The following is a 56801-nucleotide window of genomic DNA, read 5'->3' as shown; positions in this document are numbered from 1 at the left end:
CCTTTCCGAACATAGATTGCGAGCCACTGCGTGAGCCAGGACTACAAGACCACCCTGAACCTGCCAGCCACCGAATTCCCGATGCGCGGCGACCTGCCCAAGCGCGAGCCGGGCATTCTGGCGCGGTGGGAAGAGCAGGGGCTCTACCAGCAGCTGCGCGACAACGCCGCCGGCCGCCCGCTGTTCGTGCTGCATGATGGCCCGCCGTACGCCAACGGCCGCATCCACCTCGGCCACGCGGTCAACAAGATCCTGAAGGACATCATCGTCAAGTCACGCTACCTGGCCGGCTTCGACGCGCCCTACGTGCCGGGCTGGGACTGCCATGGCCTGCCGATCGAGATCGCGGTCGAGAAGAAGTGGGGCAAGGTCGGCACCAAGCTCGACGCCGTCGAATTCCGCCAGAAGTGCCGCGAGTTCGCTGAAGAGCAGATCAACATCCAGCGCGTGGACTTCAAGCGCCTGGGCGTGACCGGTGACTGGGACAACCCGTACAAGACCCTGAGCTTCGACTTCGAAGCCAACGAAATCCGAGCGCTGGCCAAGGTCGTGGCGAACGGCCACCTGGTGCGTGGCGCCAAGCCGGTGTACTGGTGCTTCGACTGTGGCTCGGCGCTGGCCGAGGCCGAGATCGAGTACCAGGAAAAGGAATCGCCGGCGATCGACGTGGCCTACGCCGCGCGCGATGCGCAGGCCATCGGCCACGCGTTCGGCGTGAGCGTGCCGGCTGACGTGGAAGTGGCCGTACCGATCTGGACCACCACCCCGTGGACGCTGCCGGCTTCGCTGGCGGTGTCGCTGGGCGCGGAGATCAACTACGTGCTGGCCGAAGGCCCGGCGCACAACGGCAAGCGCCGTTGGCTGGTGCTGGCCGCGGCCCTGGCCGAGCGCGCGCTGCAGCGCTATGGCGTCGAAAACGTGGTGCTGCACGGTGAAACCACCGGTGCCGCGCTGGAGAACCAGCTGCTGGCGCACCCGTTCTACCCGGAGCGCGAGATCCTGGTGCTCAACGGCGACCACGTCTCCGACGAGGACGGTACCGGTGCGGTGCACACCGCCCCCGGCCACGGCCAGGAAGACTTCGTGGTCAGCCAGAAGTACGGCCTGCTGGACAAGTACAACGCCGGCCAGGTCACCCCGATCGACGGTCGTGGCGTGTACCTGGAATCGACCCCGCCGGCCGGTGACGTGGTGCTGGCTGGCCAGCACCTGTGGAAGGCGCAGGAGGCCATCGTCGGTGTGCTGCGCGACAACGGTTCGCTGCTGGCCTTCCACCCGATCCGCCACAGCTACCCGCACTGCTGGCGCCACAAGACGCCGGTGGTGTTCCGCGCCACCCCGCAGTGGTTCATCTCGATGGACAAGGCCAACCTGCGCAACGATGCGCTGGCCGCCATCGATACCGTCGGCTGGTTCCCGACCTGGGGCAAGGCGCGCATCCAGAGCATGGTCGACGGTCGTCCGGACTGGACCATCTCGCGCCAGCGCACCTGGGGCGTGCCGATCGCACTGTTCACCCATCGCCAGACCGGCGAGATCCACCCGCGTTCGGTGGAGCTGATGCAGCAGGTCGCCGACCGCGTCGAGGCCGAGGGCATCGACGTGTGGTACTCGCTGGATGCCGCCGAACTGCTGGGCGCCGAAGCGGCCGACTACGAGAAGGTCACCGACATCCTCGATGTCTGGTTCGACTCGGGCGTGACCCATGAAGGCGTGCTCGCCGCGCGTGGCTTCGGCAAGCCGGCCGACCTGTACCTGGAAGGTTCCGACCAGCATCGTGGCTGGTTCCAGTCCTCGCTGCTGACCGGCGTGGCGATCGACAAGCGCGCCCCGTACAAGCAGTGCCTGACCCACGGCTTCACCGTGGACGAGCACGGCCGAAAGATGTCCAAGTCGCTGGGCAACGGCATCGAGCCGCAGGACATCATGAACAAGCTGGGCGCGGACATCCTGCGCCTGTGGATCGCCTCGGCCGACTACAGCAACGAGATGTCGCTGTCGCAGGAGATCCTCAAGCGCAACGCCGACGCCTACCGTCGCCTGCGCAACACCGCACGCTTCCTGCTCGGCAACCTGGACGGTTTCGATCCGGCCCAGCACCTGCAGCCGCTCGACCAGATGGTCGCGCTGGACCGCTGGATCGTGCATCGCGCGTGGGAGCTGCAGGAGAAGATCAAGGCGGCCTACGACGGCTACAACATGGCCGAGATCGTGCAGCTGCTGCTGAACTTCTGCAGCGTGGACCTGGGCTCGCTGTACCTGGACGTGACCAAGGACCGCCTGTACACGATGCCGACCGATTCGCACGGTCGCCGTTCGGCACAGAGCGCGATGTACCACATCGCCGAAGCGTTCACCCGCTGGGTGGCGCCGATCCTGACCTTCACCGCTGACGAGCTGTGGGGCTATCTGCCGGGCGAGCATGCCGGCCATGTGCTGTTCACCACCTGGTACGACGGCCTGGCGCCGCTGCCGGCCGATGCCCAGCTCAACGCCGCCGACTTCGACCAGCTGCTGGCCGTGCGCGAGCAGGTGGCCAAGGTGCTCGAGCCGATGCGTGCCAACGGCGCGATCGGTGCCGCGCTGGAAGCGGAAATCACCATCGCCGCCAGCGAAGAGCAGGCCGCGAAGTGGCAGCCGCTGGCCGATGAACTGCGTTTCCTGTTCATCAGTGGCGACGTGCAGGTGCGCCCGGCGACCACCGACGAGGTGTTCGTCAGCGCCCAGCCGACCACCAAGGCCAAGTGCGTGCGCTGCTGGCACCACCGCGCCGACGTTGGCAGCAACGCCGACCACCCGGAACTGTGCGGTCGCTGCGTGAGCAACATCACCGGCGCCGGTGAAGTGCGGAGCTGGTTCTGATGGCCGCGCCCCGTCCGCATCCGAACGCCCTGGTCTGGCTGCTGCTGTCGGCCGCCATCATCGGCCTGGACCAGTGGTCCAAGGCCTGGGTGTTGTCGAGCCTGCCGGAGTTCCAGCCGGTGGTGGTCATCGACGGCTTCTGGAACTGGTACCGCACCTACAACACCGGTGCCGCGTTCAGTTTCCTGAGCGACGCCGGTGGCTGGCAGAAACACTTCTTCACCGTGTTGGCGATCGTCATCAGCGGCCTGATGGCCTGGTGGCTGCGTAGCACTGCCCGCGGCAACTGGAAGGCCGCGGTGCCGTACGCGCTGATCATCGGCGGCGCCATCGGCAACGTGATCGACCGCCAGGTGCACGGCCACGTGGTCGACTTCATCCAGTGGTACGTGGGCAGCTACACCTGGCCCTCGTTCAACATCGCCGATTCGGCCATCGTGGTGGGTGCCATCGGCATCGCCCTGTTTGGCCTGTTCGACGGCAAGTCCGCCAAAAAGGCGGATAATGCCAACCCGAAACCGTAAGCCGGCCGCTGCCGGGAGACTGAACTGATGGATGTGCTGCTCGCCAACCCGCGTGGATTCTGTGCCGGCGTCGATCGTGCGATCGAGATCGTCAAGCGCGCGATCGAAACGCTGGGCGCGCCCATCTATGTCCGCCATGAAGTGGTGCACAACCGCTTCGTGGTCGACGACCTGAAGCAGCGCGGTGCGATCTTCGTCGAGGAACTCGATGAAGTGCCGGACAACAACACGGTCATTTTCAGCGCGCATGGCGTGTCCCAGGCCGTGCGCCAGGAGGCCGAGCGTCGTGGCCTGAAGGTGTTCGACGCCACCTGCCCGCTGGTGACCAAGGTCCACTTCGAAGTCGCCCGCCACTGCCGTGCCGGTCGTGACGTGGTGCTGATCGGCCACGCCGGTCACCCGGAAGTGGAGGGCACCATGGGCCAGTGGAACCGCGAAGCCGGCACCGGCCAGATCTATCTGGTCGAGGATGTCGAGCAGGTTGCCACGCTGCACATCAACCAGCCGGAAAACTTCGCCTATACCACCCAGACCACGCTGTCGGTGGACGATACGCGCGGCATCATCGATGCATTGCGTGAGCGCTTCCCGGCGATGCAGGGCCCGAAGAACGACGACATCTGCTACGCCACGCAGAACCGCCAGGATGCCGTGCGCGATCTGGCCAAGCGCTGCGACCTGGTGCTGGTGGTCGGTTCGCCGAACAGCTCCAACTCCAACCGCTTGAGCGAGCTGGCCCGCCGTGAGGGTGTGGAGTCGTACCTGATCGACGGCGCGCACGAGATCGACCCGCAGTGGGTGGTTGGCAAGCAGCACATCGGCGTGACCGCAGGTGCCTCGGCGCCGCAGGTACTGGTCGATGGCGTGCTGGCGCGGCTAGCCGAGCTGGGCGCCAGCGGCGTGGGCGAGCTGGACGGCGAACCGGAATCGATGGTGTTCGCGCTGCCGAAGGAACTGCGCCTGCGCCTGGTCGACTGACCGGGAAGCGCCTCATCCACGCATGGCGTGGATCTACTGAAACTGCTCTGGTGGGTGCGAACCAGCGCAAGGTGGGTGCGAACCTTGGTTCGCACGCTTCTGTGCATGCACGAATGGGCGCTCGTCCATGACCTTTGGCCATGGGGCAGGGCACTTTACGGGCCTAGCATCGGAAGATTCTCCGTTGTTGGAAGTTGCCCGATGAAGACCCGAGCCCTGGCCATGTCATTGCTGTTCGCGCTGGCGGCCACGCCCGCGCTGGCGCAGACCTCGCCGCCGGGCGATGCCGCGGCCCCCGGTCTGCTGCGCATCGATGTGGACGCGCGCGATCTGGCCCGGCGCATCTTCAAGGTGACCGCCACGGTGCCGGCCAAGCCCGGCCCGATGACCCTGCTGTACCCGCAGTGGATTCCCGGCAACCATTCGCCCACCGGTCCGATCGACAAGCTGGCCGGCCTGCGCGTGACCGCCAACGGCAAGCCGCTGGCCTGGCAGCGCGACCAGTTCAACGTCTATGCGTTCAAGGTGAACGTGCCCGAGGGCGTGAGCGAGATCGTCGCCCACTTCGATTTCCTGTCCTCGCAGGGCGGCAGCCAGGGCCGGGTGGTGATGACCCCGGAAATGCTCAACCTGCAGTGGAACGCCAATTCGCTGTATCCGGCCGGCGTCGATGCGCGCAACCTGCAGACGCAGGCCAGCGTGACCCTGCCCAAGGGCTGGTCGTTCGCCACTGCCCTGGAAACCGCGCGACGCGATGGCGATACCGTCGTCTTCAAGCCGATCTCGTATGACCATCTGGTTGATTCGCCCTTGTTCGCCGGCGAGCACTACCAGCGCATCGATCTCGACCCGGGCGCGAAGGTGCCAGTGCACCTCAACGTGTTTGCCGACGAAGCCAAGTCGCTGAAGCCGAGCGAGGCACAGATCGCGATGCACCGCGCGCTGGTGCAGCAGGCCGACAAGCTCTACGGTGCGCGCCACTACAACCACTATGAGTTTCTGCTGGCGTTGACCGACCGTCTCGGCGGCATCGGCCTGGAGCATCACCGCTCCAGCGAGAACAGCGCCGATCCGGGCTACTTCACCGAATGGGACAGCAACGCGTGGATGCGCGACCTGCTGCCGCACGAGTACACCCATTCCTGGAACGGCAAGTACCGCCGCGGCGCCGATCTGGCCACCGCCAACTTCAACGTGCCGATGGGCGACAGCCTGCTGTGGGTGTACGAGGGCCAGACCCAGTTCTGGGGCCAGGTGCTGGCGGCGCGTTCGGGCCTGTGGTCGACCACACAGGCGCGCGACATGCTGGCCAACGTGGCCGCGACCTATGACCGTGGTCGCCCGGGCCTGGCCTGGCGGCCGCTGCAGGACACCACCAACGACCCGACCATCGCCCAGCGCCGCACGTTGCCCTACCGCAACTACCAGATGAGCGAAGACTACTACTCCGGTGGCCAGATGCTGTGGCTGGAAGTGGAGGGCAAGCTGCGCGGGCTGACCGGCAACCGCCGCAGCCTCGACGACTTCGCGCGCGCGTTCTTCGGCGTCGGCAATGGCGACTGGGACGTCAATCCCTACACCTTCGACGACGTGGTCGCGACCTTGAACGGCATCGCGCCGTATGACTGGGCGACGTTCCTGCGTGGGCGTCTGGACGGCCATGGTTCGTTGACCGGCGGCCTGGAACTGGCGGGCTGGAAGCTGGTTTATCGCGATGCCCCGAACGATGCCTACAAGGCGCAGGAGAAGCGCGCCAAAGCAGCGCTGCTGGCGTATTCGCTGGGCGCGACCGTGCTCGACAGCGGCGTGGTCGGCGATGTGATCTGGGACAGTCCGGCGTTCAACGCCGGTCTTGCACCGGGCATGAAGGTGATCGCGGTTGGCGGCCGTGAATACAGCAGCCAGCGCTTGAAGGATGCAGTCGCCGCCGCAGCAAAGGACAAGGCGCCGATCGTGTTGCTGGTGAAGCAGTTCGATCGCATCGAAACGATGAGCATCGCCTACCACGGTGGCCTGCAGTACCCGGTGCTGGAGCGCATCGCCGGCAAGCCTGACCGCCTGGCGGACCTGTGGAAGGCGCGATGAAACCGCGCGCCCGCGATGGCGTGATCCTGTTGATGGCGATCCTCGCCATCGTGGGCGCATTCCTGCACGGCGATGGGCGTTGGCTGCACTGGCTGGCCAAGCCGGCCACCACGCTGCTGATCGCTGCCATCGTCTGGCGCGTGCATGATCCGGTGCAGCCGTTCTATCGGCGTGCGGTGCTGGCCGGCATGCTGCTCTCGTGCGTGGGTGACATCGCGCTGATGTTGCCAATGGATGCGTTCGTACCGGGGCTGGTCGCATTCCTGCTGGCGCATGTCTGCTACATCATCGCCTTCCGCGGAGGCCTGCGTGCCGGGCGTGGGCTGGTCGGCGCCAGCGTCCTGCTCGGTGCGTTTGCCGTGCTCAACGTGCTGGGCCTGTGGCCACACCTGCCCGCACCGATGCGTATTCCGGTGCTGGCGTACGTGGTGGTGCTGGCATCGATGGCGGTGCTGGCCCTGGCACGGCAGTGGCGCCGCCCGCAGCCTGACGCCATGGAGGCCGCCAGTGCCCGTTGGGCCGCTGCCGGTGCCGTGCTGTTCGTCGCCAGCGATTCACTGTTGGCCTGGGACCGCTTCGCCGGTGGCCTGCCGCTGGCCAGCCTGCTGGTGCTGTCCACGTACTACGCTGCGCAGTACGCCATCGCGCGCTCGGTGAAATAGAAAAAGGGGACGGAGGGGATTAAGTCGCAAACCGCACCAAGGCACATACGACTTAATCCCCTCCGTCCCTTTTTTGTGTGGCCTACCGGCGGCTCACGCCGCGCAGGGCGCCCTGCGCATCGAACTGCAGGCGCACGGATTCGCGGTCACCGGCGACTTCGTCCGGCAGCCATACCAGCTTGCCGGCTTTGCGCACGATCACGTAGACGTGGCCGACTTCAGATGCGGGGTTCTGCAGCGCATTGCGCTGTTCCTGCAGCGCCTGCGCCACGCGCGGAACAGTCTCGAAATCGATGCTGGCCAGGGATGTGCTGCTGCGCTGCAGGCTGATGGTCGGCGCAAACTGCTGCGGGTTCACCGGATTACCCTTGCGCCATTGGCCACGTTCAAAGTGATAGCTGTCGACGTGGCCCGGCTGTTGCGGATCGACCAGATCGAGGTTGATGCGGCCATCGTCGTAGAAGTGGATGCTGTGGAAGACCGTCAGCCGCTGGCCGGCCAGCGCTGGCATCTGCTCCAGTGCCTGACGGGCAGCCAGCAGGTAGTCCGCATCGAACAGGCGGTTGTTGCGCTCGGGCGCTCCAGCGGTGCTCGCGGCGGGGAAGGGCGCCGGGGACGGCACAAGCGATGCGGATTGCTCGCGCGGCGACTGGGACGAGACGGAGGCAGGCAACCGGTCCGGCTGTACCGAATGCCCCAGCGTTTCGCTGATGGTCTGCAGGGCGCCTCCGGCAACGGCCACGCCCGCCAGAACCAGCAGCAGTACCAGGAACACGGTGCGGGTTGAGGGCGGCTGTTTCATACTCCCTCCAGGCGCACGTTGCTGTGGTCATCCGGGTCGTACAGCAGCGTCACATGCTCGCGCGGGATGTTGGCCAGTTCAATCAGCGGGATGAAGCGGCGCACGCGGGCCTGCTGCACGTTGCCTTCGCGGTCGATGTATTCCAGCTGGAACTCCACCTGCGGCTGTTCGTTGAGGTAGGTGCCGGTCTGACGCACCTTCAACACCCTGGCCTCCACGCCGATGCCGCGATACTTCAGCGCATCGCCGCGGGCATCGGCGTGCAGCAGGCGGCCGAGCAGGCGCAGGCCCAGCGCATAGCCACACAGCACCAGCGGGCACACCAGCAGCGGGTGACCGAACGACAGGAAGGTCCAGCCCAGCCCCTCGCTCTGCAGCTGGTAGGCCCACACATAGGCAGCGGCAACGATGGCGATGCCGAGTGCTGCACCGATGCCGCGCCGCCACAGGCTGGCGACATTCAGTTCGGGCTGGGCACCGTCCAGCACGATGTTGGGGAATGCCCCGGGCGTCCGGCCCAGGCGCGCATCAATGTGCCTGCCGGCCTCGAAGCGATGCAGCTGGGGTTTGCTGTCGACCACCAGCATCTGTTCGCGGACCGGCGTACCGGACAGGTTCTTGAAGGACAACTGCAGTTTCCATTGCGCGAACCCACGCACCTGCACGCCGGTCTGTTCGGCCTGCTCGATCAGCGCACTGCGCGGTTCACCGTCGGCCAGGATCGACTGCACCCGGTGCAGTGCGCGTGGCGGCCCCAGCAACAGGTAGTGCAGGAAGGCGAACAGCAGCGTCAGCCACAGGACCATCGACAGTGCGAGCAGCAACAGTGCCAGCCACGGTGCGCTGCGGTCGACCAGCGCCACCGGCCACGAAGTGCCGAAATAGAGAATGCAGGGAAAAGGCAACGCGAAGAACAGCAGGAACGCGCCCCAGAACCAGAGATAGGCTTTCATGGGGGAAGGGGACCGCGGTGGAACAGGGCGCGTAGATTACTACGCTTCAGCGGAACTGCAGGGTAAGCAGGTAGTAGCGGCCGAGCGGATCGTCCAGCCCGGGCATCTGCCCGCCGTTGCCGACCAGATAGTTCACCGGTTGTGTGTCCAGCACGTTGTGCACGTCCAGCGCTGCAACGATGCGCGGCCCCAGCCGGCGTGCGAGGTGCAGGTTCCAGCGCAGCTGCCGTGGGTTCATGCAGTGGTTCCGGTCGACCTGCTTCTGCGGGCACTCCGCCCCCGGCAGCCAGGCACGCGTGCGCCCGATCTGGTTGCCGCGTAGCGCGATGTCCCAGTTGCTGTTCTGCCATTGCACGTTCAACACCGCAGCCAGCTCGGGTGTCACATGACCACGCAGGTCCACGGCGGCCTCATGGTCACGGCGGCGAAGCAGTTCCTGCTGCTTCAGCGCATCGAGCGAAAACAACCATTGGCCGTTGCTGCCGCTGTCGATGCGGTACTCGCCACGCAGCACCCAGTTGCGGGAGGTGGTGCGGCCGATGTTGTCGAACGACAGGCGCAGGCTGCCCAGGTGGCCGTCTTCATCCAGTTCCCACGTGCTGCGGTTCCACACTGCATCGCTCGGCTGCAGGGCGAGGATCTCGTTGCGCAGTTCCACGATGTTGTGGGTCAGCGACAGCGAGAACGTGTCGTCGGGCGTCCACGTGGCTGCCAGCGAATGGCTGCGTGATCGTTCGGCCTTCAGTGCATCGTTCTCAATCACGTTGGCCGTGACGCTGCAGCCGCCACCACGCGTGGCGATCGCACATTCCGGAAGGGCACTGGACACCGGAAGCGTGATCGAGCCGAAGTAGCCGGGAGGCCGCCGTTGCTCGAACAGGCTCGGTGCACGATAGCCGCGCCCGCTGGCCAGCAGGAACGACCAGTGCGGCGTCGGGCTCCAGCGCAGCCCGGCACGAGGCGAGAACGCCATGAAGCCGCCGTCGCGGTCCCAGCGTGCAGCCAGGTCCGCGCGCAGCGTGGGGGCCAGCGGCAGGCCCAGCTCGGCGTAGACGCCATTGCTTTGTCGCGACAGGCGGCGCCGCTGCTGTGGCAGGCCCAGCGCAAGGTCGCCCTGGCTCAGCAGTGCGTCCGGGCGCGAGGTCCAGCGTTCATGGCGCAGGTCGATGCCGGTGGCCAGCTGCGCATTGCCGCCGGGCATTGCCATCAGCTCACGCTGCACGCCCCACCAGCCCTGCCATTGTGCGGTGCTGCCGCGGTTGCGGATGGACGGAAACAGCGTGTCCGCCTCGGCCGCCGGCGGCGCGTCGAAACCGGGAGTGAACCTGCGCGCCTGCGTTGCTTCAAGCAGGCGTGTCGTGCGCACGGTGCCTGCAGTGGACAAGGTCACGTCGCTGCGCTGCGCGCTGATGCCCGCCTCCCAGCTGCGCCGGCCCTGGTCGCGGCCGATGCCGAAGGTAAGGTCGGCATCGGTGGCGCGGACGCTGGGGCGCACGTTGCCGGCCTCACGCAGCACACTGTTGAAGGTGATTCCGCGCGAGACCACCGCAACGGCGGTCGGGCCCAGATCGAAGCGCTGGCGGTTGTGACTGGCCCGCGCCTCGACATAGGCATAGCGTCCCTCACCACGTTCATGCCGGTAGTGCAGGAAGGCCGACGCGGTATCCGAGGCGGGCTGCAGCGACCGCGGCCGCGCGCTGTCAAACCAGCAGCCATCCTCGCGCCGCTTCAGGGGCGGCTCGCAGCGCCGGGCGGGCACGTACCAGTTGCCGAAGATCGCGCCGATCGGATACAGCGAGGTTTCCGCGTGCCAGTCACGCTGGTCACCGGCGACATGTTCGACACGGTGCAGATCGAGTCCGGCAAACCAGCGGTCCCCGTTGCCACGCGCGCCGCCCGTGGCGGCCTGCAGGCGGTACTGGGCCGCATCGCCGCGGCTGCTGAGCCCGGTCTGCAGCATGGCTTCGGGCCCATCGGCCTGGTCGCGCAGGATGATGTTGACCACGCCGGACATGGCGTCGGCCCCATAGATGGCCGAGGCACCACCGCGTACCAGTTCGATGCGGTCGACGAAGCTCAGCGGAATGCCGCCGAGGTCGGTGAGCCCACCCTGTTCCAGCGACACCATCGGATAGCGCGGCAGGCGCCGGCCGTTGACCAGGAACAGCGTCGCCCGCGGGCCCATGCCGTCGAGACTGGTGGTGGCCGCTGCGCCCACCGGCAGGTACTGCGAATCGCCGCCGCGCGAGGTGCTCATGGCCGGATGGCCGTTCATGCCGGGCAGGTGCCGCAGCAGGTCGAACAGATTGCCGTAGCCGCTGCGCAGGATATCGTCGCGATCGATGGTGGTGACCGGCAGTGTGGTCTGCACCGAAGAGCGCGGCAGCCGGCTGCCGGTGACATGGATGGGCGCCAGTTCCACCTGGTGTGGCGTGTCGGCGGACTTGGGAGCCGGGCGCGGCAGGCGCGGGGCTGCGACCGCTTTCGGCGGCGTGGCAGGGGGCTCGGGATGGACGCGCCGCACGACAAAGGCACCGGATGAAGTGCGCAGGATGTTGACCGGCAGGCCGGCGACCAGCTGCTTCAGGGAGGCCCCGGTATCGCGTTGGTCACGGCTGCCGCCGGTGCGCAGATCATCCAGTTCACGTGCGTCGAACAGCAGGGCGGTGCCACTCTGCCGGGCCCATTGCTGCAGTGCCGGCACCAGTGGGCCGGCGCCCACGTCGATCTCCAGCGTGCCGGCGGGCTCGCCGGCATCGGCCATCGGTAGTGCGGCAACACCCAGTGCAAGGCATAGCAGGGCGCGGAGCAGCCCCCACTGCAGCGCACCCGGACCTGCCTTCACTGCCGGTCTCCTCAGTAGGTGCGGCGCAGTTCCAGCGCGCCATCCGGACGCGTCTGGCCAGCCACGGACCAACCCAGTTCCAGCGCCGACAGCAGCTCCTGTGCATCACCGGCGCGGAAGGTGCCGCTTACCGCCAGGTCGGTGATCTCCGGATCGACGATCACCAGTGGCGTGCGGCCATAACGGTTCATGCGCTCGACCACGATCGACAGTGGCGTGGCATCGAACACCAGTTGCCCACGCAGCCAGCCTTCAGCGGCTGCGTTGGACGAGAGGGCAGGGCCCGGCTGGATACGGCCGGAGGGCAATACCTGCAGCTGTTGGCCGGGTGCCAGCGTGTGCTGCGCTGCGCCGTTGCTGACTTCCACGGCACCTTCCAGCAGCGCGACCTCGACCAGACCATCGCGCAGGCGTTCCACCTGGAAGGTCGTGCCGATGTCGCGGATCGTACTGCCGCCGGCGTGCAGCTGCAGCGCCTTGTTCGACGGAGCGACCTGCAGTTGCAGCCGACCCCGCTCCAGCACCAGATCACGATGACGCCAGCCGAAGCGGGCGCGGAGGGTGGTGCCGGCATCCAGCATGGCGACGCTGCCATCGGCCAGCGTCTGCTGCTGTGCCTGGTGCGAATCATTGGCGTAGACCTGTGGCGTCGGGTTGCCGTCGACGGCAACCATCCAGCCGATGCCGATCGCCATGCAGACACCGGCGGCAGCGGCCACGCCCGGCAACCAGCGCCGGCGCGGCGGACGCGCCGCCCGTGCCGCGGCGGTGCGCAGCCAGGGGTCAGCCGCAAGCTCCGCACCCTGCTGGAACAGGGTTTCGGCCTGCACCCAGGCTTTGACGTGGGCCGGATCTTCGGCCAGCCAGTCCTCGAACGTTTCGCGTTCGGCCGATGTGCAGTCCGGGGCTTCCAGGCGGGCTACCCAGGCGCTGGCGCGTTCAAACAGCTGTGCATCATTCCTGTGCGGGGTGCCACTCATTGGCCGTCCCTGTCGTTGTGCAGCGGATCCGATCCCAACTCCTGACGCAGGCCCTGCAGGGCCCGGGCGATATGTTTTTCCACGGTCTTGGCAGTAATTCCACAATGCCGCGCGATCTGCGTGTAGCTCATGCCGGTGATGCGGTTGAGCAGATAGACCTCGCGTGCGCGTTCGGGCAGCTTGAACAGGGCCTGCCGCAGCAGGGACAGCATCTGCCCTGACTCGGCCTGGCGCAATGGATCGGGCGAGGAACTGGGCGGTTCGTCGCTGCCATCGTGTTCGGCCAGCGGCAGATGCGGCCGCGACTGCGGCGAGCGTCCGCGGTCTGCCAGGCGGTTGCGGGCGATACGATACAGCAGCAGGCGCAGTTCGTCCGGGCCCTGTGCGCGATAGCGGATCAGCCGCTCCATGCAGTCCTGCGCGATATCCTCCGCATCCTCAGGCCCGACCCCCCGCGTGCGCAGGAACGCGCACAGCGGTGCGCGCTCTTCGCGTACGAACGCGATGAAGGCATCCGCAGGTGCGGGCGGCTCCGGCGCGCGATGGATCAGGGGAGACGGGGTGGACAGGGCTGGCCTCGACTGTCGGTGGCGAATGCGTCATCGAGTTTTACGCGACGATGACCGGATGGGGAAGAGTGTGCATCGATCGGATTCTTATTGTGAATGTATTCATTTTTCAGGATCCGTTCCACTGGGGGAGATCGCCCCGCTGCGGCGTTGATCGTTCTACCCGCGTGTTGCGGGTGGAGAGAGAGAACGCATGAAGTATTCGAAGTTGAGCCTGGCCCTGGCCGGGCTGATGGGCGTTGGCGCCATATCCGTGGTGGATGACGTCATGGCAATGAATTATCACGTGCAGGGCGATCGCATCTTCCTGAGTGGCGATGTGACCTACGCCGACGTGGTATCCCTGCCGGCACTGCTGGCCAAGGCGCAGGCCGAAGGCCGGCCGGTCCGTGAGGTGGTGCTGCGTACGTCCAATGGTGGTGCGTTGATCGCCGGCGAGTGGCTGCAGGGCATCATCCGCACCTCCGGACTGAACACCATCGTGTCCGGCAATTGCATTTCATCCTGCTCGATCATGCAGTCTGGTGGCGTCGAACGCTATCTGGCCGGCGATCTGCCGCTCATCGACTCGGTGCAGATCCACGCGGCCAGCAGCGGCGGCAAGGTGATCTACACACCGTCGCCGCGCATGACCCAGATCTATACCGGCAACTACGGCGGCGGCATGGATGCCGGGCTGCTGCACAAGGCCATGTATGAAGTGGTGCAACCGAACGGGTTGCTGGTGTTCCGCGATCCGGCGCGCAGCACTGGTGCCTCGGTCACCTTCGATCCCGATGGCAGTGGCAGCAAGCTGGAGTCGTTCCCCGGCCAGGATATCTACAGCAACAAGATCATCACCGCGAACGGATACCGCGATCCGGGTGACACCTTGAACGTCACCGCCAACGTGGTCGGCGACATCAACCCCGGTTACCTGCGTACCGGACGCCAGTTGCAGGCGTTCGTCGATGATGATTTCGCGCGCTGGAATACCGACTGGCGATCCACCTACATCAATGTCGCACAGAGCATCTACAACGCATCAAGCCGCGGTCCGCAGGGCATCGGCGCGCTGTCGGTGCAGGGCTACCTCAGTGATCCGGACATCCAGGACCTGCTGCTGTCCAAGCTGCGGCTGGCTGATCTGGATGTCTCCACGCTGGACAACGCCATGGGCGTGATCCGGGTGAGCAACGGCGCCACATGGCGCACGTCCGCGACGACAGGCGCGGACTTCATGCTGGTCGACAATGGCACCATCGCGCTGGAAGGCGGTGCGCTGCGCGCATCGGAAGTGCGGGTGCTCGGCGCAGGCATGCTGGTTGGCCATGGCGACGTGGCGGGTACTGCGATGGACCGCGCTGCTTTGCTGGACGGCACCGGTCCTTCCTACCGCGAAGACGGCTTCAACCGCCTGCGCGTGTTCGGCACGCTGATGCCGCGCGGCGGCGACCTGGTCACCCATGGCTACGTCAACATCATGCCGGGCGGCAAGGTGCTGTTCGACGTTACTGAGAATGGCGGCACGGCCGCCGGCCGCCTGCGCGTGGGCACGTTCTTCGATGACGAGCAGACAGAGGGGGCACTGGTGATCTCCAAGGGTGCCTTCCTCGAACTGAACGTGGCGCAGGGCTACTACGGCCAAGACTTCCGTCGTGACCTGGTGGAGGGCCCGATCTATCAGGGCGGCTTCGAAGAGGCCGTGCGCCTGGGCGACACCGGTTACAGCGCCAGCATCAGTGGTGAAGTGTTCCGCCCGCGCCACAATTCACTGCTCAGCTTCAACGTGAAGCAGACGGCCGATGGCCTGTGGCTGACCGCCAACCCGGGCTTTGACCAGCTGGGCCTGTTTGCCAACGGTACGTCCGGCGACGGCCTGGGCCGCGCGCTGGCGACCGCCTCCGATCGCCAGGACAAGGGGCTGAGATCGCTGCTGGGCGCACTGCAGTTCGCTGACCGCGATGTGATCGCACAACAGGCCGGTGCCCTGCGCGGTGATGCGCACGCCAGCCTGCGACTGGCCGACACCGCGCTGGTGGGCAGTATCGGCAACGTCGTGCAGCAGCACCAGTCGGCCATGCGCAGCGGCGGTGATGCCGATGGCCTGGCCTCGCAGGTGGCGCAGTCGGTCTCCTCCCAGCCGGGCATGCGCCATGGCAGCCTGTTCAACCAGCTGGCGATGCACCTGGTCGAGCCGGCGTCGGGCAGCGTTGCGGGCAGCGCTGATGCTGGACGCAGCCATGGCATCTGGGCGCGTGGTTTCGCCAGCCATGGCCGCCTCGATGCCGACGGTGGCGTGACCGGCCTGAGCCACACCATCGGTGGCATCGTGGTCGGTGCCGATACCCGCGTGGCCGATGACCGCGTGACCCTGGGTGTCAGCGTGGCCGCGGCGGACATGTCGACCAAGGCCAGCGATGGCTCTGGTTTCACTGGTGACGTGCGTGCGCTGGACGTGGGCGGCTACCTCGATGCGACGTACGCGCGCGGCTATCTGTCGGCGGCCGTGCGCTACACCGATCTGCGCCACGATACGCGTCGCAGCATCAACGGCATCGATGGCCTGCAGCAGCCGCTGCGCGCCAAGTACAGCAACGATGCGATCTCCGCACGGGTGGAACATGCGTTCTCCTTCACGACCGGCAAGGGCCTGGTGATCCAGCCGTTGCTGCCGGTGGTGGACTACGCGCGTACCTCGGCCACCCGCTTCAACGAAGGGCAGGGCGCCGGTGCGCTGGTTGGCCGCAGCGGCAGCCTGGAGAGCATCCGCGTGGGTGCGGGCCTGCAGCTGTTCAAGACCTTCGAAGGCAACAACGGCGAGCGCATCACCCCGCGCGCCCGGGTGGTCTGGCAGAAGGAACTGGGCGATTCGCAGGCCCGCTACAGCACCGGCTTCGCCGCGGCACCGGATCTGGTGTTCGGCGCCAGCAGCCAGGCGGTGGGCGAGCAGGTGCTGGCCTGGAACCTGGGTGTGACCAGCCGTGCCAGCGAGCGGCTGTCCATCATGGCCGATTACGTGGGTGAGCGCCGCGACGGGCAGATCCAGAACGGCGTGATGCTGGGCCTGGGCTACAAGTTCTAAGTGACGCCCGGCACCGGCGATGACGGCATCGCCGGTGCCATCCCAACGCGGGTGCTGCTGCGGTATGGTCGGTATGCCATTCCACCCAGGCCCGTCCATGCAGATCGCCGTCTTCAGTGCCCGTCCCTACGACCGTCGTTTCCTTGATGAGGCGAACCAGCGCGATGCGGCTGGGGACGGCTTTGCGTTCGTGTACTTCGATGTGGCGCTGGACGTGCACACGGCCGCGCTGGCGCAGGATTGCGCAGCCGTATGCGTGTTCGTCAACGACCGCCTGGATGCGCCGGTGCTGCACGCCCTGCATGCGTTGGGCGTGCGGGCCGTACTGCTGCGCTGCGCCGGCTTCAACAATGTGGACCTGGCAGCCGCGAAAGGGCTGGATCTGTTCGTCGCACGCGTACCGGCCTATTCCCCGGAGGCGGTGGCCGAGCATGCGTTGGCGCTGGTGATGACTCTCAACCGGCAGACTCATCGCGCCTACAACCGCGTGCGCGAGGGCAACTTCATGCTCGATGGCCTGCTCGGACGCACCTTGCATGGCCGCACGGTTGGCATTGTGGGTACCGGCAAGATCGGGCTGGCCACCGCGCGCATCTTCAACGGCATGGGCTGCACCGTGCTGGGGCACGATCCTTATCCGTCACCCGCGTTCGGTGGTATCGGCGAAATGGTCGGGCTGGATGAACTGCTGGCGCGTGCCGACATCGTGTCGCTGCATTGCCCGCTGACGCCTGAGACTCATCACCTGATCAATGATGCATCACTGGCGCGGATGAAGCCGGGCGCGATGCTGGTCAATACGTCGCGCGGCGCACTGGTCGATACCCATGCGGTGATCCGCGCGCTGAAGTCGCGCCGGCTGGGTCATCTGGCCATCGACGTGTACGAGCAGGAAAGCGCGTTGTTCTTCCAGGACCTGTCCGGCGAGATCATCGACGATGAGGCCTTCCAGCGCCTGATGACCTTTCCCAACGTGCTGGTGACAGGCCACCAGGGCTTCTTCACCGTCGAGGCGCTGCAGGAGATCTCAGCGATCACGCTGGGGAATCTGCAGGGTTTCGCGGCCGGGCGGGTGTGCGCCAACCGGGTAGAGGCGGGCTGAGCCGGATGGATTGACCGCCGGGGCGCCCAGCCCGTAAAATCGCGGGCTCCGCCGGAATAGCTCAGTTGGTAGAGCGGCGCATTCGTAATGCGTAGGTCGCAGGTTCGACTCCTGTTTCCGGCACCAGTTGCATGAAAAGCCCCGGCCTTGGTTGGGGCTTTTTGTTTTGGCATTTGAAGCAATCACTGGCCTTGTGTCATGAGCGCGAACCCTTATCAGGTCCAAGCGCGCGCACCGCCTGCCGCAGCACGGTCTTCAACCGCGCCGCGTCGGTCTTGCGCGGATCGCTCAGGTAGATCTCGTGATGGGGGCCGGCGAAGGCGTAGCCCAGCGAAGGCATCAGTTCGTTGTGCAGATGGGCGAGGGCCGGACCCTCGTCATCGTAGGCGCCTACATGCAGGGTCTGCAGGCAGAGGCCTTCTTCAAGAATTTCATGGCGAAGGCTGGCCGGGACCTCGCCCAGTTTCTTCGCCGACTTGGCGATGGCAGCCTCCAACTGCGCTGGACTGATCCCGTCCGGCGTACGGATCATCACCGTCCACCTCCACTCATCCTTGCGGCGTGCGACAAAGCTCGACGGATCCTCGGCGGTCCACAGGGCTTCCAGCGGTGGCACCACGTAGTCCTGGCCCCCGGCCTTCAGTGCGAACTTCAGTGCATAGCTCACCGCGTACAGCCACTGCACGGCCTGCAGGTAGGCGGGGGCGGTATTCGGATCACCGTGGCCGTCGACCATCAGGTAGGGCAGGGGCGGTACGTCTACCGTCACGAACCGGCCCGCCGGGGGCAGGTACAACGCGCGATCGCGCTTCTTGAAGTCGAACTTGTCCACGGGCCTTCCTCCTGCGCCGAGCATCCCACGCCGGGCACCCGCCAGCACGCCTGAACAGGTTCAGATGACTTTGCCGAACACGGGCGGAGCAGCCGCCATCGCCCGATGCCAGGATGCCGCCCCCGGGTGTTCTGCCCGCCGCGGTTGCGCGGTGCGACAACGTGTCGCAGCCAGAAACGGGCCTTTCCTGCGCTCGATCATTGTCAATGCCTTTCTTAAATGGTGGGTGACGGCCTAAAATTGAAAGGCTGACTCGACCCCACCTCCCTGCCTGTCTTCCGGACCGGTGGGACCGGCTTTGGCCGGAACAGGCAGGACGGGGAACGGCATTCCCTCGCAATTGGATCGACCGATGATTCCGTTGAAAACCCTTGGGCGCTGGTTGCGCCCGGGCCTGCTGCTGTCGTTGCTGGTGATGCTCACCGGCTGCGATGCGGTGGCCATCCTCAGTCCGAAGGGCCAGATCGGCCAGGATGAGAAGACCCTGCTGATCACGGCCACCGTGCTCATGCTGCTGGTCGTCATCCCGGTCATCATCATGACCCTGACCTTCGCGTGGAAGTATCGCGCCTCCAACACCAAGGCCCGCTACGAGCCGAAGTGGTCCCACTCGACGGCGATCGAGGTGGTGGTGTGGTCCATTCCCTGCATGATCGTGCTGGTGCTGGCGGTCCTGACCTGGCGTTCGTCGCACGCGCTGGACCCGTACAAGCCGCTGGAATCGGACGTCAAGCCGGTCACCATCGAGGCGATCTCGCTGGACTGGAAGTGGCTGTTCATCTATCCGGAAGAGAAGGTGGCGGTCGTCAACGAAATCAAGTTCCCGGTCAACACGCCGCTGAACTTCAAGATCACGTCCGATTCGGTGATGAATGCGTTCTTCATCCCGCACCTGGGCAGCATGATCTACTCGATGGCTGCGATGGAGACCAAGCTCCATCTGATCGCCAACGAGACCGGTGAATTCCCGGGCATGTCCTCGCACTACAGCGGCGCGGGCTTCGCCAAGATGCACTTCACCGCCTACTCGGTCACCGATGCCGAATACCGCCAGTGGCTGGACCAGGTCCGCGCCGGCGAGCAGACCCTGGACAAGGCCTCGTTCAAGGCGCTGGGTGAAGCACGCAACGCCGAGTGGTATCCGGTCACCTACTTCGGCAAGACCGAAGAAGGCCTGTTCGACTGGGTCATCGCCAAGCACATGGGCGACAACAAGCATTACGGCATGAAGCACGAACACGCCGGTGCCGCCGCTGCCGATGCCGCCAGCCATGAAGCGCACGAGGGCCATGCCCCCAGTGACGCGCATGATTCCAAGGAATCGGGTGAAAACCTGGATGCCAACGAACACGAACACGCAGGCCACGCCGGCCATGCGGGCTCGGGAGAATGAACATGTTGGGTAAACTCTCAATTGAGTCGATCCCCCACGATCCGATCGTGCTGACCACCCTGGTCGGCGCGGTGCTGGGGGGCCTGGGCGTCATGGCCCTGATCACCAAGTTCAAGCTGTGGGGCTATCTGTGGAAGGAGTGGTTCACTTCGGTGGATCACAAGAAGATCGGCGTGATGTACCTCATCGTCGCCTTCGTCATGCTGCTGCGCGGTTTCTCCGACGCCATCATGATGCGTACCCAGCAGGCGCTCGCCGTCGGCGGGTCCGAGGGTTACCTGCCGCCGCACCACTACGACCAGATCTTCACCGCGCACGGCGTGATCATGATCTTCTTCGTGGCGATGCCGCTGATCACCGGCCTGATGAACCTGGCCGTGCCGCTGCAGATCGGTGCGCGCGACGTCGCGTTCCCGTTCGTCAACTCGCTCAGCTTCTGGCTGTTCGTGTCCGGCGCGGTGCTGATCATGCTGTCGCTGTGGATCGGTGAGTTCGCTGCCACCGGCTGGCTGGCGTTCCCGCCGTTGTCGGGCATCGAATACAGTCCAAGCGTCGGCATGGACTACTACATCTGGGGTCTACAGGTCGCAGGCCTGGGTACCACGCTGAGCGGTATCAACTTCTTCATCACCATCCTGAAGATGCGTACCCCCAGCATGAAGCTGATGCAGATGCCGGTGTTCACCTGGACCGCCCTGGTGACCAACGTGCTGATCGTCGCTGCCTTCCCGGTGCTGACCATCACCCTGGTGCTGCTGACCCTGGACCGTTACCTGGGTACGCACTTCTTCACCAATGACGGTGGCGGCAACGCCATGCTGTACATCAACCTGATCTGGATCTGGGGTCACCCGGAGGTGTACATCCTGGTCCTGCCGGCGTTCGGTGTGTTCTCCGAAGTCATCGCGACCTTCTCGCGCAAGGCGCTGTTCGGCTACAAGGGCATGGTCTACGCCACCGCCTGCATCGGCGTGCTGTCGTTCATCGTGTGGCTGCACCACTTCTTCACCATGGGCTCGGGTGCCAACGTCAATGCCTTCTTCGGCATCACGACGATGATCATCTCGATCCCGACCGGCGTGAAGATCTTCAACTGGCTGTTCACCATGTTCCGCGGTCGCGTGCAGTTCACCACGCCCGTGCTGTGGACCATCGGCTTCATGGTCACCTTCACCATCGGCGGCATGACCGGCGTGATGCTGGCGATCCCGGCCATCGACTTCGTGCTGCACAACAGCCTGTTCCTGATCGCCCACTTCCACAACGTCATCATCGGCGGCGTGGTGTTCGGCATGTTCGCCGGCATCACCTACTGGTGGCCGAAGATGTTCGGCTTCCGCCTCAATGAGTTCTGGGGCAAGTGCGCGTTCTGGTGCTGGTTCATCGGCTTCTACGTGACCTTCATGCCGATGTACGTGCTGGGCTTCATGGGCATGACCCGTCGTCTGCAGAGCACCGTCAACCCGGCCTACGAGCCGCTGCTGCTGGTCGCTGCCGCAGGTGCCTTCATCGTGGGTGCCGGCATCCTGTGCCAGATCATCCAGGTGGCCGTGTCGATCCGCGACCGCAAGAAGACCGCCGACCTGACCGGCGACCCGTGGGATGCCCGTACGCTGGAGTGGGAAACCTCTTCGCCGCCGGCCTTCTACAACTTCGGTAGCCTGCCGGAAGTCACCGAGCTGGACGATTTCTGGGAGCGCAAGCAGCGTGGTGAAGCCTGGCCGAAGCCGGCCAAGTACACCGACATCCACATGCCGCGCAACACCGGCACGGGCGTTGTCATCGGTGCCTTCAGCCTGGTGTTCGGCTTCGCGATGATCTGGCACATCTGGTGGCTGGCCATCGTCGGCTTCGTCGGCATGATCGCCACGTTCATCTACCGCACCTTCGACCAGGACGTGGACTACTGGGTCCCGGCCGCCGAGGTGGAACGCATCGAGAACGAACACCGCAAGCACCTGGAAAACCAGGGCCTGGTGAAGTCGGAGCTGAAGGCATGAGCACCAATACCTCGACCCTGAGCCACGGGCACGCCGCGCAAGCGGCGGCCCATGGCCATGACGACCACGAGCACCACGACACCGGCGGCAACACCGTCTTCGGTTTCTGGGTGTACCTGATGAGCGACTGCCTCATCTTCGCCTCGCTGTTCGCCACCTACGTGGTGCTGGCCGGCGGTACCGATGGTGGCCCGACCGCGAAGGACCTGTTCGAACTGCCGTTCGTTGCATGGGAAACCGCGCTGCTGCTGACCTCCTCGCTGACCTTCGGCCTGGGCATGATTGCCATGCACCGCAAGCAGATGGGCCAGATGTACCTGTGGCTGGGCATCACCTGGCTGCTGGGCTTCGGCTTCATGTGCATGGAAGTGTGGGAGTTCCAGCACCTGATCCATCAGGGCTACGGTCCGGACCGCAGTGCCTTCCTGTCGGCGTTCTTCGCCCTGGTCGGTACCCACGGCCTGCACGTCAGCGCCGGCCTGCTGTGGCTGCTGGTGATGTTCGTGCAGCTGAAGAAGTACGGCCTGACCCCGACCAACAAGACCCGCATGGCGTGCCTGAGCCTGTTCTGGCACTTCCTGGACCTGATCTGGATCGGCGTGTTCTCCGTCGTCTACCTCAATGGAGCCCTGTAATGGCACATGACAACCATGCACACGACCACGGCACCGGCGGCGAAAGCCATGGCACCGTGAAGTCGTACCTGATCGGCTTCGTGCTGGCGGTGGTGCTGACCGTCATCCCGTTCTGGATGGTGATGTCGGGCGACTTCTCGCGCACCGTCAACGGTGTGGTGATCGCGATCACCGCGGTGCTGCAGATGCTGGTCCACCTGGTGTTCTTCCTGCACCTGGACCGCTCTTCGGAAAGCCGCTGGAACGTCAACGCTGCGGCCTTCACCGTGGTGGTGATCGGCATCATCGTGGTCGGTACCCTGTGGGTCATGCACAACATGAACGTGCACATGATGCACTGACGTCCTCGCGACGTTGCCACGCAGAAAGGCCGCCCTCGGGCGGCCTTTCTGTTTGTCTGCGGATATGGGTAGTGCCGGCCGCTGGCCGGCAATCGCGGGAAGCCGGCCGGCTCTACCCCGCCACCCGGCGCAGGAACTCTTCGGCATCCATAGGCCGGCCCAGGTGATAGCCCTGCAGCTGGTCGCAGCCCAGTTCGCTCAGGTATTCGCGCTGCGCCTGCGTCTCCACGCCTTCGGCCACCACCTGCAGCTGCAGGGTGCGGCCCAGCGCGATGATCGACGACACGATGGCGGCATCCTCGTCGTTGCGTTCCAGGTCATGCACGAACGCACGGTCGATCTTCAGTTCGGTGGCCGGCATCCGCTTCAGGTACAGCAGGCTGGAGTAGCCGGTGCCGAAATCGTCGATGGCGATATGCACGCCCATCGCGGTCAGATCGTTGAGAGTCGCCAGGCTGGCGTCGACATCCTTCATCGCCGTGGTCTCGGTGATCTCCAGGGTCAACCGCGCCGGCTCGATCCGGTGCCGCTGCAGCACCTCGCGCACGCTGTCCAGCAGGGCCGGCGAGGAGAACTGCAAGGGCGACAGGTTCACCGCCATCGACCATCCGGTATGCCCGGCCTCGTGCCATGCACGCAGCTGTGCACAGGCACGGTCCAGTACCCAGTCACCGATCGGCAGGATCAGACCGCTGCGCTCGGCGATGGGAATGAACACATCCGGCGCAAGCAGGCCCAGCTCCGGATGCTGCCAGCGCAGCAGCGCTTCGGCGCCGGTGGCCGGTGCGCCGGCGGCAGGGAACTTGGGCTGGTAGTGCAGGATCAGTTCGTTGCGGGCGATGGCCTTGCGCAGGTCCTGCAGCAGGCGCAGCTGGCGGTTGGCGCTCAGCTGCATCGAGGGGGTGAAGAAGGTATAGCCGTTCCGACCGGTTTCCTTGGTGTGGTACATCGCCGCATCGGCATGCGCCATCAGCTCGCGTTCGTTGCTGGCATCGTCCGGGTACAGCGCGATGCCGAGGCTGGCACTGACCTGCAGTTCGGCCGCATCCAGCGTGAACGGTTCGCCGGCAGCGGCGATGATGCGCTCGGCCACCACCACTGCATCGTCGGGAATATCGATGGCCAGCACGATCACGAACTCGTCGCCGCCGAGACGGGCAAACGTATCCTGCGGCCGCAGCAGCCCGCCGACGCGCTGCGCCACCGCCACCAGCAGGCGGTCGCCGAGCTGGTGGCCATAGGCATCATTGATCGCCTTGAAGCCGTCCAGATCGCAGAACATCACCGCCACTGCGCGGCCGCGGCGGCGCGCTTTTTCGATGGCCTGCTCGATGCGGTCCTGCAGCAGCATGCGGTTGGGCAGCTGGGTCAGCGGGTCATGCAGGGCGGCCTGGATCAGCTTGTCGTTGGCGTGTGCCAGTGAATCGGCCAGCAACCCGGTACGCACGCGCATCTGCCGATCGAACAGCGAGGCGACCAGGGCGATACCCAGGGTGGCTACAGTGGTGACGATCACCAGCACTGCCAGCCAGCGCGTGTCGATGCCGCCGCTGCCGACCGCGCCGCAGATGCTGCCTTCGGGGAAGCGTGCGGCGGCCATGCCGGTGTAATGCATGCCGACGATGGCCAGGCCCATCACCAGCGAGGCCAGTGCGCGCAGGCGCATGGTGTGGCGCTGCTCGGTACGCAGGCGGAAGGCGATCCACAGCGCCGCGCCGGCGGCACCGATGGCTACTGCAATGGAGGCGGCGAACCAGCCCGGGTGATAGTCGATACCTGGCTGCATGCGCATCGCGGCCATGCCGAGGTAGTGCATGGTGGCAATGCCCAGGCCCATCAGCACGGCGCCGGCCAGCAACCGTCGCCACGGCAGGCTGGGTCGTGACACCAGCCACAGCGCATAGGCCGAAGCGCCGATCGACACTGCAAGCGAATACAGGGTGATGCCGAGGTCGTAGCCGACCGGGATCGGCAGGTCGAAGGCCAGCATGCCGATGAAATGCATCGACCAGATACCCAGGCCCATCGCCGCCGCGCCGCCGGCCAGCCACCAGCGGGCCACGCGGCCCTCGGCCGTGGCCAGGCGGCCGGCCATGTCCAGCGCCGTGTACGAAGCAAGAATGGCCACCAGCAGGGAGATGGCGACCAGGCTCTGACTGTAACTGCCAGTCATGTTGAATCCAGAGGGGGAGGGAGGGGCGCCCGCAAGGCGCACGCCCGCGACAGCTATCGGCGCGGGTGGGCGGGACTTGAGCGGTCGCAGCACCTGCGACCCGGCTCGGCTATCCTGCCACGCCTGTTCCCGTTGCTGGAAATCATCCGATGGCAAAAGCCCGCACCGCCTACGTCTGCAATGAATGCGGCGCCGAATTCAGCAAGTGGCAGGGCCAGTGCACCGAGTGCAACGCCTGGAACTCGCTGTCGGAAATCGTGCTGGAGAGCGCGGCGGCGGCCAAGGCGCCCGCGTCGCGCCGGGCCGGCTGGGCCGGCAAGATCGACCCGCCGAAGATCACCGCCCTGAAGGACGTGGAGCAGACCGAGCATCGCCGTGTCTCGACCGGCATCGGCGAGTTCGATCGCGTGCTGGGCGGTGGCCTGGTCGAGGGCGCGGTGGTACTGGTCGGTGGTGACCCGGGCATCGGCAAGTCGACCCTGCTGCTGCAGGCGGTGGCGAAGATGGCGGCCGAGCTGCCGGTGCTGTACGTCACGGGCGAGGAGTCGCTGGCCCAGGTGGCCGGCCGCGCACACCGGCTGGAATTGCCGCTGGATGGTGTCAATGCGCTGGCCGAGACCGGCGTCGAGTCGATCCTGCAGCATGCGTCCAAGGCCGGCCCGCGGCTGATCGTGGCCGACTCCGTGCAGACCCTGTGGACCGAGAGCCTGACCGCCGCGCCCGGCTCGGTCAGCCAGGTGCGCGAGAGCGCGGCGCGGCTGGTGCGTTTCGCCAAGGAGACCGGCACCGCCGTGTTCCTGGTCGGCCACGTGACCAAGGAGGGCGGTATCGCCGGCCCGCGCGTGCTCGAACACATGGTCGACGCGGTGCTGTACTTCGAAGGCGAGAGTGGCAGCCGCTTCCGCCTGCTGCGCGCGTTCAAGAACCGCTTCGGTGCGGTCAACGAGCTGGGCGTGTTCGCGATGGGCGACAAGGGCCTGAAGGAAGTCTCCAATCCGTCGGCGATCTTCCTGTCCGGCGGCAGTACCCACCAACCCGGCAGCTGCGTGATGGTCACCCGCGAGGGCACCCGGCCGCTGCTGGTTGAAGTGCAGGCGCTGGTGGATGCCTCGCCGCTGTCGAATCCGCGCCGTGTCGCAGTCGGCCTGGAGCAGAACCGCCTGGCCATGCTGCTGGCCGTGCTGCACCGTCATGGTGGCGTGCTGGTCGGCGACCAGGACGTGTTCGTCAATGTGGTCGGGGGTATCCGCGTACAGGAGACCGCAGCCGACCTGCCGGTGCTGCTGGCGGTGCTGTCCTCGCTGCAGGACCGGCCGCTGGCGGAAAAGACGATTGCGTTTGGCGAGGTTGGCCTGTCCGGCGAGATCCGACCGGTACCCAATGGCGAAGACCGCCTGCGCGAAGCCGCCACGCATGGCTTCAAGCGCGCCATCGTGCCCAAGGCCAATGCGCCCAAGGGCGGTTCGGTGAAGGGTATGGAAGTGATTGCGGTGGAGCGCCTGTCCGAGGCCATCGACGCGGCGTGATCGCGCCGGGCATGGCCCGGCGTCACCACCGTGCACGTGGAATACGGCGGCCGACACGGTAACGGTCAGCCTCCCTGTGCTAGTTTTTCCCGCTCGACGAAGACGCCCTCTGGCGTCTTTCCGTGCCCAGGAGTAAACGATTACATGCAGGACACCGCGCTCACCGCCCCCAACGCCGAAATCCGTCGTGCCGGGGTCGATCTCAATGGACTGATGACGGTGCTGGGCAAGCACCTGTATTCCACCCCGGTGGTGGCGCTGCGTGAGCTGGTGCAGAACGCGCACGACTCGATCATCCGCCGCCGCATCGAACAGCCCGGCGTCGAGGTACCTTCGCGCATTTCGGTGCAGGTCGATGCCGCTGCCGGCGTGCTGCGCATCATCGATACCGGCGCCGGCCTGACCCGCCAGGAGATCCATGACTACCTGGCGACCGTCGGCGTCGGCTACACCCGCGGCCTGCGCCAGGGTGGCGAGGACGATGAGGGCCTGATCGGCATGTTCGGCCTCGGCTTCCTGTCGGCCTTCGTGCTGGCGCGCCGGGTCAGCGTGCGCACCACCTCGTACCAGACGCCGGAACTGGGCCATCTGTACGTGTCCAGCAACGCCGAGCAGTACACCGTCAGCGAAGTGCCGGCACGCGCGGTCGGCACCGAGGTGGAACTGGAGCTGCATCCGGACTTCCTGCCGCTGGCCAACGAGGCGCGCCTGCACGAAGTGCTGGGTCGCTACTGCGCGCTGCTGTCCGAGCCGATCTTCATCGGTGCTGCAGGCGAGGCGCTCAACCCCGAGCCGCCGCCGTGGCGCGGCCAGAGCGATGTGGCCCTGCATCCGGTGCAGGCGCGTCGCCAGGCGCTGCAGTTCGCGGCGCGTTTCGAACATGATTTCGAGCCGATCGTCACCGTGCCGTTGCGCGCTGATGGCAGCAGTGATGCCACCGGCCTGCTGTGGGTGCAGGACGGTGCCACCTACGGCACCAGTGACAACCGCAACCTGTCGGTGTTCGTGCGCGGCATGCTGCTGGACGACGATGCGCGTGACCTGCTGCCGCCGTGGGCGGGCTTCATCGGCGGGGTGATCGAATCCTCGCGGCTCACGCCCACCGCCAGCCGCGAAGACCTGCAGCGCGATGACCAGTACCGCGCCGTGCAGCATGCGTTGCTGGAGGCGCTGATTGATGGCCTGGCCGACGTCGCGCGGCAGCAGCCGGAAGCGTGGCGACGTGTATTGAGCCGCCACAACGAGGCGCTGCTGGGCGCGGCGCTGTGCGATGACCGCCTGTTCGACCTGTTGCTGGAGCACGTGCGCGTGCCGACCTCGCAGGGCGATCTGCCTGCCAGTGCGCTGCCCGCACGCGGTGCCGTGCATGTGATCCTCGACAACGGTGGCGGCTTCGAGGAAATGCTGTTCCGTGCGATGGGCGTGCCGGTCGCGCATGGTCATCGCTATGCAGTAGTGCCGTTCCTGCGGCGCTGGGCCCAGGCCAAGGGCCTGCGCTTGGTTGAACTGGGAACCGAACAGGGCAACCGTGCGCTGTTCCGCAGCGATGACAGCCTCGACGAGGCGCAGCTGGCATGGCTGCGCGAGCAGCTGGGTGACGGCGAACAATTGCTGCCGGCACGCTTCAGTCCCGAGTCGCTGCCGGTGGTGGTGGTGCCCGACCGCGAAGCCGAGCTGAAGCAGCGCCTGGAAGACGATGAGAACGACAAGCGCGTTTCAATGGCGGCGCTGCGGCTGGCGCGTCAGTTCACCGCGCGCATCGAATCGCGTGCGCCATCGCGGCTGTACCTCAACCTCGACAACCCCGCGGTGCAGGCGCTGCTGCGCGCCCAGCGCGAGGGCCACCCGCAGGCCGAAGCCGCAGCGCGCCTGCTGCGCTCACTGAAAATCATCGTCGCCGCGCAGGGCCGTCCACTGGCCCGCGCGACCGCCACGCCCGGCCCGGATCTCAACGGCGCCTTCACCGATATCGCCGGTGCCCTGCAGCAGATGCTGCGCTGAGCACCGCATCCTCTCATCCAGCCTTCGCTAGACAGGAGTACTTACCCCATGGACATCTGGAACTGGGTCGAAAAACTGCAGGGTGACCTGCGCCAGGCCGGCCAGGCGCAGAATGCGCACCTGCTGAATCGCCTCGCCGACGAGGTGAGCGAACTGCGTGTCGACCGCGTTGACGCGCTGCTGCCCGAAGCGCGAGCGCTGGGCAAGGCGCTGGACAACCCGTGGGTCGACGTCTACGTCGGCCACTGGGCGCTGCGCAACCGCGTCGGCAACCGCGTCGAAGGCGAGAGCGCGCTGGGCGAAGCCGTGGCGCTGTTCGAGCGTGCGCATCGCGAGGACACCCTGGAATGCCCGCAGTCGATCTGCGTGACCCAGGATCTTGCCGCCTGCTACGGCAACATCGATGGCCCCGGCTGGGTGCCGGAGCGCATCGAGGTGTGCGACGAGACGCTGGGCCGCATCGACCCGAGCTGGGCCTGCTTCCAGTGCCTGAGCTGCGAGAAGGCCGATGCACTGCTTGATGATGGCCGCGGCCAGGATGCACTGGATTACCTGCAGGTGCAGTCCGACGCGATCGAGGCCTGCGGCAAGGAAGTGTTCGACAGCTTCCCGGAGATGCAGATCAAGATCCTGCTGGGCATGGGCCGCGCCGAAGAAGCGCTGCTGCTGATCGAGAAGCGCGAGGCCGAAGTGGCCGCGTCCGGCGAGTACGAGCCGGCCAACTGCACGGTGCCGCGCCGCCTGTCCAAGGCGTGGGCGCTGGCGCAGCTGGACCGCGACGAAGAGGCCCTGCAGCAGCTGGTGCCGTGGAGCGAGCTGACGCCTACCTACTGGCGGCTGTGGGCGAACACCGCCGCAGCGCTGTGCCGGCGCGATCCCGCACGCAATACCTGGGATCTGGGCACGCGCTTCAACACCATCATCGAACACTTTGCCGAGGTTGGCTCGCACCGCCTGCTGATCGAAGTCGCTGCGCTGAGCCTGGAGCTGGCCCTGCAGCGTGGCGCACGCTGGGTGGCGCTGCGCCAGCTGGAACTGGCGCGTACCCATCTGGCACAGCTGCGCCAGGACCGTGGGGCGGCTGCGCTGGTGGCCGGCCTGGCGGCACGCATCGATGCATTGCCGGATGTGGCGCCGCTGCCGGTGCCAGCCGCTGAACTACTGGTTTGGCTGAACGAGCAGGGAGAGCAGAACCAGTCGCGCGATCCCGAACGTGAGGCGCAGTGGCTGCTGCAGGCACAGGCGCAGCTGCCAGATGACGAGGCGCTGGCCGAGATGGCTGCCTCCGCGCTGAGCGCCTGTGGGGCGCAGACGGAAGCGCGCGCATTGCTGTGGCGCTTCGTGCGCGCACACACGCAGGATGATGGCCCGGCCGCCTACACGCTGATGCGCTGGCTGACCGAGCAGGGCGACGACGAAGGCCTGCGCCAGTTGGCTGATGCCTATCGCGGCAGCGTGCCGGTGTTCGCGCACTGGTGCGAGGTGCAGCGCGCCCGTCGCGTGTCCGACTGGCCGGCACTGGAGCAGGCCGCGCAGGCGCTGCTGGCGGCCTCGCCGGGCTCGCATGGCGCACGCGGTACGCTGGCGCGGATGTACATGGAAACCGGTCGCTTCAGCGAGGCGCAGGCCTGCTATGCGCAGCTGGCGGAGCTGCTGGAGGAGCCCAACGCCGCGCATTGGGACCACATGAGTGCAGCCAGCGCGGCGCGCGACTGGGACGCCGTGCGCCGCTCGGCGGCGGCGCTTGGCATGGAATTGTCCAGCCAGGACGGCGTGGTCGAAGAGCCGTGGGGCTGGGTGATCATCCGCAGCGAAGAGAACGGCGAGCCGATGGAGTACTACGCCCGTCGCAGTGGCCCGGTCACCGCACGTATCGTCGAGAACGCACCGGCCAACCGCGCCCAGCAGGTGGGCGACTGGGTGGTGTTCGATGCCGCGCTGGTGTATCCGGCACCCGAGGAGGAGGAAGCACGCGAGCATTTCATCCCGACCTATGCGCAGGTGCATGTCCTGGAGCGCGGCGGCTTCGCCCGCAGCTGGCTGATCGACGGCGCGCACCCGGGCGAAGACGCGTGGAATGCCTTTGTCGCAGCGGCCGAGGCGCAGGGCTGGCAGGTGTGGTCGCACAGCCGCCCGGACTACACCGTGACCGATCCGGACGAGGAGGAGGGCACGCTGCCGGGCCTGCTGTTCACCGTCGCCCAGCCGCAGGACCATGCACCGCTGGCGCTGCACCGCTTCCTGCAGCAGGAAACCGCGAAGTGGCAGCATCCGCATTGCTGGCTGCGGCTGGCCGAAGCCTGCGACCAGGATCGCCAGCCGCACCTGGACGTGATCGAGCGTTACGGCTTGTAAGCCTGGTATCGGGTAGTGCCGGCCAGCGGCCGGCACTACCTCAAGGAGAAATACATGCGAAAGACAGGGATGTTCATGATCGCCGGGCTGCTGCTGGCCCCCACCGTGCAGGCCGCACCGGCCTGCCAGGAACCAGTGGCTGTCGCCCGTGCCTTCTACGAGGCAACCACCGGCAATGGCGATCTGCTGGAACCGCCGCCGGCGCTGGTCAGCCCGGCCTTCGGCAAGGCCCTGCGTGGCGAGCGCGCCTGCCAGGTGCGTGAGGAAGGCATCTGCACCATCGATTCGGACCCGTGGCTGGATGCGCAGGATGGCGACATCGAGAGTCCGGTGCGCTACATCTGGAAAGAGGTCTCGGCGACGTCCGGCCAGGTCGAGATGCGCTATTCGGTATGGAAGAAGGCCTACGTGACCCGGTTGCCGATGGTGCGCCAGGGGCAGGGCTGCTGGCAGGTGGATGACATCATTACCAACAGCGGTCGCTCGGTACGGAAGATCCTGGCCCAGCCGCTGCCTTGACCGTCTGCGGCATCCACGCAGGGTGCGGTCCTGTTGCCGGCCAGCGGCCGGCACTACCAGGGTGGGTGCCGACCGTTGGCCGGCACACCGCTATCGCGAATGCCCGAACACCAGTTCGATCGCGAACTGGCTGCCGAAGAAGGCCAGCAGCAGCAACAGCATTGCCGCCAGCGTCCAGTGCACCGCCTTCATGCCGCGCCAGCCGTAGCGGCGACGGCCGATCAGCAGCACGCCGAACACGATCCACGACAGCACGCTCAGCACGGTCTTGTGCACCAGCTTCTGCGCCAGCAGGTCGTCGACGAACAGCACGCCGGTGACCAGGGTCAAGGTCAGCAGCGCGAAGCCGACGGTGATCACCCGGAACAGCAGCGATTCCAGATCGGCCAGCGGCGGCAGGGCGCGCAGCCACGGCCGGAACTCGCGGCGGCGCAGGGCGCGTTCCTGCAGCCACAGCATGATCGCCAGCAGCGCGGCGATGCTCAGCGTGGCGTAGGCCAGCAGCGCCAGCCAGGCGTGGCTGGCCAGGCGCCAGCCCAGCACCTTGCTCGGTTCGTGGCCGTAGCCGTGGTAGGCCAGCAGCAGTACCGCGGCCAGCGGGAACACCACCACGCCCAGTGCCGACATGCGCCCGCGCGCGCCGACCAGCGAGGTCAGCCAGGCCATGCCCAGGCCGACCAGCGACAGCGCGGCGAAGAAGTGCATGTCCGGCCCGCCGTTGGTGCGCATCGCCACCATCACGTGGTAGCCGCCGTGCAGCAGCATCGCCGGCAGGGCGGGCCACAGCCAGGCCGGGGAGCCGGTGCTTCCATCGCGGCCAAGCGCACGCACCAGCAGGGCGCTGGCGGCCAGGTAGAGCAGGGCGGCGATGAGAACGATTAACATCGTTGCAGTTTCGCATACCCCTGCGGTGGTGGCGACGGCCCTGTGGTCGCAGTCCGGGTAGGGGAGCGGACCCGTTATACTGTCTGCCTTATTGTCCCCCGCTTTCAGACAGGTTGCGCCGCATGTTCGAGTCACTGACCCAGCGCCTTTCCGGCACCATCGAGCGCCTGCGTGGCCGCGGCCGCCTGACCGAGGAGAACATCCGCGAGGCCACCCGTGAGGTCCGCATCGCGCTGCTCGAAGCCGACGTTGCGCTGCCGGTGGTGCAGGCCCTGATCGAGCGCATCAAGGTGCGCGCGGTCGGCCAGGAAGTGCTGAAGTCGCTGACCCCGGGCCAGGCCCTGATCAAGGTCGTGCGCGACGAGCTGACCGCGGTGATGGGCGCCGAAGCCAGCGACCTGAACCTCAATGTTCCCGCTCCGGCCATCATCCTGATGGCGGGCCTGCAGGGCGCCGGCAAGACCACCACGGTGGGCAAGCTGGCCAAGCACCTGAAGGAAAAGCGCAAGAAGAAGGTGATGGTGGTCTCGGCCGACGTCTACCGTCCGGCCGCGATCGAGCAGCTGAAGACCCTGGCCGAGCAGGTCGGCGTGCTGTTCTTCCCGTCCAGCGCCGACCAGAAGCCGGAAGCCATCGTCCGCGCCGCCATCGACGATGCGCGCAAGTCGTTCGTCGACGTGCTGCTGGTCGATACCGCCGGCCGCCTGGCCATCGACGAAGCAATGATGGCCGAGATCAAGGCCCTGCACGCGGCGGTGAATCCGGCCGAAACCCTGTTCGTGGTCGACGCCATGACCGGCCAGGACGCGGCCAACACCGCCAAGGCCTTCGGCGACGCCCTGCCGCTGACCGGCGTGGTGCTGACCAAGACCGACGGTGACGCCCGTGGCGGTGCCGCACTGAGCGTGCGCTACATCACCGGCAAGCCGATCAAGTTCGTCGGCGTCAGCGAAAAGCCGGAAGGCCTGGACGTGTTCCACCCGGACCGTATCGCCAGCCGCATCCTGGACATGGGCGACGTGCTGTCGCTGGTCGAGCAGGTCGAGCAGCAGGTCGACAAGGACAAGGCCGCCAAGCTGGCCGAGAAGGTCGCCAAGGGCAAGAAGTTCGACCTGAACGACATGCGTGACCAGCTGGAGCAGATGCAGAACATGGGCGGCATCGGCGGCCTGATGGACAAGCTGCCGGGCCTGGGCAACATCCCCGACCATCTGAAGCAGCAGGTCAGCCAGGGCAAGGAAGTGCCGCGCATGATCGCCATCATCAGCTCGATGACCAAGAAGGAACGGCGCAACCCGAACCTGCTCAACGGCTCGCGCCGCGCGCGCATCGCCAAGGGCTCGGGCGTGACCCCGGCCGACGTCAACAAGCTGATGAAGCAGTACATGCAGATGGAAAAGATGATGAGCAAGATGGCCGGCGGCGGCATGAAGGGCATGTTGCGCAGCATGAAGGGCATGATGGGCGCCATGGGTGGCCGCGGCATGCCGTTCCGTTGATGCATTGAACACCGGCTTTTTTTTGTAGAGTCGAGCCATGCTCGACTGCTTTTCTGCCGGTGCCCCGGTCGAGGTAGAGTCGAGCAAGCTCGACGCCACCCCCATCCTGCGCGCACCATGGGGGCCTGTCCGAAACGATGGGCCGTCATGCAGAGTTCCGCTGTATCTTCCCGCGTCGAGGCGTTCTGCCGGCGCTTTGGCGTTTCCGTTCCGATCCTGCTGGCCCCGATGGCCGGCGCCTGCCCGGTGCCGTTGTCGGCTGCGCTGGCCAATGCCGGCAGCATGGGGGCGATGGGCGCAGTGCTGTCGTCATCGGCCGATATCGGCCACTGGATGGATGACTTCCGCGCTGCCTCGACGGGCCCCGCACAGGTGAACCTGTGGGTGCCGGACCCGGCACCGACCCGTGATGTCGCCGCTGAAGCCGCCAGCCGCGCCTTCCTCGCGCAGTGGGGTCCGGACGTGCCGGCCAGCGCCGCCGATGCCACGCCCGCCGACTTCGAAGAACAGTTCGCCGCACTGCTGGCGGCGCGCCCGGCGGTGGCCTCGACCATCATGGGCGTGCTGCTGCCGCGCCACGTACAGCAGTTGAAGGATGCCGGCATTGCCTGGATCGCCTGTGCGACCACCTTGTCCGAAGCGCGTGCGGCACAGGACGCCGGTGCCGACGCGGTGGTGGCACAGGGCGTGGAAGCCGGTGGCCATCGCGGCGCGTTCGATCCGGCGATGGCCGAGCGTCAGTTGGTCGGCCTGTTTGCGTTGTTGCCGCGCCTGGCCGATCACCTGCAGATTCCGGTGATCGCCGCCGGTGGCATCGCCGATGGCCGTGGCATTGCCGCCGCGCTCACCCTGGGGGCCAGTGCCGTGCAGATCGGCACTGCCTTCCTGCGCACGCCCGAAGCGGCGATCGCTTCAGCGTGGGCCGATGGATTGGCGGCCAGCGAACCCGAAGATACCTGGCCGACCCGCGCCTTCAGCGGCCGCCTGGGCCGTGGCCTGGCGACCCCCTATGTGCGCGCCGCCGCTGCGGAAGGCGCACCGGCGCCACGCCCGTACCCGGTGCAGCGCGGCCTGACCGCGCCGATGCGCAGGCAGGCCGTGCAGGAAAATCGTCTGGCGGCGATGCAGGCCTGGGCCGGGCAGTCGGCGTGGATGGCCCCGGCACAGCCGGCCGCCGACGTATTGCGCGGCATGTGGGAACAGGCGCAGGCGCTGCTGCGATGACCGTGACCTGCAACGGCCAACCGGTGCAGGTGGAGGATCTGCTGCCTGCGCTGGTCAACTATGGCCACTTCACCTCGCTGCAGGTGCGCGGTCACGCCGTGCAGGGACTGGACCTGCATCTGGCGCGGCTGTCGCAGGCCACGCGCGAACTGTTCGGCAGCGAGCTGGATGCCGCGCAGGTGCAGGCGTGGATGGCGCACGCCCTGCAGCAGGCCGGCCTGGCCGATGCCTCGCTGCGGGTGACGGTGTACTCGCGCCGCTTCGATTTCCGCAATCCGCTGGCGGCCGTACCGGTGGACGTGCTGGTGGCGGTGTCCGCGCCGGTGGCGCTGACCGCACCGAAGCGGGTGCGCAGCGTGGTGTGGCAGCGCGAGCTGCCGCAGATCAAGCACGTCGGCACCTTCGGCCTGTTTGCCGAGCGCCGTGCGGCGATGGCGGAAGGGTTCGACGATGTGCTGTTCGTGACCGCCGATGGCGTGATGAGTGAAGGCAGCACCTGGAACCTGGCCGTGCACGATGGTGAGCGCCTGCTTTGGCCACAGGCGCCGGCCCTGCGCGGTACTGCCGAGACGTTGTTGAAGCAGCATTGGCCGGGGGCACAGCTGACGCGGCCGTTGGCACTGGCTGAACTGGATAGCGTGAAGGCCGCTTTTGCCTGCAACGCCAGCGGCCTATGGGCGCTGGACGCCATCGACGGGCATGTCCTGCCGGGTTCGCAGGCACTGGCTGAACAGGGCAGGGCAGTGCTGGCGGCGGTGGCTTGGGACAGATTGGGGTGAAAACCCCCGCCGGGCATGGCCCGGCGCTGCCGTGGAGGCGGATTCACCCCGGGGTTGGCTCGGCCGGGCTCTGCCGCTATAATCGCCCGCTTACCTCGCCATCCTGGCGACTGGGCAATAGGAAAAACACCATGGTCAAGATTCGACTGACCCGCGGCGGCGCCAAGAAGCGTCCGTTCTACCACATCATCGTCACCGACGTGCGCAGCGCGCGCGACGGCCGCAACATCGAGCGCGTTGGCTTCTACAACCCGGTCGCCCAGGGCGCCGAGAAGCGCATCGAGCTGGACCTGGCCCGCGTTGACCATTGGGTCAAGAACGGCGCCCAGCCGACCGACAAGGTCCGCAACCTGATCAAGGAAGCGACCAAGTCCCAGGCCGCTGCGGCCTGATCCTGACGGGCCACGCTTCGGCGTGGCCCTCTTGGTTGAAGCAGATGAAAGATATCGAGCGCCGCATCCTGCTGGGCAGGGTTGTCGGCGCTTTTGGTGTGCGCGGCGAGATCAAGCTCGAGTCCTGGACCGAGCCACGTTCCGCCATTTTCCGTTACCAGCCGTGGATCGTGCGCAGCCCGTCCGGCGTGGAAACCACGATTGAAGGTGTACGCGGCCGCGACAGCGGCAAGCACCTGGTCGCCCGTTTCCCCGGCGTCGAGGACCGCGATACTGTTGAAGCGATGCACGGCACCGAGATCTACGTGGCCCGCAGTGCGTTGCCGCCGCCGAAGCCCGATGAGTATTACTGGGTGGACCTGGAAGGCCTGGACGTGAAGACCACCGAGGGCGTTGCCCTGGGCCAGGTCTCGCACCTGTTCAGCACCGGCGCCAACGACGTGGTGGTGGTCCGTGGTGACCGCGAACGGATGATTCCGTTCGTGCAGCCGGACTTCGTCAAGTCGGTCGACTTCGAGGCCAACCTGGTCGTGGTCGACTGGGATCCCGAGTTCTGAGTGTGAGCATGCGTTTCGACGTCATCACCCTGTTCCCCGAGTTCCTCGCCCAGTCCGCTGGACTGGGCGTGGTCGGGCGCGCGCAGGAGAAGGGCCTGTTCAGCCTGCATGGCTGGAATCCCCGTGATTACGCCGAAGGCAACTACCGCCGGGTGGACGACCGTCCGTTCGGCGGTGGCCCCGGCATGGTGATGCTGATCGAGCCGCTGCAGGCCTGCCTGCAGGCGATCCGTGATGCCGATCCGACCCCGGCGCGGGTGATCCATCTCAGCCCGCAGGGAGCGCCGTTGACCCAGGCCAAGGTGCGGGAACTGGCGGCACTGCCGCGCATGGTCCTGCTCTGTGGCCGCTACGAGGGCATCGACGAGCGTTTCCTGGAGGCCAATGTCGACGAGGAGATTTCCCTCGGCGACTACGTGCTGTCCGGTGGCGAGCTGGGCGCGGCGGTGATCATCGACGCCGTGGCCCGCCTGCAGGACGGTGCCCTGAACGACGCGGAATCGGCGGCGCAGGACAGCTTCGAGGGCGACCTCGGCCTGCTCGACTGCCCGCATTACAGCCAGCCGGCCCAGCACCCGCTGGGTGACGTGCCGGACGTGCTGCGTTCGGGCAACCACGCGGCCATCGCGGCCTGGCGCCGCCAGCAGTCGCTGGTCCGTACCGCCCAGCGGCGCCCGGACCTGCTGGATGAACAGGCGCTGGGCAAGGCCGACCGCAAGCTGCTGGAGCAGGCCCGTCAGGCCCAGAAGCACAAGGCCAGCCCCTAGCGCAGGGCTGGCGTTATCGGCTATCATGGCCAATTCCCGTCGGCCCCGGCCGGCGTGCGCAGTACCCAAAACAAACGTGCAGCACAGTCCGGTGACTGCATGAGCCTACGTTGTCGATACGACACGCCCACCCGAACAAGAATCGGTGTAACCCATGAGCAAGCTGAACAAGTCCATCGTCGCGGAATTCGAATCCGCCCAGATCACCCGTGAACTGCCGAAGTTCAGCCAGGGCGACACCGTTGTCGTCAACGTGAAGGTGAAGGAAGGCAGCCGCGAGCGCGTGCAGGCCTACGAAGGCGTTGTCATCGCCACCAAGAACGCCGGCCTGAACTCCTCGTTCACCGTCCGCAAGATCTCGCACGGCTACGGCGTCGAGCGCGTTTTCCAGACCCACAGCGCGATCATCGACTCGGTCGAAGTGAAGCGTCGTGGTAAGGTCCGCGCCGGCAAGCTGTACTACCTGCGTGGCCTGGAAGGCAAGGCTGCCCGCATCAAGGAAGACCTGGCTGCCGCTGCTGCCGCCAAGGCTGCCCGTCTGGCCGAAAAGGCCTGATAAACAACTTCGGTTGTTGCCGCGACGGCCACCTTCGGGTGGCCGTTTGCGTTTCCGGCATCGCTTCGGCCACGATCAGGGGATGAACGACATCAATCCGCGCTATCCCGCCGTGATCCAGTCGGCGCTGCGCTTCCTCGACGGCAAGGGGCTGGCGCGCGTGCAGTCGGCACCGCTGCTGCATCGCCTTCTGTGGCGCATGGGCATCGCACTGCCACCGCCGATCCTGGCCGGCTTCGGCACCAATGCGCTGGTGCAGGGCCTGCTGTTCGGGCTGTTCTGGACCGCGCTGATGTGGCTGATGCTGTGGCAGGGCAGTGAGCGCCCGCTGGCCCTGCTGCTGGCGGCCGGCCTGGTGGCCGGTGCGCTGTTCGGCATTGTGATGGCGGCGCTGATGCGTTCGCTGCGCCGCCACCGCAAGCTGCCGGACTGGCAGCAGTTCCGGGCGCGGCAAGCGGACTGAGCCGATGGCGCACTGCGCCGTGACCGTTGGGGACAGGCCGCGCTAGGCTGCGGTTTCATCCCGATGGACGTGCTGTGCGATGCCTGCCAAGCGAACCGCACCTTCCACCGCGCCCGCGCTGTTGTCAGGCGGCAACCCGCAGATCGCCAAGGGCGAAGGCGATGCGCCGGTGCAGGCCTATATCGCGGCGATGCCGGACTGGAAGCGGCCGATCGGAGCACAGCTGGACGCGCTGATCGAACAAGCTGTACCCGGTGTGCACAAGGCAGTGAAGTGGAATTCGCCGATGTATGCGGTTGCGCCGGGCGAAGGCTGGTTTCTCAGCTTCCACTGCTTCACCCGCTACATCAAGGTGGCGTTCTTCCGTGGCGCTGCGCTGAAGCCGGTGCCGCCCGAGCCATCCAGGAGTGCCGATACGCGCTACCTGCACATCCTGCAGGATGGCGTGCTGGATGAAGCCCGGTTCCTCGACTGGGTGCGCCAGGCCGCGGCTTTGCCCGGCGAGCGCATGTAAGTGCATCGTTCCGATCTCCCTGCCGACGAGAACCGCTGATGGCCACGCACGCGCCGAACCCTGCCGATGCCGGAACCCCGGCCGCTGAACTGATCGATGCACGCATCGCCGAGCTGGGCGACTGGCGTGGCGAGGCGCTGGCACGCGTGCGTGCCTTGATCCATGAGGCGCTGCCGGACGTGCAGGAAACCTGGAAGTGGCGCGGTACACCGGTGTGGGAGCACAACGGCATCCTGTGCACCGGCGAAACCTACAAACAGGCGGTGAAGCTGACCTTTGCCAACGGTGCGGCGTTGGCCGATCCGAAGGGCCTGTTCAACGCCAGCCTGGACGGCAACACGCGACGTGCGATCGACATCCATGAAGGCGCGATGCCGGATGCCGCGGCGTTGAAGGCACTGCTGCGCGCGGCGGCCACGTTCAACGCTGCCAAAAAGAAGAAACGGTAGAGCCGGCCGCTGGCCGGCTGTTGCGCGATGCTTCCGGAGGGGCTTGAGGTTGCCGGCCAGCGGCCGGCACTACCGCAGTGGCGCGGCATCCGGGTCGGCCACCGGCGACGGCGGGCAGGCCGGAATCTCCGACGGCGTGGCCAGTTCTTCGGCGTGCGAGGGCTTGCCCATCATCTTCGCCTTGCGCCAGCCGCCCCAGCGGTAATAGGCCAGCGACAGCAGCATCGACACCAGCGAGCTGACCGGGAAGCTCCACCAGATCGCATCGGCGCCCCAGTACGGCTGCAGCAGTTCGGCGAACGGCACGCGTACGCCCCACAGCGAACCGGCCAGGATCAGCAGCGGCGGAATCACCGCGCCGGTGGAGCGCACCACGCCGGAGATCACGAAGCTGACGCCGAAGAACAGGAACGAGCCGATCACCACGTGGTTGAGATGGCGGGCGATGTCCAGCGCCTGGCTGGCCGGTGGCAGGAACAGTGCCAGCAGCTGGCGATCGAACACCACCAGCGGCAGGATCAGCGCGCCGGTCAACAGGAAGTTGAACAGCACGCCCTGGCGCGCGGTGCCGCGCACGCGATCCCAGCGCTGCGCACCGACGTTCTGTGCCGCCATCGAAGAACACGCCGCACCGATCGCCATCGCCGGCATCTGCAGGTAGTTCCACAGCTGCAGGGCAGCGCCGTAACCGGCGCCGGTGTCGGTGCCGTACTGGTTGACCATGGTCATCAGCAGGATCACCGACAGCGAGATCAGCACCATCTGCAGGCCCATCGGCACGCCCTTGATGACCAGCGCCTTGAGGATGGTCAGGTCGAGCTTGAACAGGCGCATGTCGGCGCGGCCCAGCCACAGGGTGTGGCGCTTGTGCCGCATGTACAGCAGCAGGCCGGCCAGCGACAGCGTCTGCGCGACCAGCGTGGCCCAGGCCGAACCGGCAATGCCCAGCGCCGGGAACGGCCCCATGCCGAAGATCAGCACCGGGTTCAGCACGATGTCCAGCGCCACCGACACCATCAGGAAACGGAACGGCGTGCGTGAATCACCGGCACCGCGCAGCGCGGCGGTGAGGAAGGCGAACGCGTACAGCGTCGGCATCGCCAGGAAGATGATCTGCAGGTAGGCCTCGGCCAGCGGCAGCGAAGCGGCCGGTGTACCCATCGCCGCCAGCAGCGGATGGGCCATGAACCAGCCGGCGATGGCGATGATCACCGACAGGCCAATGAAGAAGGTAGCGCTGGTGCCAACCACGCGCCGCGCCTGCGCGATGTCGCGCGCGCCGATTGCCTGGCCGATCAGGATGGTCGAGGCCATGCCGAAGCCGAACACCGAGCCGATCAGGAAGAACATGATGTTGTTGGCGTTCGCGGTGGCGGTCAGTGCCGCCTCGCCGAGGAAGCGCCCGACCCAGACCGCATTCACCGAACCGTTCAGCGACTGCGCGATGTTGCCTGCCAGGATCGGCAGGGAGAACAGCAGTAGGTTGCGGCCGATCGGGCCGGAGGTCAGGTCAAGCGGCGCTTTGGCCATGGAGTGGTGATCGATTCCCGGGAGGCGCACACTAGCACCAAGCCGGTTTGCAGGATGTGGCAATGCATCAACGACTGCAGGTGAAATGGAGCCTGGCGCTGGCCTTGATCGGCACCGCACTGGCCGCATGTTCGACAGGTGACCGGCTGGGCGATACCCAGGTGCGGCCGACCGACCGTCCCGAGTGCCTGGTCGGCAGCCAGCGCCAGGATCTTTCCGCTGGTGTACCCGCCTTGATCGGGGGCAGCGGCTGCCGCACCGACCCCGACCATCCGCGTCCTCTGAACAAGCCACCGGAGTAGTCCGCACCGATGCCTGAGCTTTCCCCGTTGTCGCCCAGTGTCCGCCTGGACATCTGGTTGTGGGCGGCCCGTTTCTTCAAGACCCGCAGCCTGGCCAAGCAGGCCATCGAGACCGGCAAGGTCAGCGTGGCCGGGCAGCGCCCGAAGTCCTCGCGCGCGGTGCGCGTGGGTGAGCAGCTGCAGGTCGACCGCGGCGAGGAGCATTTCGAGATCCAGGTGCTGGGCCTGAGCGACCAGCGCGGGCCGGCGCCAACGGCACAGCAGCTGTACGCCGAGAGCGAGGCTTCGAAGGCGCGCCGTGCCGAACAGCGTGCACTGCGCATTGCCGCACGCGATGGTTTCCAGCCGCCGGAACACAAGCCGGACAAGCGCGCGCGGCGTTTGATCCGGGCGTTGGGTGACATCGACGCGCTCTAGTGAAATCCTGATTCCAACGGATTGTTCCTATCGCGGTGCGAAACAAAGCGCCGGTCACGGTGCGTTCGGATTGCGCTGGGCAGGCTGGTTTTTCACCTATCGAAGGCCTGCCCATGCGTCGTCTGCTGTTATGCCTGTCCCTGCTTGCTGCTGCGCCACTGCACGCTGCCGACATCACCTTCTGGGACGTTCCGCAACGCGGTGGCAACAGCATGAACATGTCGCCTCCGGACCGGAAATACTTCGAGGCGCTGCGTGCGACCGGTGCGAGCTGGGTGCGGCTGGTGCCGGACAAGTGGAAGGGGCAGGGCGGTCGTGACTTCCTGATCGGCAACGCCGATGACTATCGCGGACTGGTTCCGGCCGACCTGGCCACGCTGCGGCGGGTGCTGGATGACGCCGATGCGGCCGGGCTGAAAGTGGTGCTGACGCCGCTGTCGCTGCCGTTGCTGCGCTGGAAGCAGCACAACGGCGATGTGGTCGACCAGCGCCTGTGGCAGTCCTTCGACAACCATGTGCCGGCCCGTCGCTTCTGGCATGACCTGGCCACGGCGCTGAAGGGTCATCCTGCCTTGGCCGCCTACAACCTCATCAATGAGCCGGTGCCCGAGTACGGTGCAGGCCTGGCCGAGCATGCGTCCACTGAGGCGATGCAGCGGTGGTATGCCGGTGTGCAGGACGGCCCACGCGATCTGCGCCGCTTCTACTCGGAGCTGATCGCCAGCATCCGCGAGGTCGACACCGCGATGCCGCTGATGCTGGATGCGGGCTGGTATGCCGCCGCCGACGGTTTCAACTACTGGCCGGCACCGCTGGCGGATTCGAAGCTGCTGTACAGCGTGCACATGTACGAGCCGTATGCAGCAACCAGTGCACCGAACCAGACGCGTGCCAAACCCTGGCGCTATCCGGCGCAGGTGCCGTTCGGTGCAGGCAGCGAGCGTTGGGATGCGGCGCGTGTACGCCGTTACCTGCAGCAGCCGATGACGTGGGCCGCCTCGCATGGCGTCGGTGCCAACCGCATGGTGGTGGCCGAATTCGGCTGCATGCGGCGGTGGCCGAACTGCAGCCGCTACCTGCAGGATGTGCTGCAGGTGCTGGAGCAGGACAAGGTGCACTGGGCCTTCTACGCCTTCCGCGAGGATGGCTGGGACGGCATGGACTACGAACTGGGCGACAAGCCGCTGCCGTGGTCGTACTGGCAGGCGCAGGAAAAGGGCGGCCATGTCGAGCCGCCGCGTTCGATGCAGGCGCCCCTGTTCGCACCGATCCTGCAGCGTTTGAAGGCGGGCAACCGGTAAGCCGCCGGGCATGGCCCGGCGCTACCCATGGCGATGCCGGTAGCGCCGGCCCATGTCCGGCCAGGCTTTCCTTCAACGCTTGCCGCCGAGCAGATTGCCGCCCAGCTTGAGCAGATCGCCCACGCCCAGCTGACCATCACCATCCTGGTCCAGCAGGCTGCCGAGCAGGCCACCGGCCAGGCCACCCTGCTGCTGCACCTGCTGCTTTTCCTGGCCCAGGGCCTGGCTGAGCGAGCCGGCATCGGCCTGGCCGCCGCCGAGACGCTGGGCGAGGAAGGCCATCACGATCGGCGCGAGGATCTGCAGTAGCTGGCTGGTGCGGCCGCTGTCGAGTTGGGTGGCCTGGGCCAGGCCGGTTTCCACCTTCTGCTGGCTGCCGCCGAAGATGTGGCCGAGGATGCCGGCGCCATCGCTGGCAGCGCCACCGCTGGCGCCACCGCCGCCCAGCACCGAACCGAGCACGCCGCCCAGGTCCAGGCCGCTGTGGTTGTTCTGCAAGGCGCCGAGCAGCGCCTGCGCGCCCTGCGGCTGCGAGGCGTTGTTGCCCAGCGCGCCCATCAGCACCGGCAGCGCGGCACTGATCGCGCCGGAAGCCTGGGTATCGCTGATGCCGAGCTGCTGCGACACCTGCTGCAGCGGGGCGCCCTGCAATTTGGCGAGAAGTTCGTCGGTCAGGCTCATCTGCGGAATCCTTGATTGGGGTTGGGCGTGCAGAAGGTAGGACGCGGACCGTTAAAACGGCGACGCCGCCTCACGGGGAGGCGGCGCGCCGTTCACGGGGGAGGGCGATCAGAGCTCGATGTCTTCGGCGCCCGGGGTCGCGGTGGGGAAGTCCGCTTCCGGCTGCGCCGGCTTGAACGGATCCGACGGCTGGCTGGCCAGCGCCTTCAGCGCCGCGGCAACACCGGCACCGTAGGCCGGGTCGGCCTTGCTGCAGTTGTCGATGTGGCGCTGCTTGATGAAGTCCGGCGCATCGCCCAGGGCACGGGCGGTGTTGGCGAACAGGCGGTCCTTCTGTGCCTGGTTGTAGCTGCGGAACAGCGCACCGGGCTGGCTGAAATAGTCGGCGTCGTCCTCGCGGAAATTCCAGAAGTCGGCGTCGCCCCGGATCTTCATCGGCGGCTCGCGGTACTGCGGCTGCTCCTGCCACTGGCCGTAGCTGTTCGGCTCGTAGTGCGGCAGGCCGCCGTAGTTGCCGTCCACGCGCATCGCCCCGTCGCGGTGGTTGCTGTGCACCGGGCAGCGCGCTGCGTTCACCGGAATCTGGTGGTGGTTCACGCCCAGGCGGTAGCGCTGCGCATCGGAGTAGGCGAACAGGCGCGCCTGCAGCATCTTGTCCGGCGACGGGCCGATGCCCGGCACCAGGTTGCTCGGCGCGAACGCCGACTGCTCCACGTCCTGGTACCAGTTGACCGGGTTGCGGTTCAGTTCGAACTGGCCCACTTCGATCAGCGGGTAGTCGCTCTTCGGCCACACCTTGGTCAGGTCGAACGGATGCACGCGGTAGGTTTCCGCGTCCAGCTCCGGCATGACCTGGATGAACAGCTTCCACTTCGGGAAGTCGCCCTTCTCGATCGCGGCGAACAGGTCGCGGCCGTGGCTTTCGCGGTCATGGCCGACCAGGATCTGCGCCTGCGCGTCGGTCAGCGATTCGATGCCCTGCTGGCTGACGAAGTGGAACTTCACCCAGAAGCGTTCGCTGTCGGCATTGGTGAAGCTGTAGGTATGCGAGCCGAAGCCGTGCATGTGGCGGAAGCTGCGCGGAATGCCGCGGTCGCTCATCACCACGGTCACCTGCAGCAGGGCTTCGGGCAGCAGCGTCCAGAAGTCCCAGTTGTTGCGCGCGCTGCGCAGGTTGGTATGCGGGTCGCGCTTCACGGCCTTGTTGAGGTCGGCGAACTTGCGCGGGTCGCGCAGGAAGAACACCGGGGTGTTGTTGCCGACCAGGTCCCAGTTGCCTTCTTCGGTGTAGAACTTCAGCGCGAAGCCGCGGATGTCACGCTCGGCGTCGGCGGCGCCACGCTCGCCGGCCACCGTGGTGAAGCGGGCGAACATCTCGGTCTGCTTGCCGACCTTCTCGAACAGCTTGGCGCGGGTGTACTTGCTGATGTCGTGGGTGACGGTGAAGGTGCCGAACGCGCCCGAGCCCTTCGCGTGCATGCGGCGCTCGGGAATGATCTCGCGGTTGAGGTTGGCCAGCTTTTCCAGCAGCCAGACGTCTTCCATCAGCAGCGGGCCACGCGGGCCGGCGGTCTTGCTGTTCTGGTTGTCCACCACCGGCGCGCCGAAGGCCGTGGTCATCGGCGTGACCGGATCATCGCCGTGCTTCTGCTTGGGCGTGGTGCTCAGTTCACGCTGCTGCTGGGCGCCTTCCGCAGGCGACGGCGCGGTGTGATACGGGCACTTGGCGTTGTTGTTGTCGGACTGGCTCATCGGCTGGCTCCTGGTGGCGGTGAAGACGTGGGAGAAACATCTTCACTCGACTTTAGCTATGGCCAGATGAAATGAATAATCGAATGATCCATTCAGGTTGATAGATTCTGTCAATTGAAACGCAGAATCGGATTTGCACAGTCTTTCAACAGGCCTCCCGCAAGGCGAGCGGGAGGCCATGGGCGTGCGCTGCGGCTACAGCAGTGCCTTCAACCGGTACAGGGCTTCCAGCGCCTGCTTCGGCGTCAGTTCGTCCGGGTCGATCGCCGCCAGCGCGTCCTGCGCCTTGCTCGACGATGCTGCGAACAGGCCGAACTGCTGCGGCGCATCCAACGCCTGCGGCGCCAACTCGGCGGCATGGCTTTCACCACCGCGCTGTTCCAGCTCGGCCAAGCGACGCCGTGCCTGTGCCACGGTGGCGCGCGGCAGGCCGGCCAGTGCCGCCACCTGCAGGCCGAAGCTGCGGTTCGCCGGGCCATCCTTTACCGCGTGCATGAACACCAGCGCCTCACCGTGCTCGACGGCATCCAGGTGCACGTTGGCGATGCCGCTGCGGCCACCCTCGTGCTGCTCGTCGGCCAGCGCGGTCAGCTCGAAGTAGTGGGTGGCGAACAGCGTGTAGCAGCGGTTCTGGTAGGCCAGGTGACGGGCCACCGCGTCGGCCAGTGCCAGGCCATCGTAGGTGGACGTGCCACGGCCGATCTCGTCCATCAGCACCATCGAATGGGCGGTGGCGTGATGCAGGATGTAGCTGGTTTCGGCCATCTCGACCATGAAGGTCGACTGCCCGCGGGCAAGGTCGTCACCGGCGCCGATGCGGGTCAGGATGCGGTCGATCGGGCCGATCAGCGCACGGCTGGCCGGCACGAAGCTGCCGATGTGGGCCAGCAGTACGATCAGCGCGTTCTGCCGCATGTAGGTCGATTTACCGCCCATGTTCGGGCCGGTGATGACCAGCATGCGACGGTCCGGATGCAGATCCAGATCATTGGGTTCGAACGGCTGCTCGCGCACCGCCTCGACCACCGGGTGGCGGCCACGCTCGATCTTCAGGCACGGCTCGGCCTGCAGCTCCGGGCGCGCCCAGTCCAGCGCCTGCGCGCGTTCGGCGAAGGCCGCCAGTACGTCCAGTTCGCTCAGCGCGGCGGCACACTGCTTCAGCGGTTCCAGCTGCCCGCCGAGGGTGTCCAGCAGCTGCTCGTACAGGTACTTCTCGCGCGACAGCGAGCGGTCACGCGCGGACAGCACCTTGTCCTCGAACGCCTTCAGTTCTTCGGTGATGTAGCGCTCGGCATTGGTCAGCGTCTGGCGGCGGGTGTAGTGCACCGGCGCGCGGTCGGACTGGCCCTTGCTGATCTCGATGTAGTAGCCGTGCACGCGGTTGTAGCCCACCTTCAGGGTGGGAATGCCGCTGCTTTCGCGCTCGCGCTGTTCCAGGTCGACCAGGAACTGGTCGGCGTGGGTGGACAGGCGGCGCAGTTCGTCCAGCTCTTCATCGAAGCCATCGGCCAGCACGCCGCCGTCGCTCAGTTTCAGCGGCGGCATTTCGGCGATGGCGCTGGCCAGCAGCTGCGCGCACTCGTCGTGTTCGCCCAGCGCGGCGTGCAGCGTCTGCAGGCGTGGTGAATCCAGCGGCGCCAGCACCTCGCGCACCGCCGGCAGCAGGCCCAGGCCGTCGCGCAGGGTGGAGAAATCGCGCGGCCGCGCCGAACGCAGCGCGACGCGGGTGAGGATGCGTTCCAGGTCGCCGAGGCGGCGGAACTGCTCGCGGATGTCGGCGTCGCTGCCGCGGTCGATCAGGGTTTCCACCGCATGGTGGCGCTGTACCAGCACCTCGCGCAGGCGCAGCGGGCGGTGCAGCCAGCGGCGCAGCAGGCGCCCGCCCATCGGCGTCACCGTGCTGTCGAGCACGCCCAGCAGGGTATTGCGGGTGTCGCCGTCGACGCGCGTATCCAGTTCCAGGTGGCGGCGGGTGGCGGCGTTCATCGCGATCGCCTCGCCGGCGGTTTCCATCGCGATCGAGGTCAGGTGCGGCAGGCGCTGCTTCTGGGTTTCCTCGACATAGCCAAGCAGGGCACCGGCCGCAGCGGTGGCGCGCGGCTTGTCGTCGATGCCGAAGCCGCTCAGGTCATGCAGCTTGAAGAAATTCAGCAGCTGGCGGCGGCCGCTGTCGGCATCGAACAGCCACGGCGCGCGGCGACGCACGCCGGTGCGCTGGCGCAGGAATTCCGGCCAGTTTTCTTCGTCGGGCACCAGCAGCTCGGCCGGCTCCAGCCGCGCCAGTTCGGCTTCCAGCGCGTCGTCGGTTTCCACCTCGTTGACCAGGAAGCGGCCACCGGCCAGGTCGGCCCACGCCAGGCCGTAACCCTGCTTGCTGCGCGACAGGGCCATCAGCAGGGTGTCGCGGCGTTCATCCAGCAGGGCTTCGTCGGTGACGGTGCCGGGGGTGACGATGCGCACCACCTTGCGCTCGACCAGGCCCTTGGCCAGCGCCGGGTCACCGATCTGCTCGCAGATCGCCACCGACTCGCCCAGCGCCACCAGCCGTGCCAGGTAGCCTTCATAGGCATGCACCGGCACGCCGGCCATCGGGATCGGTGCGCCGCCGGAGCTGCCGCGCTGGGTCAGGGTGATGTCGAGCAGGCGCGCCGCCTTGCGGGCGTCGTCATAGAACAGTTCGTAGAAGTCACCCATGCGGAAGAACAGCAGCAGGTCCGGGTAATCGGACTTGGCCGCGAAGAACTGCTTCATCAGCGGGGTGTGTTCCTTGGACGCCTTGGCGTTGCTGGTGTTGTCTTTTGTATCAGTCACTTGGGGCGTTTCGCGTCTTGGCAGGGCGTCGGGGCGTGGCCACGCGCAGGCATGGCCGGAGAGGACATTAGTGTAGCGACCTGGGGAGGTCGATGATCCGCGGCACCCGCGCTGGGCCCGGGGGCTGTCCGTGTGCCAACGCCTGCGCCCCTGCGCCGGCACTTTGGTTGATTTCCCCAGGGGCCCACGGTAGTGTCAGCCCCGGCGATTTCCGCCAAGCGGCCTCCATGGAAACCGGGGCGACTCATCCCCGGGCGGGCGTTGATGGAAAGAACAAGCATGACTGCAGCCTGCATGGCCGCCGAACCTCGTTACACCTGGCGTACCGTCCTGCTGAGCATCCTGGTCGCCATCGTTCCGCTTGCCGGCTCCGCACCCTACACCTTGCTGAAGGCGGTGCTGCTGCTGGCCCTGCTGGTCACCGGCGTGGTTCTGATCCGCCGCCAGCCCGATGTCCGCCTGCGCTACCGCATCGCCCGGTTCATCGTGATCGTCTGCTTCCTGCGCCTGGCCTATGCCTTCTACAGCATCCTCTGGCACGGGCTGCGCTGGAACGAGCTGGATCTGCCGGCGCAGACACTGCTCTACCTGGGTACCGCTGCCGTGTTCGCCACTGCGCTGGACTGGCGCCTGATCTGGAAGATCTTCGCCGTGTCCACCCTGGTCTTCGGCGGGTCGTGCATCGTGCAGCACCACGTGATGGGCCTTGAACGCGCGCACGGTTTCAGTGGCGGCGAATGGACGGCGATCGAGTTCACCATGGTGACGCTGTGCATGGCGTTGTTCTCGGTCATCCGGTTGATCCAGCCCAATGTGCATCCGGCCGAACGCTGGCTGCACGGCGTGGCCATCGCCGTCGGCGTCTACGGTTCGATCCTGGCGCAGAGCCGCGGGCCGATCCTGGCGTTCATTCCCGCCATGCTGATGGTGATTGCGGTGCACGTCCGGCGCACCCGGCGCTGGCGGGGGGCACTGGCCTTCGTCGGTGCCCTGGTCATTGGCGTGGTCGGTGCCACCTCGGTGCTGAACCATGAGGTGATCCAGCGCTTCGGTGAGGTCAGTGGCGAGATCTCCGGTTTCAACCAGGAAAACGAGGTCGGCTCGGTCCGCGAGCGCATCGCCATGTGGGGCGTGGCGGTCGACGCCTTCGCCGAGCATCCCGTGGCAGGGGTGGGCCTGAACCAGTTCGGTACCTATGCACGTGAGGGCATCGCCCGCGGCGAGGTGTCCGAGTCGATCTTCCGCTACAACCACCCGCACAACGAGTACCTGGAAGCGGCGGTGACCGGTGGCGTGCCGTTGCTGCTGATCATGCTGCTGGTCTTCATCCTGCCCGGCATTCATTTCGTGCGGCGCCTCGGCCACGCCGACGACATCACCGCGATGATCGCCACCGCCGGACTTGCCGTGGTCATCGTCTATGCGCTGTCGGCGTTCACGGACAACGTGTTCTACCGGGCGATGCCCCATTCGTTCTATTTCTACCTGGTGCTGGGCTTCATGCTGGCGACCGCCTTGCCTGCGCGCGACCTGCGCCGGCCAGGGAGTCCCTCCTGATGGCGCATATCCACCTGCTGGCCGCCGACAACCAGCGTGGCCTGTCCCATGACATCCAGGTGATCGAGCGCTCGTTGCAGCAGCTCGGGCACACGGTGACGGTCAGCCGTCTGGACGCGGTGCGCAATGGGGGGGCCTGGAAACTCCGCGGGATGCGCCTGCGCAGGCTGCTGGCCTCGTGGCTGAGCCTGGGGCGCACGCCGGCCCGGTTCGACATCAACATCTCGCTGGAGCATGTCCGGCCGGCAAGCTTCGGACTGGCCGAGGTCAATCTGTTGATTCCGAATCCGGAATGGGTGTCCGCACGCAGCCTGCGGATCCTGCCGCGGTTCGATGCGTTGTTGACCAAGACCGAAGACGCTACGCGCATCTTCAACGCACTGGGCATGCGCGCGCTGGAAGTCGGTTTCTGCAGCCGTGACCGCTACGACCCGGCGGTGCCGCGCAGACCGCGCAGCTTCCTGCATGCAGCTGGTACCAGTCGCATGAAGGGCACGGCAACGCTGGTCGAGGTCTGGAAGCGCCATCCGGAGTGGCCCTTGCTGACCATCCTGCGCGGCGGCCCTTCGGACGAAGATGAGGGCGGGGCCGCGAACCTGCGGATCGTCCGCGAGCGCCTGCCCGACCAGGAGGTGCAGCGCCTGCAGAACGAACATGCGTTCCACCTGTGCCTGTCGCAGACCGAAGGCTGGGGCCATTACCTGGTGGAAGCGATGAGCTGCGGGGCAGTGGTGATCACCTGCGACGGCGCGCCGATGAATCAGATGATCGACGACAGCCGCGGCATCCTGGTTGCCGCGCACGAGGGCGAGCCCTGCCATCTGTCCAGGACCTGGCATGTGGATGAGAAGGCGCTGGAACAGGCCGTCGAGCGTGCGCTGGCGATGGATGAGGCCGAGTGGACCCGGCTGGGCGCCAATGCACGCGCATGGCACCTGGCCAGCGAAGTGGCGTTCCCACGCCGGCTGGGCGAGGCCCTGGCCAAGCTTTGAGTTGATGCGGCTGGTTGCTGCAGAGTGCTCAGCCTGGCACCAGGGTGATCTGCGGATGGCTGCCGAAGATCTCCATGACGATCTCGAAATAGGTCTGTCCCTGGCCAAGTGACAGTGCCGTCAACTGAGCGTGGATGGCCGGACCGTTGAACCTGCCGCCCTGATCGAGTTTCGACTGCAGCCAGGCGCGTGTGGTCTCGCGGCCCAGTGCCTCGCGGCTGTGGGCGATGTCGCGCCACACCACCGTGGCGGTGGCATGACCGGCGAGCGCGCCGTAGCCCCCGTGCAGCAGGTCATCAAGCGCGTCCAGGCTTGCGCCCAGCTGCCAGTCTTCGTCGGCCATGAATACACGATTGATTTCCACGTAGAGGCTGGCGATGTCGTTGATGGACGCGCCTTCGATGTGCAGGATCCGTGTCATCTGCAGACTGTAGCCCTCCGGGGCGACGGTTGTGTCCGGCGCAGATAATCCGGGCCGCCCTGGATGGGGGGGCGTTATTATGGTGTTAATCCTGCGTGATTTTCATCGGGCACTGGCGTGTCAGCGGTATTCGATAAGGTTATGGCGCCATTATCGGTCGCCGCATTTTCTGACTGCCTGCACAGTTCCATATATTTGGATCGGTCCATATATAAAGTCCCGTAAAGTTTCCCTCCGCTGCGCCGCCATCGAACGTACGGCCACGATCAAGGGAATTGAGATGCTTGCCTTACGTAATCTCCGTGTGGGATCCCGGCTTGGCGCCGGCTTCGGTCTGCTGCTGCTGTTCATCATGGCCATCGTCGGCCTGGTGCTGTATGGGAATCAGCTGAAATCCGCCCAGTTCGAGAAAGTGGTGGACGTCAACATGGTGAAGATGCGCCTGTTGAATGACATGCTTGATACCAACAACGCGGTGCTGATGCATCGTCGCCTGATGGTGATCAAGCGGGGTGACGAGTTCGACAAGGATTACCAGCGTGCCCAGGAGTTGTCGCGGACCTATGACGGTATCTGGGCCAAGTACATCAAGATTCCGCGTGACGCTACCGGCGATACCCTGGTCGCGCGCATCGAGGCGGCCCGCAAGGCCACCGATGCATCAACCCAGCAATTGCATGAGCGCATGAAGGCGGGGGATTTCGATGGTGCAGCGAAGGAGCTGCTGGCCGAGCACGGATTGGCAACGGCCTGGAATGAATCCATTTCGGCCCTGCTGCGCCACCAGGAAACATTGACCGAACGCAGCCGCGAAGAGTACCGCGCAACCGAATCGTGGACCGGCACGCTGTCGATCGCGTTCGGGGCACTGAGCCTGTTGCTGGGGACATTGGCGGCCTGGGCGATCACCCGCAGCCTGACCCGCCCGCTGGAAGGAGCGGTGAAGCTGGCCGACGGCATCGCCAGTGGCCGCCTGGACAGCAGCATCGACGCCACCGGCAACGACGAGGTGACCCAGCTGCTGAAGTCGATGCAGCGCATGCAGGCACAGCTGCAGTCGGTGATGGCGGCACAGGGGGAGCTGGCCCGCCAGCACGATGCCGGCAGCCTCAGCTACCGCATGGACGAGAGCGCGTTCCCCGGTGACTACGGGCGCATGGTGCATGAGACCAATGCGCTGGTTGGATCGCACGTGCAGGTACAGAACCGGCTGATCGAGGTGATGAAACACTACGCACGCGGCGATCTGTCGGTGGACATGGACCCGCTGCCCGGCGAGAAGGCGGCGATCACCCAGGCGATGGACGAAACCAAGTCCAGCCTGTCGGCGATCAACAGCGAGATCCGCCGGTTGGCGACAGCGGCTGCGGCAGGCGACTTCAGCCTGCGCGGCGACGAAGATCGCTTCGCCTATGATTTCCGCGACATGGTGGCCGGGCTCAATCGCCTGATGCAGACCACCGACGAGAACCTGGTGCAGGTGTCGACCCTGCTGCAGGCCATCTCGCGCGGCGACCTGACCGTGCGCATGCAGGGTGATTTCCATGGCGTGTTCGCGCGCATGCGTGATGACTGCAATGCCACCGTCGACCAGCTCAAGCAGATCGTCGGCCGCATCCAGTCCAGCGCCTCCAGCATCAATCTGGCCGCAGGTGAAATTGCTTCGGGCAACACCGACCTGTCGCGGCGTACCGAACAGCAGGCGGCAAACCTGGAAGAAACGGCAGCATCGATGGAGGAACTGACCTCCACCGTGAAGCAGAATGCCGAGCATGCACGGCAGGCCAACCAATTGGCCATCGGCGCGCATGGTGTTGCTTCCCAGGGCGGTGAAGTGGTGGGCCAGGTGGTCACCACGATGTCGGCCATCGAGGCATCGTCGAAGAAGATCGCCGAAATCATCTCGGTCATCGATGGCATCGCCTTCCAGACCAATATCCTCGCGCTGAACGCGGCAGTCGAAGCTGCGCGCGCCGGCGAGCAGGGCAGGGGCTTTGCGGTAGTGGCCAGTGAGGTGCGCACGCTGGCGCAGCGCTCGGCGGGTGCGGCCAAGGAGATCAAGGGCCTGATCGAGGATTCGGTCGGCAAGGTCGCCGACGGCTCGGCACTGGTCCGCCAGGCGGGCACCACGATGGGCGAGATCGTGGCCTCGGTGCAGCGCGTGACCGACATCATGGCCGATATCTCTGCTGCCTCCCAGGAGCAGAGCTCGGGCATCGAACAGGTCAACCAGGCGGTGGTGCAGATGGATGAGACCACGCAGCAGAATGCGGCGCTTGTAGAAGAGGCCAGTGCGGCGGCACGCTCGATGGAGGAGCAGGCCAACCTGCTGGCCGAGGCGGTTTCGGTGTTCCGCACGGGGGCGGTGACCGCTGCCGCCGCGGTGCGCCCGGCGCTGGCAGCCGTGGCGGCATCGGTTGCGCCGGTGCGCCGGCCCGCGGTGCTGTCGCCGCGGATCGAGCCGACGCTGGCCGCCAATGCGGGTGGCTGGGAAGAGTTCTAGAAGAGGGCAAGGCCGGCAGGGAGACGGCGCCCATCGCGACGGCTGGTCGCGATGGGCGCGGATTTTCTTCCTGAACGTGCGATGGCCGATGAAGTGGCGGACACGCGCATTTCACTTCCGGTTGCCAACCGCGGGAGGACACTGGCGCCATACCGGAACTCAGGAGATGGCCATGAAGACCTCGACCCGATTGTTTGTGCTGGGCACCCTGCTGGCAGCTTCGTCGGTGGCCGGCGCGCAGACCTATGGCCCGCGCGATGAGGGACGCAAGTTCAACGACGGCAGCCGCGTGGTCTGCAAGAACGTGGAAGTGCAGCGCAATTCGCGCGATCCCAATCGCATTGCCGGTACTGCCACCGGCGCGGTGATCGGCGGCCTGCTGGGCAACCAGGTGGGCGGCGGCAATGGCAAGAAACTGGCCACCGTGGCAGGCGCCGTCGCCGGTGGTGCAGCCGGTCGCCAGATCCAGGGCAACAGCCAGCAGAAGAACGGCGACCGCGTGGTGGAACGTCGCTGCGAACGCGTCTACCGCTGATTGCTCGACCCGTTACCCCTTCCACACTGCAGTACTCGGACGCCGGCCCCACGCCGGCGTTCGTCGTTATGGGAAAAGGGGACGGAGGGGATTAAGTCGCAATCCCCCAACCCGGCCGCTTACGACTTAATCCCCTCCGTCCCCTTTTTTGCGAGGAGGCGCCAGGTGGCGAGGCTGCCGTAGAGCAGCAGCAGGGCGGTGAGGGTGATCAGTTCGTGGCTGACTTCGGTCAGGCGGGCGTCCATCTGGTTCAGGCGCACCATCAGGTTGATGCCCGAGGTGGTCGGCAGAAGCTGCGCCAGCCAGACCAGCGGTGGTGGCGTCATCACTGCCGGCCACGACAGGTTGGCCAGGAAGAACAGCGGGATCGAGGTGGCGATGATGTACTGGAAGGCGCGTTCGCGGGTGCGGAAGAAACTGCCGACGAACAGGCCGAAGGCCACGGTGGCGGCGATGAACAAGGTGCCGCCGAGCAGCTGGCCCAATGGGTTGCCGCCGCGCGGATAGTCCTGCACCCAGGCGGTGAAGCCGGCGTAGTAGAACAGGCCGAACAGGCCGATCAGGGCGAAGCCCAGTGCCATGCCGGCCAGCGTCGGCAGGTCGAAGCGCAGGCGCCGGCCGAGCGCGAGACGACGGCCGCCGAGCAGGACGCCGATGCCCATCAGCAGCGTCTGGTGCACGATCAGCTCGGCCACGCCCGGCACGATGGCGCTGCCATAGCCTTCCTGGGTGTTGTACAGCGGGCGCTGCACCAGCGTGACCGGTGGTGCCTGTGGCGCGCCCATGAAGGCGGCCTGACCGACCACCGCCTCCCGTCCGAACGCACCCAGTGCATCGGCCACGCTGCCCAGCACCCAGCTGGCGCGGCCCAGGTAGGCGCCGTTGCCGAGCAGCACCAGCTTGGCCGGGTGGCCGCGCAGGATGTCGCGCTCCAGGTTGGCCGGGATCAGCACGATGCCTTCGGCATGACCGGCTTCCAGCTGCTGGCGCGCGCTGTCGATGTCCGCAGGCTGCCCGACCACGCGTGCGACCCGCAACGCGTCGAGCTTCCGCAGCAGCTCGCGGCTGGTCGCGCTGTGGTCTTCGTCCACCACCAGTACCGGCAGGTTGCCGGCCACCTGGTGGCGATACGCGGCCGGGTAGAAGAACGAGTACAGGATTACCGCGCCGACCATCACCACGATCGCATAGCGGTCGCACAGCACCGCCATCAGGGTCTGCCGCAGGCTGCGCCAGAGTGCGCTCATGCGTCGGCCCCCGCCGCTTGCGCGGCTTCGGGCGTACGCGCGAAGGCGATCAGGCGCAGCCCACCGATGCCGCCAGCCACCACTGACATCAGCAGCAACGTGGCCAGCGGCCATACCGAAACCTGCAGCGGCGAACCGATGAACTGTTGCTGGGTCTGCAGCTTGATATAGGCGCTGAGCGGCAGCAGCTGATGCCAGACGCGGGTGAATAGCGGCCCGTCCAGCACCGGGAAGGTGGCGCTGGAAAATGCCAGTGCAGTACCGATGCTGAGGCCGACCGCGGACAGCGCGGTACCCATGTCGCGGGTGACGCCGACGAAGAACAACGCGTAGGCGGCAGTAGCCAGGTAGAACAGAGGTTGTGCGAGCAGCAGCAGGAGCACGCTCCCGGCCACACCGTCGCCGCGCAGCCAGGCCAGGTAACCGATGCCGAGCGCGCCATACAGCGAGAACAGCAGGACGTACGGCGCGATCTTGCCGGCAATCGCCGGCCACGGTGTGCGGCCGAGCCAGGCGGGCAGGCTGCCGTCGCGGATCTCGCGGCCGAGGCTGCCGGCCACCGCAAGTGCCAGCACCAGCGACAACACCGCCGGGAAGATCAGCGGCAGCAGGAACAGCTCGTAGCTGCGCGCCGGGTTGTACAGGATGTCCGACTGCACCGCGATCGGTGCCGCACGCAGCTTGCCCGGGCCGACCTGCAGGCCGATGCGCTCGCGCAGCAGGCGTGCGTTCCAGGCCGAGACCGCGTCGCCGATATCGCGCGCCGCGGACTGGCCGGTGGTCATGTAGGTGGCGTTGTAGTAGGCGAACACCGTGCCCTGGCGTCCACGCAACGCCTGCCGGGTGACATCGCGCGGCACCAGTACGATGGCGAATACATCCAGCCGACGCAGCTGCGAACGTGCATCTTGCATGTCCGCAGGCTGGCTGGCGATGCGCACGCCGGGGCTGGCATCGAGCATGCGCAGCAGCAGGCGGCTGTCGCTGCTGTGGTCGAGGTCGACCACGGCGATCGGGATGTCGCGCATCACCGAGGGCGTGAACATCCACGCCATCACGGCCAGCATCAGCAGCGGCAGCAGGGTGACCAGCAGCAGGTCGGCGCGGTTGCCGCGCAGCGACCGCAGCTCGCGCCGCCAGCTGGCGGCGAAGCTGCTGCTGTCGGGGCTCAGTGCTGGGGCCATGCGAACAGCACGCTCATGCCGGGGCGGAAGCCCTCGATGCGGCGTACCGGGCGCACCCGCACCTCGAAGCTGCGGACGTCGTAGCCGGACGACTGGCGGGTGGTCCGCCAGGTCGCATAGTCACCGGCCGGATTGATGAAATAAACCTCGAACTCGCCGTCCTGGCCAAGCGCCGGCACGCTGCCCTGCAGCTTGCTGCCGACCTTCAGGCCCTGCATCTGCGATTCGCGCAGGTTCATCGCCACCCACATGCGGTCGATGTCGACCAGGGTGAACACCGGA

Annotated in this window: 49 protein-coding genes and 1 tRNA gene (2 of these 50 cut by a window edge); 34 read left to right on the top strand and 16 right to left on the bottom strand. The window is 66.5% G+C overall.

Going from position 1 to position 56801, the window contains the following annotated elements; translation table 11 throughout:
- The 6 genes from ACMZ91_RS04005 to ACMZ91_RS03980 form a co-directional block, all read left to right on the top strand.
- Positions 1-34, top strand: partial view of a bifunctional riboflavin kinase/FAD synthetase gene (locus tag ACMZ91_RS04005; protein ID WP_049398919.1) — the final stretch only. Its footprint begins 914 nt before the window's first position; the window shows 34 of its 948 coding nt (coding positions 915-948); its start codon lies off the left edge, out of view; its stop codon occupies positions 32-34.
- Complete coding sequence (gene ileS / locus ACMZ91_RS04000) at positions 31-2862, top strand: isoleucine--tRNA ligase (protein ID WP_414578052.1); 2832 nt, start codon at positions 31-33, stop codon at positions 2860-2862. Before ACMZ91_RS04005 ends, ileS begins: the two co-directional genes overlap by 4 nt.
- Positions 2862-3386 (top strand): signal peptidase II, encoded by a 525-nt coding sequence (gene lspA / locus ACMZ91_RS03995; RefSeq protein ID WP_049424357.1) that lies wholly within the window; start codon positions 2862-2864, stop codon positions 3384-3386. The genes ileS and lspA overlap by 1 nt, the downstream gene beginning before the upstream one ends.
- A gap of 27 nt (positions 3387-3413) precedes the next feature.
- Positions 3414-4364 carry a 4-hydroxy-3-methylbut-2-enyl diphosphate reductase gene (gene ispH / locus ACMZ91_RS03990; RefSeq protein WP_049424359.1) on the top strand — a complete coding sequence of 317 codons (951 nt, stop codon included), beginning with the start codon at positions 3414-3416 and terminating at the stop codon, positions 4362-4364.
- A gap of 201 nt (positions 4365-4565) precedes the next feature.
- Positions 4566-6449 carry a M61 family metallopeptidase gene (locus ACMZ91_RS03985; protein ID WP_149909382.1) on the top strand — a complete coding sequence of 628 codons (1884 nt, stop codon included), beginning with the start codon at positions 4566-4568 and terminating at the stop codon, positions 6447-6449.
- On the top strand, positions 6446-7111 hold the full coding sequence (locus ACMZ91_RS03980) for a lysoplasmalogenase (protein ID WP_049462335.1): 666 nt from the start codon (positions 6446-6448) through the stop codon (positions 7109-7111). The genes ACMZ91_RS03985 and ACMZ91_RS03980 overlap by 4 nt, the downstream gene beginning before the upstream one ends.
- Before the next feature lie 82 nt (positions 7112-7193).
- On the opposite strand, the gene ACMZ91_RS03975 is transcribed toward ACMZ91_RS03980, so the two are convergent.
- Genes ACMZ91_RS03975 through ACMZ91_RS03955 form a run of 5 tightly spaced genes read right to left on the bottom strand, consistent with a single transcriptional unit; the run spans position 7194 to position 13197 of the window.
- Entirely contained in the window at positions 7194-7913 is a 720-nt protein-coding gene (locus ACMZ91_RS03975) for a hypothetical protein (protein WP_149909383.1), read from the bottom strand.
- Complete coding sequence (locus ACMZ91_RS03970; protein WP_049462336.1) at positions 7910-8866, bottom strand: hypothetical protein; 957 nt, start codon at positions 8864-8866, stop codon at positions 7910-7912. Before ACMZ91_RS03970 ends, ACMZ91_RS03975 begins: the two co-directional genes overlap by 4 nt.
- 46 nt (positions 8867-8912) lie before the next feature.
- Positions 8913-11711, bottom strand: coding sequence for a TonB-dependent receptor plug domain-containing protein (locus ACMZ91_RS03965; RefSeq protein ID WP_414578055.1), 2799 nt, complete (start codon positions 11709-11711; stop codon positions 8913-8915).
- An 11-nt stretch (positions 11712-11722) separates the two neighbouring features.
- Entirely contained in the window at positions 11723-12691 is a 969-nt protein-coding gene (locus ACMZ91_RS03960; protein ID WP_049424370.1) for a FecR family protein, read from the bottom strand.
- Positions 12688-13197 carry an RNA polymerase sigma factor gene (locus ACMZ91_RS03955; protein WP_080291744.1) on the bottom strand — a complete coding sequence of 170 codons (510 nt, stop codon included), beginning with the start codon at positions 13195-13197 and terminating at the stop codon, positions 12688-12690. Before ACMZ91_RS03955 ends, ACMZ91_RS03960 begins: the two co-directional genes overlap by 4 nt.
- A 256-nt stretch (positions 13198-13453) precedes the next feature.
- On the opposite strand from ACMZ91_RS03955, the gene ACMZ91_RS03950 reads away from it, so the two are divergent.
- From ACMZ91_RS03950 to ACMZ91_RS03940, 3 genes are all read left to right on the top strand, one after another.
- Positions 13454-16324: an autotransporter outer membrane beta-barrel domain-containing protein gene (locus ACMZ91_RS03950; protein WP_049462338.1), complete on the top strand. Its 2871-nt coding sequence runs from the start codon at positions 13454-13456 to the stop codon at positions 16322-16324.
- Between the two features lie 97 nt (positions 16325-16421).
- Positions 16422-17426, top strand: a complete 1005-nt coding sequence (locus ACMZ91_RS03945) for a 2-hydroxyacid dehydrogenase (RefSeq protein WP_049462339.1) — start codon at positions 16422-16424, stop codon at positions 17424-17426.
- 50 nt (positions 17427-17476) lie between these two features.
- A tRNA-Thr gene (locus tag ACMZ91_RS03940) sits at positions 17477-17552 on the top strand.
- Positions 17553-17622: 70 nt separating this feature from the next.
- On the opposite strand, the gene ACMZ91_RS03935 is transcribed toward ACMZ91_RS03940, so the two are convergent.
- The gene (locus tag ACMZ91_RS03935; RefSeq protein ID WP_049462340.1) at positions 17623-18258 is read right to left on the bottom strand and encodes a GyrI-like domain-containing protein; all 636 of its coding nucleotides are present in this window, start codon (positions 18256-18258) and stop codon (positions 17623-17625) included.
- 352 nt (positions 18259-18610) lie between these two features.
- Between ACMZ91_RS03935 and cyoA the strand changes: the two genes are divergently transcribed.
- The 4 genes from cyoA to cyoD are packed head-to-tail and all read left to right on the top strand — an operon-like array spanning position 18611 to position 22627.
- Complete coding sequence (gene cyoA / locus ACMZ91_RS03930) at positions 18611-19651, top strand: ubiquinol oxidase subunit II (RefSeq protein ID WP_049424459.1); 1041 nt, start codon at positions 18611-18613, stop codon at positions 19649-19651.
- A 2-nt stretch (positions 19652-19653) separates the two neighbouring features.
- A complete protein-coding gene (gene cyoB / locus ACMZ91_RS03925) occupies positions 19654-21651 on the top strand; it encodes a cytochrome o ubiquinol oxidase subunit I (RefSeq protein WP_049462341.1) in 1998 nt (665 codons plus the stop codon).
- On the top strand, positions 21648-22286 hold the full coding sequence (cyoC, locus tag ACMZ91_RS03920) for a cytochrome o ubiquinol oxidase subunit III (protein ID WP_012510428.1): 639 nt from the start codon (positions 21648-21650) through the stop codon (positions 22284-22286). The genes cyoB and cyoC overlap by 4 nt, the downstream gene beginning before the upstream one ends.
- The gene (gene cyoD / locus ACMZ91_RS03915; RefSeq protein WP_005408584.1) at positions 22286-22627 is read left to right on the top strand and encodes a cytochrome o ubiquinol oxidase subunit IV; all 342 of its coding nucleotides are present in this window, start codon (positions 22286-22288) and stop codon (positions 22625-22627) included. The genes cyoC and cyoD overlap by 1 nt, the downstream gene beginning before the upstream one ends.
- Positions 22628-22739: 112 nt before the next feature.
- Here the strand turns inward: cyoD and ACMZ91_RS03910 are convergent, their stop codons facing one another.
- On the bottom strand, positions 22740-24800 hold the full coding sequence (locus tag ACMZ91_RS03910; protein WP_414578059.1) for a putative bifunctional diguanylate cyclase/phosphodiesterase: 2061 nt from the start codon (positions 24798-24800) through the stop codon (positions 22740-22742).
- A gap of 149 nt (positions 24801-24949) precedes the next feature.
- Between ACMZ91_RS03910 and radA the strand changes: the two genes are divergently transcribed.
- The 4 genes from radA to ACMZ91_RS03890 all read left to right on the top strand — a co-directional run bounded on the left by radA (position 24950) and on the right by ACMZ91_RS03890 (position 31201).
- Positions 24950-26326: a DNA repair protein RadA gene (radA, locus tag ACMZ91_RS03905; protein WP_014646395.1), complete on the top strand. Its 1377-nt coding sequence runs from the start codon at positions 24950-24952 to the stop codon at positions 26324-26326.
- A 144-nt stretch (positions 26327-26470) separates the two neighbouring features.
- Positions 26471-28327, top strand: a complete 1857-nt coding sequence (locus ACMZ91_RS03900) for an ATP-binding protein (protein ID WP_414578061.1) — start codon at positions 26471-26473, stop codon at positions 28325-28327.
- Positions 28328-28375: 48 nt separating this feature from the next.
- Positions 28376-30682, top strand: a complete 2307-nt coding sequence (locus ACMZ91_RS03895; protein WP_414578063.1) for a tetratricopeptide repeat protein — start codon at positions 28376-28378, stop codon at positions 30680-30682.
- A gap of 54 nt (positions 30683-30736) precedes the next feature.
- Positions 30737-31201, top strand: a complete 465-nt coding sequence (locus ACMZ91_RS03890) for a YqhG/Tai3 family protein (RefSeq protein ID WP_049424469.1) — start codon at positions 30737-30739, stop codon at positions 31199-31201.
- A gap of 90 nt (positions 31202-31291) precedes the next feature.
- Here ACMZ91_RS03890 and ACMZ91_RS03885 read toward each other — a convergent pair whose 3' ends face one another.
- Positions 31292-32086 carry a cytochrome C assembly family protein gene (locus ACMZ91_RS03885; protein ID WP_107433545.1) on the bottom strand — a complete coding sequence of 265 codons (795 nt, stop codon included), beginning with the start codon at positions 32084-32086 and terminating at the stop codon, positions 31292-31294.
- 122 nt (positions 32087-32208) lie between these two features.
- Between ACMZ91_RS03885 and ffh the strand changes: the two genes are divergently transcribed.
- The 10 genes from ffh (at position 32209) to ACMZ91_RS03835 (ending at position 39286) form a co-directional block, all read left to right on the top strand.
- Positions 32209-33585: a signal recognition particle protein gene (ffh, locus tag ACMZ91_RS03880; protein ID WP_005408591.1), complete on the top strand. Its 1377-nt coding sequence runs from the start codon at positions 32209-32211 to the stop codon at positions 33583-33585.
- Between the two features lie 147 nt (positions 33586-33732).
- Positions 33733-34809 carry an NAD(P)H-dependent flavin oxidoreductase gene (locus ACMZ91_RS03875; protein ID WP_049398965.1) on the top strand — a complete coding sequence of 359 codons (1077 nt, stop codon included), beginning with the start codon at positions 33733-33735 and terminating at the stop codon, positions 34807-34809.
- Positions 34806-35588, top strand: coding sequence for an aminotransferase class IV family protein (locus ACMZ91_RS03870; protein ID WP_049462345.1), 783 nt, complete (start codon positions 34806-34808; stop codon positions 35586-35588). The genes ACMZ91_RS03875 and ACMZ91_RS03870 overlap by 4 nt, the downstream gene beginning before the upstream one ends.
- Positions 35589-35719: 131 nt before the next feature.
- The gene (gene rpsP, locus ACMZ91_RS03865; protein WP_005415733.1) at positions 35720-35980 is read left to right on the top strand and encodes a 30S ribosomal protein S16; all 261 of its coding nucleotides are present in this window, start codon (positions 35720-35722) and stop codon (positions 35978-35980) included.
- A 44-nt stretch (positions 35981-36024) separates the two neighbouring features.
- Positions 36025-36537, top strand: a complete 513-nt coding sequence (gene rimM, locus ACMZ91_RS03860; protein ID WP_010483256.1) for a ribosome maturation factor RimM — start codon at positions 36025-36027, stop codon at positions 36535-36537.
- Positions 36538-36545: 8 nt separating this feature from the next.
- A complete protein-coding gene (trmD, locus tag ACMZ91_RS03855) occupies positions 36546-37304 on the top strand; it encodes a tRNA (guanosine(37)-N1)-methyltransferase TrmD (RefSeq protein WP_049462346.1) in 759 nt (252 codons plus the stop codon).
- A gap of 154 nt (positions 37305-37458) precedes the next feature.
- Positions 37459-37860 carry a 50S ribosomal protein L19 gene (gene rplS / locus ACMZ91_RS03850; RefSeq protein ID WP_005408597.1) on the top strand — a complete coding sequence of 134 codons (402 nt, stop codon included), beginning with the start codon at positions 37459-37461 and terminating at the stop codon, positions 37858-37860.
- An 82-nt stretch (positions 37861-37942) separates the two neighbouring features.
- Entirely contained in the window at positions 37943-38323 is a 381-nt protein-coding gene (locus tag ACMZ91_RS03845) for a DUF6404 family protein (RefSeq protein WP_049462347.1), read from the top strand.
- Positions 38324-38402: 79 nt separating this feature from the next.
- On the top strand, positions 38403-38837 hold the full coding sequence (locus ACMZ91_RS03840) for a DUF1801 domain-containing protein (RefSeq protein WP_049462348.1): 435 nt from the start codon (positions 38403-38405) through the stop codon (positions 38835-38837).
- A 38-nt stretch (positions 38838-38875) separates the two neighbouring features.
- On the top strand, positions 38876-39286 hold the full coding sequence (locus ACMZ91_RS03835) for a DUF1801 domain-containing protein (protein ID WP_032127552.1): 411 nt from the start codon (positions 38876-38878) through the stop codon (positions 39284-39286).
- Between the two features lie 69 nt (positions 39287-39355).
- Here the strand turns inward: ACMZ91_RS03835 and ACMZ91_RS03830 are convergent, their stop codons facing one another.
- Positions 39356-40816, bottom strand: a complete 1461-nt coding sequence (locus ACMZ91_RS03830; protein WP_049399635.1) for an MATE family efflux transporter — start codon at positions 40814-40816, stop codon at positions 39356-39358.
- 62 nt (positions 40817-40878) lie between these two features.
- Here ACMZ91_RS03830 and ACMZ91_RS03825 point away from each other — a divergent pair, with 62 nt between their 5' ends.
- The 3 genes from ACMZ91_RS03825 (at position 40879) to ACMZ91_RS03815 (ending at position 42836) form a co-directional block, all read left to right on the top strand.
- Positions 40879-41118, top strand: a complete 240-nt coding sequence (locus ACMZ91_RS03825) for a hypothetical protein (RefSeq protein WP_149908600.1) — start codon at positions 40879-40881, stop codon at positions 41116-41118.
- Positions 41119-41127: 9 nt separating this feature from the next.
- Positions 41128-41535 carry an RNA-binding S4 domain-containing protein gene (locus tag ACMZ91_RS03820; RefSeq protein WP_004149153.1) on the top strand — a complete coding sequence of 136 codons (408 nt, stop codon included), beginning with the start codon at positions 41128-41130 and terminating at the stop codon, positions 41533-41535.
- Positions 41536-41648: 113 nt separating this feature from the next.
- A complete protein-coding gene (locus ACMZ91_RS03815; protein WP_049462352.1) occupies positions 41649-42836 on the top strand; it encodes a glycoside hydrolase family 5 protein in 1188 nt (395 codons plus the stop codon).
- A gap of 72 nt (positions 42837-42908) precedes the next feature.
- On the opposite strand, the gene ACMZ91_RS03810 is transcribed toward ACMZ91_RS03815, so the two are convergent.
- The 3 genes from ACMZ91_RS03810 to mutS form a co-directional block, all read right to left on the bottom strand.
- Positions 42909-43517 carry a DUF937 domain-containing protein gene (locus tag ACMZ91_RS03810; protein WP_004149267.1) on the bottom strand — a complete coding sequence of 203 codons (609 nt, stop codon included), beginning with the start codon at positions 43515-43517 and terminating at the stop codon, positions 42909-42911.
- A 108-nt stretch (positions 43518-43625) separates the two neighbouring features.
- Positions 43626-45269 (bottom strand): catalase, encoded by a 1644-nt coding sequence (locus tag ACMZ91_RS03805; protein WP_149908602.1) that lies wholly within the window; start codon positions 45267-45269, stop codon positions 43626-43628.
- A gap of 195 nt (positions 45270-45464) precedes the next feature.
- The gene (gene mutS, locus ACMZ91_RS03800; RefSeq protein ID WP_197655799.1) at positions 45465-48020 is read right to left on the bottom strand and encodes a DNA mismatch repair protein MutS; all 2556 of its coding nucleotides are present in this window, start codon (positions 48018-48020) and stop codon (positions 45465-45467) included.
- Between the two features lie 339 nt (positions 48021-48359).
- On the opposite strand from mutS, the gene ACMZ91_RS03795 reads away from it, so the two are divergent.
- Together ACMZ91_RS03795 and ACMZ91_RS03790 are read left to right on the top strand one after the other, a co-directional pair.
- On the top strand, positions 48360-49637 hold the full coding sequence (locus ACMZ91_RS03795) for an O-antigen ligase family protein (protein WP_032127545.1): 1278 nt from the start codon (positions 48360-48362) through the stop codon (positions 49635-49637).
- Positions 49637-50629: a glycosyltransferase gene (locus tag ACMZ91_RS03790; protein WP_121503891.1), complete on the top strand. Its 993-nt coding sequence runs from the start codon at positions 49637-49639 to the stop codon at positions 50627-50629. Before ACMZ91_RS03795 ends, ACMZ91_RS03790 begins: the two co-directional genes overlap by 1 nt.
- Positions 50630-50657: 28 nt before the next feature.
- On the opposite strand, the gene ACMZ91_RS03785 is transcribed toward ACMZ91_RS03790, so the two are convergent.
- A complete protein-coding gene (locus ACMZ91_RS03785) occupies positions 50658-51050 on the bottom strand; it encodes a barstar family protein (RefSeq protein WP_049462356.1) in 393 nt (130 codons plus the stop codon).
- Between the two features lie 280 nt (positions 51051-51330).
- Here ACMZ91_RS03785 and ACMZ91_RS03780 point away from each other — a divergent pair, with 280 nt between their 5' ends.
- Positions 51331-53553 carry a methyl-accepting chemotaxis protein gene (locus tag ACMZ91_RS03780; protein WP_121503890.1) on the top strand — a complete coding sequence of 741 codons (2223 nt, stop codon included), beginning with the start codon at positions 51331-51333 and terminating at the stop codon, positions 53551-53553.
- Positions 53554-53719: 166 nt separating this feature from the next.
- Positions 53720-54088 (top strand): glycine zipper 2TM domain-containing protein, encoded by a 369-nt coding sequence (locus tag ACMZ91_RS03775; RefSeq protein WP_049462359.1) that lies wholly within the window; start codon positions 53720-53722, stop codon positions 54086-54088.
- A 119-nt stretch (positions 54089-54207) separates the two neighbouring features.
- On the opposite strand, the gene ACMZ91_RS03770 is transcribed toward ACMZ91_RS03775, so the two are convergent.
- The 3 genes in view from ACMZ91_RS03770 to ACMZ91_RS03760 are tightly spaced (each overlapping or abutting the next) and all read right to left on the bottom strand, a layout consistent with a single transcriptional unit that may run on beyond the window.
- On the bottom strand, positions 54208-55335 hold the full coding sequence (locus ACMZ91_RS03770; RefSeq protein ID WP_197655797.1) for an ABC transporter permease: 1128 nt from the start codon (positions 55333-55335) through the stop codon (positions 54208-54210).
- A complete protein-coding gene (locus ACMZ91_RS03765; protein ID WP_149908605.1) occupies positions 55332-56519 on the bottom strand; it encodes an ABC transporter permease in 1188 nt (395 codons plus the stop codon). The genes ACMZ91_RS03770 and ACMZ91_RS03765 overlap by 4 nt, the downstream gene beginning before the upstream one ends.
- On the bottom strand, positions 56504-56801 hold the 3' portion of the coding sequence (locus ACMZ91_RS03760; RefSeq protein WP_049462363.1) for an HlyD family secretion protein. The gene runs 716 nt beyond the window's last position; the window shows 298 of its 1014 coding nt (coding positions 717-1014); its start codon lies off the right edge, out of view; the stop codon is at positions 56504-56506. The genes ACMZ91_RS03765 and ACMZ91_RS03760 overlap by 16 nt, the downstream gene beginning before the upstream one ends.

This window comes from Stenotrophomonas sp. FR024 (assembly GCF_047500745.2).
Classification (GTDB): domain Bacteria; phylum Pseudomonadota; class Gammaproteobacteria; order Xanthomonadales; family Xanthomonadaceae; genus Stenotrophomonas; species Stenotrophomonas maltophilia_A.
This window is presented reverse-complemented; position numbering and strand designations above follow the sequence as displayed.

Bases quoted from the DNA above. Each gene is read 5' to 3' on its own strand.
- lspA (WP_049424357.1), top strand. From the start codon at position 2,862: ATGGCCGCGCCCCGTCCGCATCCGAACGCCCTGGTCTGGCTGCTGCTG.
- ispH (WP_049424359.1), top strand. From the start codon at position 3,414: ATGGATGTGCTGCTCGCCAACCCGCGTGGATTCTGTGCCGGCGTCGAT.
- ACMZ91_RS03785 (WP_049462356.1), bottom strand. From the start codon at position 51,050: ATGACACGGATCCTGCACATCGAAGGCGCGTCCATCAACGACATCGCC.
- ACMZ91_RS03815 (WP_049462352.1), top strand. From the start codon at position 41,649: ATGCGTCGTCTGCTGTTATGCCTGTCCCTGCTTGCTGCTGCGCCACTG.
- trmD (WP_049462346.1), top strand. From the start codon at position 36,546: ATGCGTTTCGACGTCATCACCCTGTTCCCCGAGTTCCTCGCCCAGTCC.
- cyoB (WP_049462341.1), top strand. From the start codon at position 19,654: ATGTTGGGTAAACTCTCAATTGAGTCGATCCCCCACGATCCGATCGTG.
- radA (WP_014646395.1), top strand. From the start codon at position 24,950: ATGGCAAAAGCCCGCACCGCCTACGTCTGCAATGAATGCGGCGCCGAA.
- ACMZ91_RS03770 (WP_197655797.1), bottom strand. From the start codon at position 55,335: ATGAGCGCACTCTGGCGCAGCCTGCGGCAGACCCTGATGGCGGTGCTG.
- ACMZ91_RS03795 (WP_032127545.1), top strand. From the start codon at position 48,360: ATGACTGCAGCCTGCATGGCCGCCGAACCTCGTTACACCTGGCGTACC.
- ACMZ91_RS03775 (WP_049462359.1), top strand. From the start codon at position 53,720: ATGGCCATGAAGACCTCGACCCGATTGTTTGTGCTGGGCACCCTGCTG.
- cyoD (WP_005408584.1), top strand. From the start codon at position 22,286: ATGGCACATGACAACCATGCACACGACCACGGCACCGGCGGCGAAAGC.
- ACMZ91_RS03790 (WP_121503891.1), top strand. From the start codon at position 49,637: ATGGCGCATATCCACCTGCTGGCCGCCGACAACCAGCGTGGCCTGTCC.
- ACMZ91_RS03875 (WP_049398965.1), top strand. From the start codon at position 33,733: ATGCAGAGTTCCGCTGTATCTTCCCGCGTCGAGGCGTTCTGCCGGCGC.
- ACMZ91_RS03910 (WP_414578059.1), bottom strand. From the start codon at position 24,800: ATGACTGGCAGTTACAGTCAGAGCCTGGTCGCCATCTCCCTGCTGGTG.
- ACMZ91_RS03980 (WP_049462335.1), top strand. From the start codon at position 6,446: ATGAAACCGCGCGCCCGCGATGGCGTGATCCTGTTGATGGCGATCCTC.
- rimM (WP_010483256.1), top strand. From the start codon at position 36,025: ATGAAAGATATCGAGCGCCGCATCCTGCTGGGCAGGGTTGTCGGCGCT.
- ffh (WP_005408591.1), top strand. From the start codon at position 32,209: ATGTTCGAGTCACTGACCCAGCGCCTTTCCGGCACCATCGAGCGCCTG.
- ACMZ91_RS03810 (WP_004149267.1), bottom strand. From the start codon at position 43,517: ATGAGCCTGACCGACGAACTTCTCGCCAAATTGCAGGGCGCCCCGCTG.
- ACMZ91_RS03840 (WP_049462348.1), top strand. From the start codon at position 38,403: ATGCCTGCCAAGCGAACCGCACCTTCCACCGCGCCCGCGCTGTTGTCA.
- ACMZ91_RS03870 (WP_049462345.1), top strand. From the start codon at position 34,806: ATGACCGTGACCTGCAACGGCCAACCGGTGCAGGTGGAGGATCTGCTG.
- ACMZ91_RS03780 (WP_121503890.1), top strand. From the start codon at position 51,331: ATGCTTGCCTTACGTAATCTCCGTGTGGGATCCCGGCTTGGCGCCGGC.
- cyoA (WP_049424459.1), top strand. From the start codon at position 18,611: ATGATTCCGTTGAAAACCCTTGGGCGCTGGTTGCGCCCGGGCCTGCTG.
- ACMZ91_RS03885 (WP_107433545.1), bottom strand. From the start codon at position 32,086: ATGTTAATCGTTCTCATCGCCGCCCTGCTCTACCTGGCCGCCAGCGCC.
- ACMZ91_RS03895 (WP_414578063.1), top strand. From the start codon at position 28,376: ATGGACATCTGGAACTGGGTCGAAAAACTGCAGGGTGACCTGCGCCAG.
- ACMZ91_RS03835 (WP_032127552.1), top strand. From the start codon at position 38,876: ATGGCCACGCACGCGCCGAACCCTGCCGATGCCGGAACCCCGGCCGCT.
- ACMZ91_RS03945 (WP_049462339.1), top strand. From the start codon at position 16,422: ATGCAGATCGCCGTCTTCAGTGCCCGTCCCTACGACCGTCGTTTCCTT.
- cyoC (WP_012510428.1), top strand. From the start codon at position 21,648: ATGAGCACCAATACCTCGACCCTGAGCCACGGGCACGCCGCGCAAGCG.
- ACMZ91_RS03845 (WP_049462347.1), top strand. From the start codon at position 37,943: ATGAACGACATCAATCCGCGCTATCCCGCCGTGATCCAGTCGGCGCTG.
- ACMZ91_RS03975 (WP_149909383.1), bottom strand. From the start codon at position 7,913: ATGAAACAGCCGCCCTCAACCCGCACCGTGTTCCTGGTACTGCTGCTG.
- ACMZ91_RS03985 (WP_149909382.1), top strand. From the start codon at position 4,566: ATGAAGACCCGAGCCCTGGCCATGTCATTGCTGTTCGCGCTGGCGGCC.
- ACMZ91_RS03900 (WP_414578061.1), top strand. From the start codon at position 26,471: ATGCAGGACACCGCGCTCACCGCCCCCAACGCCGAAATCCGTCGTGCC.
- ACMZ91_RS03820 (WP_004149153.1), top strand. From the start codon at position 41,128: ATGCCTGAGCTTTCCCCGTTGTCGCCCAGTGTCCGCCTGGACATCTGG.
- rplS (WP_005408597.1), top strand. From the start codon at position 37,459: ATGAGCAAGCTGAACAAGTCCATCGTCGCGGAATTCGAATCCGCCCAG.
- ACMZ91_RS03765 (WP_149908605.1), bottom strand. From the start codon at position 56,519: ATGGCCCCAGCACTGAGCCCCGACAGCAGCAGCTTCGCCGCCAGCTGG.
- ACMZ91_RS03950 (WP_049462338.1), top strand. From the start codon at position 13,454: ATGAAGTATTCGAAGTTGAGCCTGGCCCTGGCCGGGCTGATGGGCGTT.
- ACMZ91_RS03970 (WP_049462336.1), bottom strand. From the start codon at position 8,866: ATGAAAGCCTATCTCTGGTTCTGGGGCGCGTTCCTGCTGTTCTTCGCG.
- rpsP (WP_005415733.1), top strand. From the start codon at position 35,720: ATGGTCAAGATTCGACTGACCCGCGGCGGCGCCAAGAAGCGTCCGTTC.
- ACMZ91_RS03960 (WP_049424370.1), bottom strand. From the start codon at position 12,691: ATGAGTGGCACCCCGCACAGGAATGATGCACAGCTGTTTGAACGCGCC.
- ACMZ91_RS03830 (WP_049399635.1), bottom strand. From the start codon at position 40,816: ATGGCCAAAGCGCCGCTTGACCTGACCTCCGGCCCGATCGGCCGCAAC.
- mutS (WP_197655799.1), bottom strand. From the start codon at position 48,020: ATGAAGCAGTTCTTCGCGGCCAAGTCCGATTACCCGGACCTGCTGCTG.
- ACMZ91_RS03805 (WP_149908602.1), bottom strand. From the start codon at position 45,269: ATGAGCCAGTCCGACAACAACAACGCCAAGTGCCCGTATCACACCGCG.
- ACMZ91_RS03825 (WP_149908600.1), top strand. From the start codon at position 40,879: ATGCATCAACGACTGCAGGTGAAATGGAGCCTGGCGCTGGCCTTGATC.
- ACMZ91_RS03890 (WP_049424469.1), top strand. From the start codon at position 30,737: ATGCGAAAGACAGGGATGTTCATGATCGCCGGGCTGCTGCTGGCCCCC.